This is a genomic window from Micromonospora sp. NPDC049645 (assembly GCF_040675155.1).
Classification (GTDB): Bacteria; Actinomycetota; Actinomycetes; order Mycobacteriales; family Micromonosporaceae; genus Micromonospora.
The window spans coordinates 57,672-115,342 of the sequence record NZ_JBFAOI010000007.1; the positions used below are offsets into that span (position 1 = coordinate 57,672).

A 57,671-nucleotide genomic window follows, 5' to 3' on the forward strand; every position below is an offset into this window, starting at 1 on the left:
GGCGCCCTCGCTGGTGCCGCGCACGCTGCTGGTGCCCCGGGTGTTGAACCGGAGCACGGCCAGGTCGGCCAGCGCGGGCAGCCGCCAGGCCGCCTTGCGGAACACGTGGCTGTCCATCATGCCGCCGTGGGTGGGCAGCGGGTGCAGGCAGACCAGGGTGGCCACCGGCGGCCGGTCGGCCGGCAGGGCCAGCTCACCGACCAGCCGCAGACCGTCGGCGGTGTGCAGCTCGATGTCCTCCCGGCGGCCGGGCAGGATCGACGACGCGCGGATCGCTGTGCTCACCGCCCAAGTCTGTCGCGAAGTCGCCGCCGCCGCCCGCCCAGGCGCCGACAGGGTGACCCAGGTCGCTCAGCGGTGCCGCGCAGCCGCGGCCGGGGTCGTTCAGGGCCGGGATCACGAGGCGTCCCGCCTCGCCCGGTCAGTAGCGGGGAGTGCCCCGGCCCCGCTGTACCGCCGGGCCGCGCCGCTCCCGGGCCCGCCAGCAGCCGCTGTGCCAGTGCCGCCGGTCGGTGAGGTCACCGAGGCCGTCCGCCGGCCAGGCCACCAGGTGCGCCACCCCGGGTCGGATCTCCTGGTCGCAACCGGGGCAGCGGTACGTCTTGACCGACGCGCCGGCGCCGATGCCGCGTACCTGCCAGGCGCCGTCGGTCCACTGCTGCACCGAGGCGACGCCCTGCCGGACCCGGTCGGCGTCCAGGTTGGCGTTCTCGTCCCGGCGAGGGCGATTGCGACGGGGGCTCACAGTCACCAAGGGTACGTCTGGCGGGCGGGGCTGATCGGGGCGGTCACCAGGTCGGACGCGTCGATCGGGTCAGCGGTGCGAGTGGTCGCGGAAGCCGCGGCGGGTCTTGCGGCCGAGGTAGCCGGCGGTTACCAGGTGCTCCAGCAGCGGCGCGGGCGCGAAACCCGGCTCGCGCAGCTCCAGGTACAGCTCGCGCTGGATGGCCAGGGCGACGTCCAGCCCGACGACGTCGAGCAGCTCGAACGGGCCCATCGGGTAGCCGCAGCCCAGCTTCATCGCGTGGTCGATGTCGTCGGTCGTCGAGTAGCTGGCCTCCAGCATCTTCACCGCGTCGTTCAGGTACGGGAAGAGCAGCGCGTTGACGATGAACCCGGACCGGTCGCCGCAGACCACGCCGGTCTTGCCGAGCGCCGCGCAGACGGCGCGGGCGGTGGCGGTGGCCTCCGGGGAGGTACGGATGGTGCGGACGACCTCGACCAGCGGCATGACCGGCGCCGGGTTGAAGAAGTGCAGCCCCACCACGTCGGCCGGCCGCTGGGTGGCCATCGCCACGTCGATCACCGGCAGCGACGAGGTGGTGGTGGCCAGGACCACGCCCGGCTTGCAGATCTCGTCGAGGCTGGCGAAGAGGGCCTTCTTGACGCTCAGCTCCTCGACGACCGCCTCGACCACCAGGTCGACGTCGGCGAGGTGGTCGAGCGTGGCGGACCAGCTGATCCGGCCGAGGGCGGCGTCCCGGTCGGTCTCGGCGAGCTTGCCCCGCACCACGCCCTTGTTCAGCGAGGTCTTCACCGCCTCGCAGACCGTCGCGGACTTCTCCATGCCGCGGGTCACCGAGACGACCTCGTAGCCGGCCTTCGCGAAGACCTCGATGATGCCGGTGGCCATCGTCCCGGAGCCCACCACGCCCACCTTGGTGATGGCGCGGGCGCCGTCGGCGAGCGCGGCGTCCGTGGCCAGCGGCGTCGTCTCGTCCGGTACGACCACCGGGGAGCCGGGCCGCTCGTAGGTGTAGAAACCCCGACCGGACTTCCGGCCGAGCAGCCCCGCCGTCACCATCTGCTTGAGCAGCGGCACCGGGGCGTGCCGGCGGTCCCGCCCGCCGCGCCGGTACATGGTGTCCAGGATCTCGTACGCGGTGTCCAGGCCGATCAGGTCCATCAGCGCCAGCGGGCCCATCGGCAGGCCGCAGCCGAGCTTCATGGCGGCGTCGATGTCTTCCCGGGTCGCGTAGTGCGACTCGACCATGCCGACCGCGTGGTTGAGGTAGCCGAACAGCAGCGCGTTGGCGATGAAGCCGGCCCGGTCGTTGATGGTGACGTCGACCTTGCCGAGTCGGGCGCAGAGCGCCTCCACGTCAGCGACCACGTCGGGTGCGGTGACGACGGTGCGGACCACCTCGACCAGTTTCATCACCGGGGCCGGGTTGAAGAAGTGGATGCCGATCACCTGGTTGGGCCGGCTGGTGGCCACCGAGATCTCGGTGACGCTCAGCGACGAGGTGTTGGTGGCCAGGATGGCCTCCGGTCGGCAGACCCGGTCCAGCTCCGCGAAGATCCGCTGCTTGAGGTCCAGGTGCTCGGGCACCGCCTCGATGACCAGGTCGACGGAGTGCAGCGCGTCCAGCCCGACCGCGAAGTGCACCCGCTCGTGCAGGGCGTCGCGGTCCGCCTCGGCGAGTTTGCCCTTGGCGACGGCCCGGTCGGTGGAGCCGGTGAGGGTGGCCCGGCCCCGCTCTAGCGCCGGCGCGGAGATCTCGACGGCCACCACGTCGATGCCGTTGCGGGCGAAGACCTCGACGATGCCGGCACCCATGGTGCCCAGCCCCACCACGCCCACGGTGCTGAACTCGCGCGCCACGACCGGCCTCCCCAGAGACTCCGCACGGCCACTGAACGGCCGCTAAGGCTATGCGCGCGAGTCTGCCACGTGACGGTGGGTTGTCGAGACGCCGTGGCATATTTCACCCACGGCGCAGCCGCGCCGCTAGGCGGCGGACACGCCGGTCAGGGCCAGCAGCTCCGCGACGAATTCCGCCGGGCGCTCCAGGTGCGGGCTGTGACCACAACCGGGCAACACCACCTCGTGGTACGCGCCGCCGGCCGCCGCGTACCGCTCCAGCACCGCCCGGGTCTGGCCGATCATCGGCTGGGGCGGGCACGCCTCCGCACCGGGCCAGCCGGGCACCAGATCCAGCGAACCCAGGTACGCCAGGTCGAACAGCGACGTGTCCGAGACGATGACGTCGGCGTCCCCGCGTACCCACGCGATCGGGGGTTTCTCGGCGACGGCCACCAGCTCGTCGGCGAGCCGGAACCAGGTCGGCGCGAGCGCGTTGAGCACGCCGCGCTCCCCCGGCGCGGTGCCCGGCCAGTTCTCCGACGGCACCGCCGTGCCCGGGTAGTTGTCGTCCCCGGTGGCGGTGGAGAGCACGGTGTCCAGCAGCAGGTCCTCGTCCGCCCCCAACGAGGCCGGATCGGCCACATAGGTGGCCCGCAGGACGGCCCGCGGGCTGGCCGGGGCGTCCGCGCTCCGGTCGGCGGCCGCGAGTCGGGCGACGAAGTCCGGGTTCGCGGTGCCGGCGCCGGTGCCGGCGAAGTCGGGGGTGGTCGGGGTGCCGATCAGGTCGCGGGTGCCACCGAAGCCGTACGGGGAGACCGGCGCCGCGAGCAGCAACGCCCCGACCCGGTCCGGGTGGTCGACCAGCAGTCGCATCGCCACTCCGCCGCCGAGCGAGTGCCCGACCACCACCGGGCGGGCGTCGGTGTGGAACAGCGTCGGATCGTCCAGCAGGGCGGCCACGTCGTCGGCGAAGTCGCGAAGGCCCCGGGTGGCGTCCACCGGGGCGGTCTCGGAGTCGCCGTACCCCCGCAGGTCGGGGGCGACCACCCGCAGCGTCGGTGGCAGCCGCCGGACCAGCGGCTCCCAGAAGAGCGCGGACGAGCAGTTGCCGTGGATCAGCAGCATCGGCGTGCCGTCCGGCGGACCGGCCACCCGTACCGCCTGGGTGATGCCGTTCGCCGTCACGCTCCGCTGCTCGGTCTCCATCCGCGGCATGCTGCCACGCCCCTCCCCGCCGGTCCAGGTGTCGGACCGCCACCTGGCGGCGTCGGCCGGTGTGGCCCACCGCCAGGCGGTCAACCGCTCGGCTTCGGCTGATCGCAGGCGGTCAGCCGCTCGGCTTCGGCTGATCGCAGGCGCTCAGCGACGCGTGCCGGGCGGCGCGGCCAGCGGCAGCGGCAGCGTCGGTCGGACGTCCCGCCGGGACGGGCCGAAGCTGAGCCCCACCGGATCGGTGTGTGCCACCCCGGGGTCGAACAGGCGCAGCTCGGTACGGCCGAGCCGGATCACGTCACCGTCGGAGAGTAGTTCCACCCCGGTGATCCGTCGGTCGTTGAGCCAGGTGCCGTTGGTGGAGCCGAGGTCCCGCAGGGACGGGCCCTCCCGCGCCAGCCACACCTCGGCGTGACGACGACTCAGGTGTGGGTCGTTGATGACCACCTGACCGGTCGGCGCACGGCCGATCACCTGCGGTTCGGCACCCATGCGAAAGCTCGCGCCGCGCATCGGTCCACCCGCGACCGTCAATAGCGGCAGTAGTTCCGGATGATCCTCCATGGACAGTCAGCCCTCCACCCCACACCGTCACTCCGCGCGTCAGCCTGCCATCAGACGGTAGTCGTCAATACCGACCGGCCGGTCAGCCTCTCGTCACCTCCCGGCCATCTGCCGTTCGACGATTCGGCGGGCCGCGTCCATCATCAACGCCCTGACCTGCACTGATCAACGATCGGTTTGGCGGGTGCGACGCCGGTCCGTCCGCCTCGAATCGGAGACCTACCGACGAGTAATCTTCGGGTCTAGACTTCCGCCATGACGGCTGTGCATGTCCCGGGGGTTCCGGTCATCGAGGCGGGCCGGCTGGTCTCCACCAGCCCGGCGACCGGCGCCGAGGCCGGTCGCCTCCCGGTCGCCACGGACGCCGACGTGCGGCGGGCCGTCGACCGCGCCCGCGCCGCCGGCGAGTGGTGGGCCGGTCTCGGCTTCACCGGCCGCCGCGAGCGGATGCTGCGGTGGCGCGGCCTGCTCGCCAAGCGGATCGAGGAGTTGGCCGAGCTGGCGCACATCGAGAGCGGCAAGCCGGTCGCCGACGCCATCGTCGAGATCGTCTGCGCGATCGAGCACATCGACTGGGCCGCCCGCAACGCCGGCCGCGTGCTCGGCCCACGTCGGGTGCGGTCCCGGCTCATCCTCGCCGAGTTCTCCGCACACCTCGAATACCAGCCGTACGGCGTGGTCGGCGTGATCGGGCCGTGGAACTATCCGGTCTTCACCCCGATCGGCTCCGCCGCGTACGCCCTCGCCGCCGGTAACGGCGTGGTGCTCAAGCCGAGCGAGTACACGCCCGCCGTCGGCCAGTGGCTGGTGGACAGCTTCGCCGAGGTGGTACCCGAACAGCCGGTGTTCACCGCCGTGCACGGGCTGGGCGACGTGGGCGCCGCCCTGTGCCGCTCCGGGGTCGACAAGCTCGCCTTCACCGGCTCGACCGCCACCGCCCGGAAGGTGATGGCCGCCTGCGCCGAGACGCTGACGCCGGTGCTCATCGAGGGCGGCGGCAAGGACGCCATGATCGTCGACAGCGACGCCGACCTGGACGCGGCCGCCGAGGCGTGTGTCTGGGGTGGCATGACCAACGCGGGCCAGACCTGCATCGGCATCGAGCGGGTGTACGCAGTCGACTCCGTCTTCGACACCTTCGTCGACAGGGTGGTGGCCCGTGCCGGTCAGCTGACCGTGGGGCCGGAGGGCACCGACATCGGCCCGATCACCATGCCCAGGCAGATCGACGTGATCCGCCGGCACATCGACGCCGCGATCGCCTCCGGCGGGCGCGCCGTCCTCGGCGGTCCGGACGCCGTGCAGCCGCCCTACGTCCACCCCACCGTGCTCGTGGACGTGCCGGAGGAGTCCGCCGCCGTCCGCGAGGAGACCTTCGGCCCCACGCTGACCATCAGCCGGGTCCGCGACGCCGACGAGGCCGTCGCCCGCGCCAACGCCCTGTCGTACGGCCTCGGGGGTTCGGTCTTCGGCCGGCGGCGCGCGGTGGCCATCGCCCGGCGGCTCCGCTCCGGAATGGCCTCGATCAACTCCACGCTGACCTTCGCCGGCATGTCCACGCTGCCGTTCGGTGGTGTCGGCGACTCCGGCTTCGGGCGGATCCACGGGGAGGACGGGCTGCGCGAGTTCGGCCGGGCCAAGGCGATCACCCGTCGGCGCGCCCGGTCGCTGCTGCCCTCGATGACGTTCGAGCGGACCCCGACCGACGTGGCCCGGCTCGTCAAGGCCATCAAGGTCATGTACGGCAGGTGAGTGTCGGCACCGGCCAGGGCTGCGGTCAGAAGAGAGTCAGCTCGTCCTTGACGATGCCGCGCAGCTTGTCGTAGTCGACCACCACACACCGGATGCCCCGGTCGGTGGCGAGCACCCGGGCCTGCGGCTTGATCTCCTGTGCGGCGAAGACGCCGGCGACCGGGCTGAGCAGCGGGTCGCGGTTCATCAACTCGAGATAGCGGGTCAGCTGCTCCACGCCGTCGATGTCGCCCCGCCGCTTGACCTCGACGGCGACCGCGCCCGCGTTGGCATCGCGGCACAGCAGGTCGACCGGGCCGATCGCCGTCATGTACTCGCGGCGGACCAGCGTGAACCCCTCACCCAGGACACCCGGGTTGGCGGCCAGCAACTCCTGCAGGTGCGCCTCCACCCCGTCCTTGCGCAGGCCCGGATCCACCCCCAGCTCGTACGAGGTGTCCTGGAAGATCTCTTCCAGGGTGATCCGCAACTCCTCGCCGGCCTTGTTGACGACCCGCCACACACCGGGGGCCTCCTCCAACCGGCACGGCGGGCTCATCCAGTTCAACGGCTTGTACGCCCGGTCGTCGGCGTGAATGGACACCGACCCGTCCGCCTTCACCATCAGCAACCGGGTGGCCAGCGGCAGGTGAGCCGAGAGCCGTCCGACGTAGTCCACCGAGCACTTCGCAATGACCAACCGCACCCGACGAGGGTAGCCGAGCACCCCCCGGTCGCCAGCGAGCGGCACTGGCGCGTCGATGCGATGCTGAGATCGTGTTCGAAGTCCTCACCGGCACCGGTCTCGCCGCCTCGGCGGGTCTGAACGCCTACATACCCCTGCTCATCCTCGGTCTGCTCGGCCGTTACACCGATCTGATCGACCTGCCCAGCGGCTGGGCCTGGCTCGGCAACGGCTGGGTCATCGCCATCATGGCCGTGCTGCTCGCCGTGGAGATGGTGGCGGACAAGGTGCCCGTGGTCGACCACGTCAACGACGTGGTGCAGACCGTGGTCCGGCCCACCGCCGGTGGCCTGGCCTTCGGCGCCGGCTCGTCGTCGGAGACGGTGACGGTCAGCGACCCGGGAAGCTTCTTCTCGTCCCACCAGTGGGTGCCGGTGGTCACCGGCGTGCTGCTGGCACTGGGTGTGCATCTGCTCAAGTCCGCCGCCCGCCCGGTGATCAACGCGACCACCGCCGGTTTCGGCGCCCCGGTCGCCAGCACCGCCGAGGACGCCACCAGCGTGGTGGTGTCCCTGGCGGCGATCATCCTGCCGGTGTTGGTGCTCGTCTTCCTGGTCGGTCTGGTCTTCTTCATCTTCTGGTTCGTCCGCCGCCGTTCCGAGCGACGCCGCGAACGGGCGGCGGCCCGCGCCGCCGGCTTCCGCGTCTGACGCTTGATCGACTCGGGTTCCTGGAAACCGGGCCATCCCCGCAGCTGGACCCCGCCTTCCTGAAACCCGAGTCGATCATGCTGGGCGGCGGGGTGCCCATACCGGGGTTCCGCGGGCCGGCAAAGCCTAGTATCGGGGCAAGAGCCCTGAGGAGGTCGGCATGACCGCTGCGGTGGAGATGCCCCGGGTCCAGGAATGCGTGGTCGCCGCGTGCGCGTACAACCAGTCGGGTGACTGCCACGCCTTCGCGATCACGATCGGCAGCTTGGATCACGCGCACTGCCACACCTTCGTCGAGTCGCCCGTCCGGGGCGGCGTGGAGAGTCTGATCGCGCAGGTGGGCGCCTGCCAGCGCGCCGACTGCCGGCACAACGAGCGGCTGGAGTGCCACGCGACGTCCATCCGGGTCGGCCCGGACAACGACATGGCCGACTGCATGACCTACGCCGGCCGCTGACCTAGGCCGGCCGGCGACCCGCCGGGGCAGCGCCGATCAGGGCAGGTCGTTGGCGCGCCGGATGACGGTCACCAGGTCGTCGATGATGCCGGTGAGGGCGAAGTCCTTCGGAGTGAAGACCCGGGCGACCCCGGCGGCCCGGAGGGTGTCCGCGTCCCCGGCCGGGATGATGCCGCCCACCACCACCGGCAGGTCCGCCCGGCCGGCGGCACGCAGTCCGTCGAGCACCGCGGGCACGGCGGCCAGGTGCGAGCCGGAGAGCACGGACAACCCGACCAGGTCCACGTCCTCCTCCACGGCGGCCGCCACGATCTGCCCGGCGGTCAACCGGATGCCCTGATAGACGACCTCGAAGCCGGCGTCCCGCGCGCGTACCGCGATCTGCTCCGCGCCGTTGGAGTGCCCGTCCAGGCCGGGCTTGCCGACCAGCAGCCGCAACCGGCCACTGCCCAGCTCCCGCGCGGTGGCGGTGACCCGCTCACGGACCGCCGCGAGGCCCGGCTCGCCGCCGCTGCCGGTGGCGCCGGCCAGACCGGTCGGCGCCCGGTACTCGCCGAAGACCTGGCGCAGCGCGCCGGCCCACTCGCCGGTGGTCACGCCGGCCCGCACGCACGCCAGGGTGGCCGGCATCAGGTTGGTGGTGGTCGCGGCGTCCGCGCGGAGCCGGGCCAGCGCCGCGTCCACGGCGTCCGCGTCCCGGTCGGCCCGCCACCGGCGTACGCCGTCCGCGGCGGCGGCCTCCACCTCGGGATCGACCTGCTCGACGGCGCCCGCACCGGCGGCGGTCAGCGGGGAGGGCTCGGTCTCGGTGTACCGGTTGACCCCGACCACCACGTCGGCGCCGGACTCCAGCCGACGACGCCGTTCGGCGAGCGACGCGACCAGCGCGCTCTTGAGGTAGCCGGTCTCCACGGCGGCGACGACGCCGCCCAGCTCCAGCACCTTGTCCAGCTCGGCCCGCGCACCGGTCACCACCTCGTCGACCAGCGCGGTCATCACGTGCGAGCCGGTGAAGAGGTCGGGATATTCGAGCAGATCCGACTCGTACGCGAGGACCTGCTGCATCCGCAGCGACCACTGCTGGTCCCACGGGCGGGGCAGGCCGAGCGCCTCGTTCCAGGCGGGCAGTTGGACCGCGCGGGCCCGGGCGTCGCGGGACATCGTCACGCCGAGCATCTCCAGCACGATGCGCTGGATGTTGTTCTCCGGCTGCGCCTCGGTGAGGCCGAGCGAGTTGACCTGCACGCCGTAGCGGAACCGCCGTTGCCTGGCCTCGGCGACCGCGTACCGGTCTCGGGTGATCTCGTCCCAGAGCACGCCGAACGCGCGCATCTTGGCGATCTCCTCGACGAAGCGCACCCCGGCGTTGACGAAGAACGAGATCCGCTGCACCACGTCGCCCATCCGCTCGGCCGGCACCTGGCCGGAGTCACGGACCGCGTCGAGCACGGCGACCGCGGTGGCCAGCGCGAAGCCGACCTCCTGCACGGGCGTCGCGCCGGCCTCCTGGAGGTGGTACGAGCAGATGTTGACCGGGTTCCACCGGGGCATCTCGCGCAGCGTGTACGCCACCACGTCGGCGGTGAGCCGCAGCGACGCCGCCGGCGGAAAGATGTACGTGCCGCGGGACAGGTACTCCTTGATGATGTCGTTCTGGGTGGTGCCGGCGCAGCGGGCCAGGTCGGCCCCCTGCTCCAACCCGACGGTGCCGTACAGGGCGAGCAGCCACATCGCCGGGGCGTTGATGGTCATCGAGGTGTTCGTGTCGGCGAGCGGGAGCCCGTCGAAGAGCGCCCGCATGTCGCCGAGGTGGGCCACCGGCACACCCACCCGTCCGACCTCGCCGGTGGCGAGTTCGTGGTCCGGGTCGTACCCGGTCTGGGTGGGCAGGTCGAAGGCGACCGAGAGGCCGGTCTGCCCCTTCGCCAGGTTGCGGCGGAAGAGGGCGTTGGTCGCCGCGGCCGACGAGTGGCCGGCGTAGGTGCGCATCACCCACGGGCGGTCCCGCTCGGGCAGTCGCCCGGGGAATGCCATCTCATCCATGGCCGGAGTCTAAGTTACCGTTCAGTAAAAGGTGCTGTGGAAAACCACACAGGTCCATGTCGGGGACGTCCGGGTGGCAAGCGCCCGCGATGGCGCGGACCGCCACACCCCGGGCACCTGCCGATTGCCACCAGGACGCACACTGGACGTCATGGATGATGAGCTGGCCATCTCCGTCCGGGGGCTGCGCAAGGCGTACGGCGACAACGTGGCCGTGGCGGGCGTGGATCTGGACGTCCACCGGGGCGAGGTGTTCGCCCTGCTCGGCCCGAACGGCGCCGGCAAGACCACCACGGTGGAGATCCTGGAGGGCTACCGCCACCGGGATGCCGGCGAGGTCACCGTGCTCGGCGCGGACCCGGCCAACCCGGACGCGGACTGGCGCTCCCGGGTCGGCATCGTGCTCCAGGGCACCGGCGAGTTCGACGAACTGACCGTGGCCGAGGTGATCCGGCACTTCTCCGGCTTCTACCCGGACGCGGACGACCCGGCCAAGGTGATCGAGCGGGTCGGTCTGGCCGGCAAGGCGAAGGCCCGTACGCACACCCTCTCCGGTGGCCAGAAGCGCCGGCTGGACGTGGCCCTGGGCATCATCGGCCGCCCCGAGCTGCTCTTCCTCGACGAGCCGACCACGGGCTTCGACCCGGAGGCGCGTCGCGAGTTCTGGGAGCTGATCCGCGATCTCGCCGCGGCCGGCACCACCATCGTGCTGACCACCCACTACCTGGACGAGGCCGAGGCGCTCGCCGACCGGGTCGGCGTCATCGCCGGCGGTCGGCTGGTCGAGGTCGCCGCGCCCAACCGGCTGGGCAATCGCCAGGAGGCCCTCGCGACGGTCTCCTGGCGTACCCCGGAAGGGACGTTGGAAAGTGCGCAGAGCGCGACGCCGACGGCCCTCGTGGCCGACCTGGCCGCGCGTCACGGCGGCGAGGTCCCCGGGCTCACGGTGACCCGGCCGACCCTGGAGGACGTCTACCTCACCATGATCGGACACGCGCGATGACGACCACGACGAAGCCGGCGACGCCGGTCCCCGCGACCCGCAGCCGCCGGCCGGGCGCCGGCGCGCTCGCCCTGCGTCAGGGCCGACTGGAGATCACCCAGTTCCTGCGCAGCCGGGAGTCCGTGGTCTTCACGATGGGCTTCCCCATCATCATGATCCTGATCTTCGCGTCGATCTTCGATGGCACGATCGGCGGCGGCGTCAAGTTCACCCAGTACTTCATCACCGGCATGATCGCGACCGGCCTGATGACGGTGAGCTTCCAGAACCTCGGCATCTGGATCCCGATCGAGCGCGACCGGGGCGTGCTCAAGCGCTACCGGGGCACGCCGATGCCGAAGTGGGTCTGGTTCGCCGGCAAGGTGATCATGGTGGTGGCGATCGGCATCGCCGAGACGGCGCTGTTGCTGGCCGTCGCGGTGGCGCTGTTCGACCTCGACCTGCCCGGCACCGCCGCGAAGTGGCTCACCTTCGGCTGGGTCTCCGTGCTCGGGGTGACCGCGTGCACCCTGTGCGGCATCGCGATCTCGTCGCTGGCCCGCACCGCCCGCAGCGGCTCGGCGGTGGTCACCCCGGTCGCCCTGGTGCTCCAGTTCATCTCCGGGGTGTTCTTCGTCTTCACCGACCTGCCCACCTGGATGCAGCAGGTGGCGGCGCTGTTCCCGCTGAAGTGGATGTGCCAGGGGCTGCGGTCGGTGTTCCTGCCGGAGAGCTTCGGCGCGCAGGAGCCGGGCGGCTCGTTCGAACTGGGCCGGGTGGCGATCGTGCTGGTCCTGTGGTGCGTGATCGGTGTGGTGCTCTGCCTGACCACGTTCCGCTGGACCACCAAGCGCGACGGCTGAGCGGCCGGCCGGGGCGGCCTCCCGCCCCGGCCGCCACACCTCAGTACGTGTAGAAGCCCTTGCCGGTCTTGCGGCCCAGGTCGCCGGCGGTGACCATCCGCTGGAGCAACTCCGGCGGGAAGAACTTCTCGTCGGCGGTGTCGGTGTAGATGTTCTTCGAGGCGTGCAGCAGCACGTCCACGCCGGTCAGGTCGGTGGTGGCCAGCGGACCCATCGCGTGCCCGAAGCCCAGCCGGCAGGCGGTGTCCAGGTCCTCCGCCGACACCACACCGGCCTCGACCAGTTTGACCGCCTCCATCACCAGGGCGGAGATAAGCCGGGTCGTGACGAAACCGGCGATGTCCCGGTTGACCACCACGACCGTCTTGCCGATCTCCTCGGCGAAGGCCCGCGCCGTGTCCAGCGTGGCGTCGTTGGTCTTGTAACCGCGAACCAACTCGCAGAGCTGCATCATCGGCACCGGCGAGAAGAAGTGGGTGCCGACGACCGCCTCGGGTCGCTCGGTCACCGCGGCGATCTGGGTGACCGGGATGGCCGAGGTGTTGGTGGCCAGCACCGCGTCCGACTTGCAGATCTTGTCCAGGGCGCGGAACACCTCGTGCTTGATCTCCAGCCGCTCGAAGACCGCCTCGACCACGATGTCCGCGTCCGCCGCCGCCTCCAGGTCGGTGGTCGGGGTGATCCGGGCCAGCGTCGCCTCGACCTCGGACGCCTCGATCCGACCCTTCTCGGCGAACTTCTCCAGTGACTTCCGGATGCCGCTGAGCCCCCGGGTGGTGGCCGCGTCGTCCAGGTCGCGCAGCGTCACCTGCCAGCCAGCCTGCGCCGCCACCTGGGCGATGCCGGAACCCATCAACCCGGCCCCGACGACCGCGAGTCGACCCGCCATCTACTTCTCCCTCGCTGCGATTGAGTGCCTGCCTGCACCCTAGTCGGCGAGCCTGAACGATGGCTAAGTGGCGGTCGGGCCGGGTCGGGTCGGGTCGGGCCGGGCCGGGCCGGGCCGGGTCGGGTCGGGCCGGGTCGGGTCGGGCCGGGTCGGGTCGGGCCGGGTCGGGTCGGGTCGGGCCGATGGAGGAAGCAGCGCCCGCCCGGTCGGGCCGGACGAGGACGCCTGCGCCGTCAAATCTCCAGTGCCGGCTCCTCCGGCGTGGTACCCCGCTCGACCGTCACCCCGAGCGCGCGCAGGTCGGCCACGAAATCCGGGTAGCCCCGGTCGACGTGGTGCACGTGGGAGACCTCGGTGACCCCCTGCGCGCAGAGCCCGGCGATGATCAGCCCCGCGCCGGCACGGATGTCGGTGGCCCGCACCGGGGCGCCGGAGAGTCGATCCCGGCCACGGACCACCGCGTGGTGCCCGTCGGTCTTGATGTCCGCACCGAGCCGCATCATCTCGTTGGCGAACATGAACCGGCCGTCGAAGATGTTCTCGGTGATCAGGGAGGCGCCGTCGCTGACGGCGGCCAGCCCGATCGCCATCGGTAGCAGGTCGGTGGCGAAGCCGGGGTACGGCAGCGTCACCACGTCCACCGCCCGGGGCCGCTCGTCCATCCGGACCCGGAAGCCGTCCCCCCGCGTCTCCACCAGGCCGCCGGCGGCCACCACCTTGTCCAGCGCGACCTCCAGGAAGGCCGGATCAAGCCCGGTCACCGTCACGTCCCCCCGGGTCATCGCCGCGCCGAACGCCCAGGTGCCGGCGACGATCCGATCCCCCACCGTGGCGTGCCGCACCGGGCGCAGACCGGACACTCCGGTGATCCGCAACGTGGACGTGCCCGCGCCGGCGATACGCGCGCCCATCTGGTTGAGCATCGTGCAGATGTCGACGATCTCCGGCTCCCGGGCCGCGTTGTCGATCATCGTGGCGCCCTGGGCCAGCACCGCCGCCATCACCAGGTTCTCGGTCGCGCCGACGCTGGGAAAGTCCAACACGATGTCCGCGCCACGCAGGCCGTGCGGGGCGGACGCGATGACGAACCCGTGCTCACCGGAGATCTCCGCGCCCATCCGGGTCAGCCCGGAGATGTGCATGTCCAACCCCCGCGACCCGATCGCGTCGCCGCCGGGATGGGCCACCCGGACGTACCCCCGACGGGCCAACAGCGGACCGAGCACACAGATCGAGGCGCGCAACCGGCGGACCAGGTCGTAGTCGGCGTCCGCCCCCGGCTGCTCGGGCACGTCGATTGTCACCGACCGGGACCGGGCCACCCCGCCGCGAGCGACCATCGGGTCGACCGGATCGTCCGCGTCGAACTGGACGTCGCAGCCCAGCCGACGCAACACCTCTCCCATGATCGCGATGTCGGTGATCCGGGGGACGTTGGTGATCACGCTACGGCCGGGCGCGAGCAGCGCGGCGGCCATCAGCTTCAACGCGGAGTTCTTGGCGCCGACCACGTGCACGGTGCCGGCCAGCCGGGCGTCACCGTGCACCCGGATGACGTCGACATCGTTGACCGCCGAATCGCCGCCGTCGCCGGGGCCCACCACCACCGGCCAGCCGGCGGTGCTGTCCGGCCGCGCCGGGATCGTCAGGTCGGGAATCCGTAGGCTGTGCGTCATGGCCGTCCACCTCACGCGCATCTACACCAAGGCCGGCGACGCCGGCATGACCAGGCTGAGCAACAACGAGCAGGTGCCGAAGACCGATCCCCGGATCGCCGCGTACGCGGATGTCGACGAGTGCAACGCGGCGATCGGTGTCGCGCTCGCGCTGGGGAACCTCGACGAGGAGCTACGCGGGGTGCTGGGGTCGGTGCAGAACGACCTGTTCGACGTCGGCGCCGACCTGTCCACCCCGGTCGAGCCGGAGCCGAAGTACCCGCCGCTGCGGGTGACCGAGGAGTACGTCGAGCGCCTGGAGGGCTGGTGCGACGAGTACAACGCGCGCCTGAGCAAGCTCGACTCCTTCATCCTCCCCGGCGGCACCGCGGGCGCGGCGCTGCTGCACGTGGCGCGGACCGTCGTCCGGCGTGCCGAACGGGCGGCGTGGGCGCTGGTCAGCCATGATCCGGAACGAACCAGCACGCTCCCGGCAAAGTATCTCAACCGGCTCTCCGATCTGCTCTTTATCCTGTCAAGAACGGCAAATCCGGCAGGAGATGTGCTATGGGTGCCAGGCGGCAACCGCTGACCGTCGGTGCTCCGCACCACGTCGAAGGGTGGGTTCCCACTCTGGCCGCCACCACGCGTCACCGGAGGTGGCTACCCCGCGAGTTGGGGGCGGAACTGGTCGGGGCGCCCGCCTGACCCGCTTCAGCGGCCGGAGTCGTCCAGCGCACCGCGCCGGCTGCGCACGCCCCGCCCCGGACCTGGCCGCCGGGAGCCGCGTGCCCAGCCGCCCGGCCCGCCCTGACGGCGCAGTCCCGCACAGGACCTGCTGGCGGTCACCCGGCGGCGGGCCCTGGCCCGCCGCACGCGGCGGACCAACGACACACCCGCGGCCACCACGACCAGCAGCGCGCCGCCGCCGGCCAGTGCCCCGGTGGGCACCGCCCCGATGGTGTAGCCGACCAGCACGGTGCCCGGCACCCAGATCAGCACACCGAGGGCGTTGAAGGCCACGAACCGCCGGTACGGCAGCCCGACCGCACCGGCCACCCGGGGCACCAGGGTCCGGACGAAGGCAGTCCACCGGCCAAGGAGGACAGCCAGGCCGCCCCGGGCAGACACCAGCGACTCGGCCCGCTGCCAGCGCTCCGGCCCGATCCGCCGGCCCATCCGGCCGGTCCGCAGCCGGGCACCGAGGAGGCGACCCTCCAGGTAGCCGGCCTGGTCGCCGGCGAAGGCCGCCAGCGTCGTGACCACCAGCGCGACCACGAGGTCCACCTGACCGTCACGGGCCAGCAGGCCCACGGTGAGCATGGTGGTGGCCGCCGGCAGCACGAGACCGGCAAGCAGGCCGACCTCCGCCGCCAACACCGCGGCGGCGACCAGCAGCACGTACCCGGGTGGTAGGCGGGTAAGCAGATCGAGAAGGGGTTCGAAGGTCACCGACCGACTGTCCCGCGCGGGCCGCACGTCGACGCCCCTCCCGCCGGCCGGCCCGCATCCTCCGGGTGGCCGCCGGTATCCCTAGGTGTCCCCCGGGTGGCGCTCAGGGGCGTCCAGTTCGAGCACCGGATTGAAGTCGTCGTCGACCAGCCCCAGCCGGTGTGCCACCACCGCGGCCTGCACCCGGTTGCGCAGGTGGAGCTTCTCCATCGCGGCCGAGACGTGTGTCTTGACGGTGGTGACGCCCAGGTGCAGCCGAGCGCCGATCTCGGCGTTGGACAGCCCGGCGCCAACCAACGCGAGCGCCTCCCGCTCCCGCCGGCTGAGGAGTCGCAGTCTCGGCCCGAGCCGGTCCGGCTCCCGCTGGCGCTCCCGCTCGTGCACGGCGATCGCCCGCTGGACGATCCGCGCCAGCACCGGCGGGGCGAGCAGCGGCTCACCCCCGGCGGCCCGGCGCACCGCATCAATCAGCTCTTCCGGCTCGCCATCCTTGACCAGGTAGCCGAGCGCGCCAGCCCCCAGCGCGCCGTAGACGTTCGCGTCGTCGGCGAAGGTGGTGAGCACCAGCACCCGGGCGGCTGGCTGGCGGTCCAGGATGCGGCGGGTCGCTTCGATGCCGTCCATCCGGGGCATCCGCAGGTCCATCAACACCACGTCCGGGCGCAGCCGCTCGGCGAGCCGGACCGCCTCCAGCCCGTCCCCAGCCTCCCCCACGACCTCGAACTCGCCGGCCGTCCGCAGCAGCAGCCCCACGCCCGCCCGGACCAGCGCCTGGTCGTCCACCACGAGCACCCTGATCACGCGTTCTCCCTGATCGGCAACCGTGCCTGCACCAGCCATCCGCCGTCCTCGGTCGCCGCCGCGCTCAGCGTGCCACCGAGCAGCCCGACCCGCTCCCGCATCCCGCCGAGCCCGTACCCGGACGGCGGCAGCACCGGTCGGGGCCGGACCGGTCCGCTGTCGCGCACCTCGACCACCAGACCTCCCGCGTAGGACCGCACCTCGACCGAGACGCTCGCTCCAGGGCCGGCGTGCTTGAGAGCGTTGGTCAGCGCCTCCTGCACCACCCGGGCGGCGGTCGTGCCGACCACAAGTGGGGCGTCGGCCAGCGCGCCGGACACGGTCACCCGCAGCGCCACCCCGGCCTCCCGGACCCGGCGGGCGGCATCGGCGATCAACTGCTCCGGCTCCACCTGAGGGGCAGCCGACTCGACAGCGTCCGGGTCACGCAGCACCTCCAGCAGCTCCCGCAGCTCGTCCAACACGTGGCCGGCGGTGTCCCGCAGCTCGCCCAGCGCCAGCACGGCCTCGTCGGCGTTGCCGGTGCGCGCGACCGCGTACCGGGCGGAGCCCGCGCGCAGGGCGATCGCGGCGATGTGGTGCGCCACGATGTCGTGCAGGTCCCGCGCTATGCCAGCACGCTCGGCCAATCGGGCGGCCCGGGTTTCCACCGCCTGGCGGAACTCGGCCTCCCGAGCCCGCTCCTCGGCGACCAACGTCCCGTGGCGGACACCGCGCAGGTAACGGCCGAAGGCGACGGGCGCGGCGGCGATGCCGGTCAACGTGATGAATCGGAGCACGCCCTGGGCGCCGGTGACCACCACGGCGTTGCCCGGGTCGACGACGTTCACCAGGGTCGCGGAGTAGAACAGGGCGAAGGCCGCAGCAGTCGCCGGCCAGTTCGCCCGATAGGCGACGAACCCGAGCGCGACCGCCGCCGCGAGCTGCGCCGTGTCGGTGCCGGTCACAGTGGTGGCGTCGGCGACGAGCACCAGCGCACACTCGGCGACGAGCACCAGCCAGGGCAGTCGGCGCACGCCGACCAGAACCAACCCGGCGAACACGGCGAAGACGCCGGCCCACGTCTCGCGCGGCAGCCCCGGCGCGATCAGTCGGGTGGTCGCCAGGCCCAATCCGGCCGCGACCAGCCCGAGCAGTAGCTCGGGCCACCAACTGCGTCGACCGGCCCCCACCCGGCCACCATACGGAGCCACCGGCCGGGCTCCGGTCCTCCCACTGGCCGGGTCCCCTCCTCCGGGTGGCCGGCAGGCCAGCCCGCGGCACGATCCAGTCCGGGCGGCGTCGGGGCCACCTCGACCGACATGGTCAACGACAGCGGAATGATTCCGGCAGGATCCCGGCTTCGCCGTGCAGGGCGAGGGCCGCACGCCGACTGCTCGCCGAGCAGTTCGAGGAGATGCGCCCCGGTCAGGCGGCAGGCCAGTCCTGGGAGGCCATACGCGGCGAGACCGCCCCCGGAGGGGCGGCCTCGAGCCAGGAGAGGAAACCGGTAACGGTCGATCGCGCCATGGCGATCTCCACCGGTGCGTGGTGACTGGTACAGCGGAGGATCACCCAGTCGGCCGGCATGGAGAGCCGTTCCTGGCCTTCGGGCAACCGGCGGCGCTCCACCGCCAGGCCCTTGCGGGAGAGCACCCGCTTGGGCCGGATCGCGAAGCTGAACATCCGGTACCAGCGCAACTCGTCACCGGCGAACCGACCGAAGCCGGGCGACCAGCCACGGCCGTCGAGCATGGTGGAGACGCGGACGCTAAGCCGGATGATGCCACCGCTGCGGGTGACCAGCGCTCGCCGGCCGAACAGGATCAGTAGCGCGCAGAGGATGACGACAACGCCGATTCCGAGTCCTTCGACGATCTCCATCCCCGGTGTGGCTCAGCGGCTCTGTGCGGAGACCGGGGTCGCGCTCTCGGCCAGCACGGTGACGCCGTCGGCGCTCACCGAGAGGAAGCCGCCGGACACCTCGTAGGACACCTGCTCGCCACCGGCCAGCTTGATGCGCACCTGACCCGGCTCGGCCAGCTGGCCGAGCAGCGGCGCGTGCCCCGGCAGGACACCCAGCTCGCCCTCGGTCGTCCGGGCGACGACCATCTCGGCGTCACCGGACCAGACCTTCTCCTCGACGGCGACGAGCTCGACGTGAAGCTGCTGTGCCACGCTGTCTCCTTGCTGCGGCTACGGATTGCCGAAAGTCTAGCCTGACGATGAGGCGCGCCCAACGCGGGTGCGGACAACGGCGTCCCGACTACTTGGCCTTGTTCACAAATTCCGGGTGCTCGAGCAGGAACGGGTCGAGTTGCTCGTTGTGCAGGGCGGTGAAGAAGTCCGGCACCCCCGGCTGGAACTGCTCGCCCAGATACCTCTTACCGTCGAAGACGCCCCCACCGGGCAGCTTAATCATCTCGATCGTGTTCGGGCGGATGTCCTTCAGGGCGAGCCCGAAGTCGACCACACTGTTGCCCCGACCGTTGAAGATCAGTGATTGGCCGGCGGCGCGGAGCACCTTGTCGAGCTTGATCGGGTTGGACACCACGTCGGCGCTGAACGCCTGGCCGACCATGGCCTTGACGAACTGCTGCTGGTGGCGCTGCCGGCCGTAGTCGGAATCCGGAACGCCGTTCTTCGGGTAGCGCTGCCGGACGTAGTCCAGCGCCTGCCACCCACTCAGGTGCCGGTTGCCCTTCTTGTAGATCGCCTGCGGGCCGACGTAGCCCTCACCGCGGGTGTTGCCCGGCCGAGGCTTGCCGTCCGGCTGCTTGTGCTCGGACTTCACGTCGCGCTCGATGTACATGTCGACACCGCCCATGGCGTCGACGATCTTCTGGAAGCCGGTGAAGTTGATGATCGCGCCGGCGTCGAACCGCTTGATGCCGGTCACCTTCTGCACGGTGGTGGCCAGCAGCTCGAAGCCCCGGGCCGCGTCGGGGTTGGCCCCCGGCACCTTGCTGCCGAACGACATCGCGGCGTTGATCTTCGTGGTCTCGCCCGGGAATTCGGCCTTCTTGAACGGCGGGATGTCCACGTAGAGGTCGCGTGGCAGCGAGAACAGGTAGGCCCGGTCCATCGAGGCCGGCACGTGCAGCACCATGATCGAGTCGGCCAGGGGCGCGGCCGTCGGCGTACGTGGGTCGATGCCGACGAGCAGGATGTTGAGCGGACCCTTGATCTCGCTCTTCTTCGCCTGGGCGCCGGCCGCCTGGTCACCGAAGAGATCGGCCTTGCCGACGGCCCCCTCGTAGCGGGCCATGAGCACCTCGGTGCCGACCAGCACGGCCCCACTGAGCACGGTCAGCACGGTGCCGAACACCGTGCAGATCCGGGCCCACCGTGGCACGCCTCGCCAGATGGACGGCTTGCGGCCACTCTTGCCGGCCTTACCCACGAGCATCTCCGTTCGTTACGCCCACGATGAGGAAGACGGGCGCACGTCGCCGAAAGGTTGCACAGATCAACGCTCGTTCAGGTGAGCGCGCGGAACGAACCGTATCTCGGGAGCCTCGAAAGTGACGACCGCGAGTAACGGACCGCGACGATGGTAAGGCGCGAACATGAACAAAAGACTGCCCCGGCGTTGCCGGGGCAGTCTTTTTGTTACGGGTCCGACGGGGGCTGGTCAGCCCTTCATCAGCTCCTCAGCCTTCTTCTCCAGGTCCTCGAGACCGCCGCACATGAAGAACGCCTGCTCGGGGAAGTGGTCGTACTCACCCTCGCTGATCTTCCGGAACGCCTCAATGGTCTCCTTGATCGGGACCGTCGAGCCCGGCACGCCGGTGAACTGCTCCGCCGCGTAGGTGTTCTGCGACAGGAAGCGCTCGATCCGCCGGGCCCGAGCCACGGTGATCTTGTCTTCCTCGGAGAGCTCCTCGATACCGAGGATGGCGATGATGTCCTGCAGGTCGCGGTAGCGCTGCAGGATCCGCTTCACCTCGGTGGCGACCTGGAAGTGGTCGTTGCCGACGAACTCCGGGGCGAGGATCCGGGACGAGGACGCCAGCGGGTCCACGGCCGGGTAGATGCCCTTGTCGGAGATCGACCGCTCCAGGTTGGTGGTCGCGTCCAGGTGGGCGAACGTGGTGGCCGGGGCGGGGTCGGTGTAGTCGTCCGCCGGCACGTAGATCGCCTGCATCGAGGTGATGGCCTGGCCCCGGACGGAGGTGATCCGCTCCTGGAGCTCGCCCATCTCGTCGGCCAGGGTCGGCTGGTAACCCACGGCGCTCGGCATCCGGCCGAGCAGGGTGGACACCTCCGAACCGGCCTGCGTGAAGCGGAAGATGTTGTCGATGAAGAGCAGCACCTCCTGCTTCTTCACGTCCCGGAAGTACTCCGCCATGGTCAGCGCGGAGAGCGCCACCCGCAGCCGGGTGCCCGGCGGCTCGTCCATCTGGCCGTAGACCAGCGCGGTCTTGTCGATGACGCCGGACTCGGTCATCTCGGCGATGAGGTCGTTGCCCTCACGGGTGCGCTCACCCACGCCGGCGAACACCGAGGTACCACCGAAGTTGCGGGCAACCCGGGTGATCATCTCCTGGATGAGCACCGTCTTGCCCACACCCGCGCCGCCGAACAGGCCGATCTTGCCGCCCTTGACGTACGGGGCGAGCAGGTCGATGACCTTGATGCCGGTCTCCAGCATCTCGGTCTTCGGCTCCAGGTCCGCGAAGGCCGGAGCCTTGCGGTGGATGCCCCACCGGTCGTCGGCCTCGAACGTCTCGCCCTCGGTGAGGTTGAGCACCTCGCCGATCGCGTTGAACACCTTGCCCTTGACCGCGTCGCCCACCGGCACCGTGATCGGCTCGCCGCGGTCGCGCACCTCGGCGCCACGGACCAGGCCGTCGGTCGGCTGCATCGAGATGGCACGGACCAGGTTGTCACCCAGGTGCTGGGCGACCTCCAGGGTCAGCGTCTTCTCACCGCCGGACAGGTTCACCTTGACGTTGAGAGCGTTGAACAGGGCCGGCATGGCGTCGCGCGGGAATTCGGCGTCGACGACCGGGCCGATGACCCGGACCACGCGACCCGTGGCCGTCTTGGTCTCTACTGGTGCAGTCATCACACTTCACTTCCCGACGCGGCCAGCGCGTTGGCGCCGCCGACGATCTCGCTGATCTCCTGGGTGATCCCGGCCTGGCGAGCCGAGTTCATCTCGCGCGTGTACTTCTCGATCATCTCTTCGGCGTTGTCGGTGGCGCTCTTCATCGCCCGCCGCCGTGCCGCCGACTCACTCGCCGCCGACTCGATCAACGCCGCGTAGATCCGCGTGTTGATGTACCTCGGCAGGAGCGCGTCGAGCAGCGCCTCCGCCTCCGGCTCGAACTCGTACGCCGGCAGCAACCCCTCGGAGCGCGGCCGGTCCTCCACCTGCATCGGACCGATGACCTTGGTCACCGGGTTCTGCGTCATGAGCGAGTGGAACTCGGTGTAGACGATGTGCAACTCGTCGACGCCGAGCACCCCGTCGGCTCCGGCGCCGCCGTCGACGTCGTCCGCACCGGCCGTGAACGCCTTGATCAGCGTCTCACCGACGGTACGCGCGTCCTCGAACGACGGCTGTTCGCTGAAACCGGTCCAGTTCGCCTCGATCGGCCGCTCGCGGAACCGGTAGAACCCGACGCCCTTACGCCCGATGACGTAGAGCACCGGCTCCTTGCCGTCCTCCTTGAGCCGCGCGATCAGCGACTCCGCCATCCTGATCGCGTTGGAGCTGTAACCGCCGGCCAGGCCACGGTCGCTGGTGACCAACAGGACGCCCGCCCGCCGCACCCGCTCGCGCGGGGTGAGCAGCGGGTGGTCGATCCGCGCGTTGGACGCCAGCGCCGTGAGCACACCGGTGATGGCCTGGGCGTACGGCAGGGACGCCTGCACCCGGGCCTGAGCCTTGGCGATCCGGCTCGTCGCCACGAGCTCCATCGCCTTGGTGATCTTCTTCATCGACTTCGCCGAGCGGATCCGTTGACGAAGAACGCGTACCTGGGCCGCCATCAGATCAGCTCTCGGCCGGGCGGTCGGTCGCGCCGTCGCGGAAGCGGGTCACCGTCTCGCGGTTCTCGTCGCCCTCCAGCGGCGCGGCCGGCGCGTCGTTGACCTTGCGCTCGTCCTCCTTGCCGAGGAAGACCTGCTTGAACTCGCTGATCGCGCTGTCCAGGGAGCCGATGATGTCGTCGTTCCACTGGTTGTCGGCGATCCCGGCCAGCACGCCCTGGTGCTTGTGCCGCAGGTACTGGAGGAACTCCGACTCGAAGCGCCGGACCTCGCCCACCGGGATGTCGTCCAGCTTGCCCTCGGTGCCGGCCCAGACGGAGACGACCTGCTCCTGCACCGGGAACGGCGAGTAGTTCGGCTGCTTGAGCAGCTCGACCAGACGCGAACCGCGGTCCAGCTGGGCCCGGGAGGCCCGGTCCAGGTCGGAGGCGAAGGCGGCGAACGCCTCCAGCTCGCGGTACTGCGCGAGGTTGAGCCGCAGCGAACCGGCGACCTTCTTCATCGGCTTGACCTGCGCGGCGCCACCGACCCGGGAAACCGAGGTGCCGACGTTGATCGCCGGACGAACGCCCTGGTTGAACAGGTCGGTCTCCAGGAAGATCTGACCGTCGGTGATCGAGATGACGTTGGTCGGGATGAAGGCCGAGATGTCGTTGGCCTTCGTCTCGATGATCGGCAGACCGGTCATCGAGCCGCCACCCAGCTCGTCGGAGAGCTTCGCGCAGCGCTCCAGCAGGCGGGAGTGCAGGTAGAAGACGTCACCCGGGTACGCCTCACGGCCCGGCGGGCGACGCAGCAGCAGCGACACGGCGCGGTACGCCTCGGCCTGCTTGCTCAGGTCGTCGAAGACGATCAGAACGTGCTTGCCGCCGTACATCCAGTGCTGCCCGATGGACGAGCCGGTGTACGGAGCGAGGTACTTGAAGCCGGCCGGGTCGGAGGCCGGGGAGGCGACGATGGTGGTGTACTCCATCGCGCCCGCCTCCTCCAACTGCCCCTTGATGGAGGCGATGGTGGAGGCCTTCTGGCCGATGGCGACGTAGATGCAGCGAACCTGCTTCTTCGGGTCGCCGGTGCGCCAGTTGTCCCGCTGGTTGAGGATGGCGTCCAGGGCGACCGTGGTCTTACCGGTCTTCCGGTCACCGATGATCAGCTGCCGCTGGCCCCGACCGATCGGGGTCATCGCGTCGATGGCCTTGATGCCGGTCTGCAGCGGCTCGTCGACGGACTGCCGGGACATCACGTTCGGAGCCTGTAGCTCCAGCTCGCGGAAGCCCTCGTTGGCGATGTCGCCAAGCCCGTCGATCGGGTCGCCCAGCGCGTTGACGACGCGGCCGAGGAAGGCGTCGCCGACCGGAACGGAGAGAACCCGCTCGGTGCGCTTGACCCGCTGCCCCTCCTCCAGCTTGGCGGAGTCACCGAGAACGACGACGCCGATCTCCCGGACGTCGAGGTTCAACGCCACGCCGAGCGTGCCGTCCTCGAACTCCAGGAGCTCGTTGGTCATGGTCGAGGGCAGGCCCTCGACGTGGGCGATGCCGTCGCCGGTGTCGGCGACGGTGCCGACCTCCTCGCGGGAGACGTCGGACGAGTAGGAGGAGACGTAGCGCTCCAGGGCGCCGCGGATCTCCTCCGTCGAGATGGTCAGCTCGGCCATCCTCTGCTTCCTTAAAATTCAGGGGCCCGGGATACCTAGTACCAACCGGTCCGAATGGCGTCTGTCAATCCGGGCGCTGGGCGGCTGAACCGCCCCGACGCCAAGCGGCGGACTGGGCGGCGAGGCCGATCAGCGCTTCGCGAGCGCGTTGCGGGTCTCGTTGAGGCGGCGCAGGATGGTGCCGTCGTACAGGTCGGAACCGACCCGGACGCTCACGCCACCGAGGACGGCGGGGTCGACCGTCTGCTTGACGGAGACCTCTCGACCGTATATCGCGGTGAGGCTCGCACCCAGCCGACGCTCGTCCTCGTCACTCAACGGGGCCGCGACGGTCACGTACGCCACCTGCCGGTCACGCCGGTCGGCGGCGAGCTCGACCAGCCGGGTGAGCGCCCCGGCGAAGGAGCGTCCCCCGAACCCGCCGAGCGCCGCCTCGACGAGGCGGACGGTGACCGGGCGGGCCTTGTCGGCGAGCAGCTCACGGGCCAGGGTGGCCCGCTGCTCGACCGGGGCGACCGGGTCGGCGAACGCGTTGCTCAGCGCCGACTGACCCGACACGACCTGACCGAAGCGGAACAGCTCGTCCTCGACCTCGCCCAGCTCACCGGCCTTGTCGGCGCTGGCCAGCAGCGCCTCCACGCCGAGGCGCTCGGTGCCGTCGAGCAGCTCCGACGGTGCCGACCAGCGGCCGGAGACCAGCGAGACGAGCAGGTCGAGCGCGTCCGCGCCGATCCGCCCACCCAGCATGTCGCCGAGCAGCGCGCCGCGGTCCTCGCCGGAACGGGCCGGCTCGGAGAGCGCCCGGCGCAGCCGCGGCTCACGCCGCAGCAGGGTCGCCACGGAGAGGATGGCGTCGGCGGTGGAGGCCACCGCCGACGGCTCCGCGCCGCGGACGTACGCGTCGAGGCGCTCGGCCGCGACCTTGTACGACTCCCGGCTGGCGGCCTGCATCAGCGGGCCCCCGTGCTCTCGAGACCGCTCAGGAACCGGTCGACGGTGCCCTTGCGCCGCGCCTCGTCGGCCAGCGACTCGCCAACGATCTTGCTGGCCAGGTCCACCGCGATCGTGCCGACCTCCGCGCGCAGCTCGCGCACGATGGTGGCCCGCTCGGCGGCGAGCGCGTCCTTGCCCGCCTGGATCACCCGGTCGGACTCTTCCCGCGCCTTGGCGAGGATGTCCTGCCGGATGCCCTCGGCGTCGGCCCGCGCGTCGTCACGGATCTTGGCGGCGTCGGTCCGGGCCTCAGCGAGCTGGGCACGGTACTGCTCGAGCAGCTGGTTCGCCTCGGCCTGGGCGGCCTCGGCGCGCTTGATGCCGCCCTCGATCGCGTCGACCCGGGCCTGGAACGTCTGCTCCATGCGCGGGAAGACGAACTTCATCAACACGAAGCAGAGCACGGCGAAGGCAACCGAGCCGACCACGATCTCCTGCCAAAGCGGGATGATCGGGTTGTGCTCTGACTCACCACCCTCGGCGGCGAGGAGGAACAACATGGGTGACCTCCCGGTCGGAAGGGGCGGGATCAGCCGGCCCAGATGAAGCCGAAGGCGATGCCGAGCAGCGCGAGCGCCTCGATGACGGCGAAGCCGATCCAGACGTACGGAAGGGTCATCCGCGACGACTCCGGCTGCCGGGCGGTCGACTGGATGTAGGCAGCGAAGACCAGGCCAACGCCGATGCCCGGGCCGATGGCGGCGAGACCGTAGCCGATGGCAGCGGTGCTACCGGTGACCTCGGCGAGAACGCTAGCGTCCATTGGTGTGGTTCCTCCTGGTTATCACGCGTGACTCTCACGCGGGACGACAACGGATGGTGCGGTGGATCAGTGCTCTTCGGCGAGCGCGCCCTGCACGTAGCTGGCGGTGAGGACGGTGAAGACGTATGCCTGCAGGCAGATCACCAGGAACTCGAGGAAGGTGAGCGCGATGGTCATCACCCAGGAGAGCACCGACACGGGGGCCAGCCAGGCGTTGGTGCTCAGCATCGCGAAGCCGCCGAGCGTGAAGACCAGCAGGAGCATGTGACCGGCGAACATGTTCGCGAAGAGACGAACCGCGAGCGAGAACGGCCGGACGATGAAGGTGGAGAAGAGCTCGATCGGGATCAGCAGCGGCAGGATGTACCAGGGTGCCGGCGGGATCAGCGAGTTCTTGAAGTACTTGACGAAGCCGTGCTTCTTGATGCCGACGTAGTTGAACAGCACATAGCTGATGATCGCGAGGATCGCCGGGAAGGCGATGTGCGAGTTCGGCGAGATCTGGAAGAACGGGATGATCGCGAACGCGTTCGTCAGCAGCACGAAGCAGAACAGCGTCGTGAAGTAGGGGGCGAACCGCACGCCCTGGTGGCCGATCATGTCGACCGCGATGTTGTTACGCACGAAGCCGTAGATCGACTCGGCGAACCACTGCTTCTTGGTCGGCACCAACTGCGGGTTCCGGTAGGTCGCCAGGAAGAAGATGATCAGGACGCCGACCGCGATCCAGACCATCGCCGTGATCTTGGTGAACCAGTACGAGTTCTCCACACCCCAGGGCAGGATGCTGGGCAGGTAGAAGTCGTCCACCGTGGGTGGGAATCCCGCCTGGCCCGCTGCCAGAACGTTCGCCTGTCCGAACACCGCGTCCCTTCCTAAGTAGGCGTGCCGAGTCGGCGGACGACCAGGATGATGCCCCCAGCCATACCGAGCACGACGCCGATCCCGGTGGCGACGCCGCCGGTGTCGAGCCACTGGTCAACCAGCCAACCGATGAAACCCCACACGAGCATGCCTCCGATGAGGTAGCTGAGCGCGGTCCAACCCTGACCGGCGCCGGACGGATAGTCGTCCGGTTCGCCGGCGGGACGGGGGGTTTGGTCACCAGCCATGACGGGGCGAACGATATCAGCCGGGAAGACGAGGCTGTGCCTCACCCCCCGCACAACCGTCGTTGTGTGGGCTTCTCGTGGGCGCCGTCGTCTGTGGGCACGCTACTCCCCTTCCGCCCGTCGGAAAATGACCGGAGGCCGACACATTGCGGCGCGTCCGAAAGGTGGGACGCCCGTCGGGTCAGCTGGACGACCGACGGGCGTGCACCGTGGTCAGCCACCAGATGTGCACCGCCGTCCACACTGCCACCCCGGCGACGATGCCGAGGCAGAGCGGGACCAATCCGGCCCAACCGGTCGACGCTACCGCCACCATCACCACCCCCAGAAGGGTGAATTTCAGCGCATAGAGGCCCAGGCCGAGCGGCAGCAGCAACTGTGGGTTGATCTGGTCGGCCCAGGCCAGCACCACTGTGGTGAGGGTGTAACTGAGCACCGTGACGCCCACACCGGCCGCCGCGCCGAACGCGGCGGTCGCGCCGCCGGTCACGCCGCCCACCACCGCGGCGACCGCGGCCAGCGCCAGCGACGCCGCCAGCAACACCGGCAGGTGCCGCAACCGCCACCGCCGGTCGCTGTCCGGTTGGACCACCCCGGGCTCAGCCACGGGGGTACGCCGGGAACGCCGCGACCAGCTCGGTCACCTCGGCACCGAGTCGGGTCAGCTCGTCCGCCCCGCCCGGGGCGCCGGGATCGGTGCGCACCGCACGGGCGATCAGCGTCGCCACCTGCCGCAGCTCCCCCTCACGCATCCCCTGGGTGGTGACGCTCGGTGTGCCCACCCGGATGCCGGAGGCCACCATCGGCGGCTGCGGATCGTACGGGATGGCGTTCTTGTTCAGGGTGATCGAGGCGGCGTCGCAGCGGCGCTCGGCGTCGGCGCCGGTAACCCCCAGCTCGCGCAGGTCGATCAGGGCGAGGTGGGTGTCGGTGCCACCGGACACCGGACGCATCCCCTCGTCGGCCAGCCCCGCGGCGAGCGCCTGCGCGTTGCTGACCACCTGCCGGGCGTACGTCTGGAACTCCGGCTGGGCGGCCTCGCGCAGCGCGACCGCCTTGGCCGCGACCGCGTGCATCAGCGGGCCGCCCTGGGTGAACGGGAAGACCGCCTTGTCGATCCGCTGGGCCAGCGACTCGCGGCACAGGATCATGCCGCCGCGCGGGCCGCGCAGCACCTTGTGGGTGGTGGCGCAGACGACGTCGGCGTACGGCACCGGGGACGGAATCGCCCGGCCGGCGACCAGACCGATGAAGTGCGCCGCGTCCACCATCAGGTACGCGCCGGCCTCGTCGGCGATCTCGCGGAACCGCGCGAAGTCGATCAGGCGTGGGTACGCGGTGGCCCCACAGATGATCAGCTTGGGTCGGTGCGCCCGCGCCAGGTCCCGTACCTCGTCGTAGTCGATCTGCTCGGTGTCCGGCCGGACCGGGTAGCCGACCGGGTGGAACCACTTACCGGAGAAGTTCACCCGGCTGCCGTGGGTGAGGTGCCCGCCGTGCGGCAGGTCCATCGCCAGCACCGTGTCCCCCGGCTGCACCAACGCGGCGTACGCGGCCAGGTTGGCGCTCGCCCCGGAGTGCGGCTGGAGGTTGGCGTGCTCGGCCCCGAAGAGTTCCTTGGCGCGGGCGATGCCGATCTCCTCGGCCCGGTCCACCTCGGCGCAGCCGCCGTAGTAGCGCCGGCCCGGATAACCCTCGGCGTACTTGTTGGTCAGCGTCGAGCCGAGCGCCGCCAGCACGGCCGGCGAGGTCAGGTTCTCGCTGGCGATGAGCTGCAGGCCACCGCGCAACCGGTCCAGCTCGCCCAGGACCACCCCGGCGATCTCCGGGTCGGTGGCCCTGAGCTGCGCGAAATCCGGCCCCCAGAAGGTGCTCGTCTCGGTCTCCACAGCGAACGAGTCTAGGGGGCCGCACACTGGGACCTGTGAGATGCCTCGTCACCGGAGCCACCGGATACATCGGCGGGCGGCTGACACCGCTGCTGCTCGCCGACGGGCACACCGTGCGCTGCCTCGCCCGCAGGGCGGTGCGGCTGCGCGACGTGCCCTGGGCCTCGGCGGCCGAGATCGTCGAGGGGGACCTGAGCCGGCCGGAGACGCTGGCCGCCGCGTTCGCCGACGTGGACGTCGCGTACTTCCTGGTGCACTCGCTGGGCCGCCCCGACTTCGAGGCGGCCGACCGCACGGCGGCGACCAACTTCGCGACGGCGGCGCGCACGGCCGGCGTACGCCGGATCGTCTACCTGGGCGGCCCGGAGCCGGCGTCCGACGCGGAGGTGCCCTCCCCGCACCTGCGCTCCCGCGCCGAGGTGGGCCGGATCCTGCTGGACAGCGGGGTGCCCACGGCGGTGCTCCGCGCCGCGGTGATCATCGGGTCCGGCTCGGCGTCGTTCGAGATGCTGCGCTACCTGACCGAGCGGCTGCCGGCCATGGTCACCCCACGCTGGGTCCGTAACCGGATCCAGCCGATCGCCGTCCGCGACGTGCTGCGCTATCTGGCCGGCTGCGTCGAACTGCCGGCGGAGGTCAACCGGGGCTTCGACATCGGTGGCCCGGACGTGCTGACCTTCCAGGACATGATGCAGCGCTACGCCCGGGTGGCGGGGCTGCGTCGGCGGGTCATCGTGCCGGTTCGTCCGCTCACCCCGTCGCTCTCCTCGCACTGGGTCGGTCTGATCACCCCGGTGCCCAACAAGATCGCCCGCCCGCTGGTGGAGAGCCTGGTCCACGAGGCGGTCGCCCACGAACACGACATCGCCCGGTACGTCCCGGACCCGCCGGAGGGGCTGACCAGCTTCGACGAGGCGGTGGCGCTGGCACTGGCCAAGGTGCGCGACGCCCAGGTGGAGACCCGCTGGTCCACCGCGAGCGGCCCGGACGCGCCCGCCGAGCCGCTGCCCAGCGACCCGGACTGGTCCGGCGGCACCGCGTACACCGACGTCCGGGAGAGGGCGGTGGACGCGCCACCCGCGGCGCTGTGGCGGGTCGTCGAGGGCGTCGGTGGCGAACACGGCTGGTACTCGTTCCCGCTGGCCTGGTCGATCCGGGGCTGGCTGGACCGGCTGGTCGGCGGGGTCGGGTTGCGGCGGGGTCGACGCGACCCGCACCGCCTCCAGGTCGGTGAGGCGCTGGACTTCTGGCGGGTCGAGGAGATCGTCCCGGGTGAGTTGCTGCGACTGCGCGCCGAGATGCGGCTGCCCGGTCGGGCCTGGCTGGAGATGCGGGTGCTGCCGGCCGACGGTGGCCGCAGCCGTTACCAGCAGCGCGCCGTCTTCCTGCCCCGCGGCCTGGCCGGCCACGCCTACTGGGGCTCGGTGGCCCCCTTCCACGCGGTGGTCTTCGGCGGAATGGCCCGCAACATAGCCCGCAACGCCGAGCAAACCCCCTAACCGCCCCGCGCCCCGCGCCCGCGCCCCGCGATCTTGCACTTTGTGTTGCCGATTTAGAGGTATGAGCACCCTTTTGTCACGACAGAAAGTGCAAGATCGCGGGGATGCTTGGGGTGAGTGAGGGCCGGGGGTGGTTAGTTGCCGGCCTGGGGTTGGGGTTGGAAGGCGGTTCGTTCGCTGGGCGGGACGAAGTCGCGGACCGGTTGGTCGCGCAGGGCGAAGGCGAGCACCTCGCCGACCGCGTTCACCAGCTGGGCCTGCACCGCCTGACCGACCGCGTCCCGCGGATCGTCCGGGTTCGCGGCCATCGAGGCGACTGCGAGCTGCGGCGTGAACGCCACCACCGTCTCCGTCTCGTACCGCTCCGAGCTGCCGGTCTTGCCCGCGACCGGACGGCCGAGCTTCGCCCGCAGCCCGGGGGCGGTGGCACCGTCGCAGCGTCCGTACATCGACTGGTCGCCGACCGGACAGCGCGCCGCGTCGGTGGCCGCCCGCGCCACATCGGCGTCGAGCACCTGCCGGCAGTCCGGCTTGGCGGCGTCGACCGGCCGCCCGCCCGCGTCGGTGATCGACACCACCGGCAGCGGCGCGCACCAGGTGCCCTCCGCCGCCACCGTGGCGTACGCGGTGGCCAGGTCCAACGGGGTGGTCGCGGCGACACCCAGGGTGAACGGACCCCAGTCCTTCGCGCCGTACCGGGCCAGTTTGGCGTCGGAGTCGGCCCGCAGAACGATGCCGAGCCGCTCGGCCATCTCCACCACCCGGTCGGCGCCGACCTTCTCGGTGAGCCAGGCGAAGTACGTGTTCACCGAGCGACCGAACGCGCTCCACATGGTGCGGGGCCCGTCCATCGACGACGGGCTGGCGTTCGCCGGGCACCAGCGACCGTCGCAGCTCGCCTCCCCGGTCACCGGGAAGCGGGTGAGCAGTTGGGTCGGCGCCACGAAGTCGGTCGACAGCGGCAGGCCGGACTCCAGCGCGGCCAGCATGGTGAAGAGCTTGAACGTCGAGCCGCCCTGGTACCCCTCGATCGCGCCGCCGCCGGCGATCAGCTGGTTGACCGTGTTCGGGCGGTTCTTCTGCCCGACCGGGTTGTCCGCCACGCTGTAGGCGCGGTTGACCGACATCGCCAGCACCCGCCCGGTGCCCGGCTGCACCACCGCGGTCGGCAGCGCGTCGGCGTGCGTCGTCGGATAGATCCTCAGCACCTGCTCGGTGGTGGCCCGCTGCACCCCCGGGTCCAGGGACGAGACGATGGAGAACCCGCCCCGACGCAGCGTGCGCTGCCGCTCCTCGGCGGTCGACCCGAACGCGGACTGGCTGCTCCACCAGCGGGTGAACCAGTCGCAGAAGAAGCCCCAGTCGTTGTGCGCGTCGGGCACGCCGGTGCAGTCGTTCGGGGTCTCGCTGGGCCGCAGCTGCAACGGCTCGGCGCGCGCCGCCGCTGCCACGTCCGCCGGCACCTGCCCCGACTCCACCAGCCGCTCCAACACGTACGACCGTCGGGCCACCGCGCTGTCGGCGTCCCCGTTGATCGGGTCGTCGCTGTCCGGCGAACGCACCAGACCGGCGAGCAGGGCCGCCTGGGCCAGCGTCAGCTCGGCCGGGGACCGGGAGAAGTACCGTTTGCTGGCCGCCGCGATGCCGTACGCCCCGGCGCCGAAGTAGGCGATGTTGAGGTAGCGGGTGAGGATCTCGTCCTTGTCGAGCTCCCGCTCCAACGCCAACGCGTACCGCATCTCCTGGAGCTTGCGGACGGTGGTGAGTTCGGTGGCCGCGTCCCGCTGCGCCTCGGTCAGTCGGGGGTCGTTGCTGAGCACGTTGCGGACGTACTGCATGGTCAACGTGGAGGCGCCCTGCCGGGTCCGGCCGTCCCGCTTGTTGACGGTGAACGCCCGCACGACGCCCCGCAGGTCCACCCCGCTGTGCTGGTAGAACCGCACGTCCTCGGCGGCCACGATCGCCTGGCGCATCACCGGGGCCACCTCGTGCAGCGGCACGTCCACCCGGTCCTCCTGGTAGAAGGAGGTGATCAGGGTGGTGCCGTCGTTGGCGTAGAGGTTGGAGCGCTGCGCGGTGGGCGGCGTGCGGAGCGTGTTCGGCAGCTCCGAGTACGGCGTCGACAGGGCGCTGAAGCCGATCCCGAAGACCAGGGCCGCGGGCAGGGCGGCGGCCGCCAGCGCCAACCCGGCCAGCACTCCGGCGATCACCACGGTCAGCAGTTTGTCGAGTCGGGCCCGGATCATCAGCTCTCCCCGCAGGAGCCGGTCACGCTAGGACCCGTTCAGAATGACCCGGAACACCCCGTTCGCCCCCGGTTTTCCCCAAACCCGGAGGAAATTCGCACCGCGCTCAGGGCAGCAGCACGCCGGCCAGCGGGTGGACCGTCTCCTCGATCTCGTCGGCGACCCGGCTGAAGCACTGGTCGCCGCGACCCCACGGGTCGTCCAGATCGTCGGTGGACAGCGCGGACGCGCCCAACCGCGCGTCGTGTGCCGCCGCCACCAGGGCCACCCCCCGGGCGTACACGGCCTCCGGGGTGGCGTCACCCGCCGGCAGCGCGGCGGCGTCCACCGCGGCCAGCAGCCGGCCGAACTCACCCAGCACGAACGTGCGGGCCGCCGCGTCCGGGCGCAACGCCACCACGTACTCCTGCTGGTCGGCGGTGGCGGTCAGGACCAGGTCGGCGGCGTCGATGTGGTCCGAGCGCAGCTTGCGCGCGGCGAACCCCGCCACGTCCCCACCACGGCCGGTGACCTGCCGCGCCGCCGGCGGGTTCATCTCCTCGCCCGCGTGCCAGCCACCCGTGCCGGCGCTGTGGCTGTGCACCAGCTCCTCGGCCCGAGCCGGGTCCTGCGCACGCCGGGTCAGCCGCTCCCGCACCGCGCGGGCGAGCAGCCGCTCCGCCATCGGTGAGCGGCAGATGTTGCCCATGCACACGTGCAGAACCGTGAACGGGGGCACTCAGACCGCCCGACCGTCGACGAGATCCGGAACGACGTCGCGCAGCTTCTCCAGGGGGATCGCCCCGGCCCGCAACAGCTGCGGCACCTCACCGGTCAGATCCACGATCGTGCTGGGCACCGGATCCGGGCAGGGCCCGGCCTCCAGATAGGCCCGCACCGAGTAGCTGAGCTGGTCACGCGCCTCCTCGGCGGTGACCGCGGCCGGCTGGCCGGTCTTGTTGGCCGACGAGACCGCCATCGGGCCGGTCTCGCGCAGCACCTCCAACGCCACCGGGTGCAGCGGCATCCGCACCGCCACCGTGCCGGTCTTGTCGCCCAGATCCCACTGCAGGCTCGGCGAGTGCTCGACCACGATCGTCAGCGCACCCGGCCAGAACGCCTCCACCAGGTCCCGGGCGGCCGTGGGCAGCGAGAAGACCAACCCGTCCAGGGTGTGCCGCGAGCCGATCAGCACCGGCGGCGGCATCTGCCGACCCCGGCCCTTGGCGTCCAGCAGCGCCTTCACGGCGTACGGGGTGAAGGCGTCCGCGCCGATCCCGTAGACGGTGTCCGTCGGAAGGACGACCAGCTCGCCGTTCTTGACCGCCTCGATCGCCGCAGCGATGCCGCGGTCCCGGTCGGCGGGTGACCGACAGTCGTAGAGCATCACGAGGAGTCAGTCTGCCACGCCGCCCCGATCGGGGCGTGCTGGCCGTCCGCCCGTCGGGACGCGGTCGCGTAGCGCGGGCGCCCGGTCAGGTCCAGATGCGCGACGACAGCGGTGAAGCCGCCTTCCTCGGCGAGCAGCCCGGGCACCGCCGCGCCGTGGGTGTCGTCGTGCTCCACGCCGAACACGCCGCCCGGGCGCAGCAGCACCGCCGCGCGGGCGATGACCGGCCGGATCACCGCCAGGCCGTCCGCTCCGCCGAAGACGGCTTCCGCCGGATCGTGCCCGGCCACGTCCGGTGGCACCACCACGTCGTCCGGCACGTACGGCGGGTTGCAGAGCAGCACGTCCACCCGCCCCACCAGGCCAGCCAGCAGGTCCGGCGCGGTCACGTCGGCCTCGACCACCTCGATCGGCCGGTCCCCCGCCGCGGCCCGCTCCGCCGCGTTACGCCGCAACCAGGCCAGCGCCGCCGGGGACCGCTCGACCGCGATCACCCGCGCCCCCGGCAGCTCCTGGGCCACCGCCAACGCGATCGCGCCCGAGCCGCTGCACAGGTCCACCACCACCGGGTCGGTTCGCCCCTGGGCCTGCTCGACGCCCCAACCGGCCAACAGCTCGGTCTCCGGGCGGGGAACGAAGACACCCGGGCCGACCGACAGCTCCAGATGCCGGAACCCGGCCCGACCGGTGAGGTGCTGCAACGGCTCGTGCGCGGCCCGGCGCCGGGTCAGGTCGTCGAGTCGCGCCAACTGGTCGTCGTCAAGGTCGTCGGCGAGTGCCAGCCGACCCCGGGGAACCCCGAGCACGTGCGCCGCCAGCACCTCGGCCTCCACCCGGGCGGGGCCGACCCCGGCGGCGGCGAGCGCACGCGCCGCTCGGGCCACCGCGGCAGATGGCCGGATGGGCCCTGTCCCTTCGGGGGGGTGTTGCGGCAAAGTACTCACGACATAATCATGAAGCGTCGCGGGCGACGTGACGAACGGGTGCGCCAGGCGCGCACGACAGGAGGTTGGCGGGTGGGCTGGCTCGACCGGGTCGATGACCAGGTTGACGCCCTCACGCACGCCCGTGCGTTGCAGGAGGCCAGCCGCTCTGCGGAGTCGTACGTTCTGCTGGAGCGTGTGATCCGCACCACGACGGACCCGGCGGCACGAGCGGACGCGATGGTGCAGCGGCTCTCCGCGCTGATCAATCTCGGTCGGACGGCGGAGTTCACCCGAGCGATCGAAGAGGCGTCCGCGGCGGTCCGCGACCTCGCCGAGCCCTACCTGCACGGACACCTCAACGCGCTCGCCGCGCTCGCCGCGCACCACCAGGGCGCACTGGACCGCTGTGTCATGCACCTCGTCCGGGCCGCCCGGGCGCTGGGCGCGGTGACCGACCCGGACCGGGACACCGCCTGGGGCTGGCACGACCTGGCCATGGCCTACAGCTACCTCAGCTTCCACGGGTACGCCCTGGGCGCCATCGAGCGGGCCCGGCAGCTCGGTCTGACCGCCGGGATCCCGGAGGAGACGTTCGCCGCGCCGGGCATCCGGCTACGCAACGCCGTGGCCCTGGACCACAATGGCGACAGCGACGGTTGCCTGCGGGTGCTCCGGGACGTGGCCGCCGACCTGGCCCGCTTCGTCCGCGCCGGGCGGGCCAGTCAGCTGCGCCCGAGCAGTCTCGCCGCGTACGGGTACGCGGCGGCCCGACAGGCCGCGCTCGGCGACCTGGTGGCGACCGAGGGCACCGAGCCGGCCCGGTTGATCAGTCACGGTGGGGACAGCGCGCGCGCCCGGGACATGCGTCAGCTCGGGCAGGTGTGCCTCGCCGTCGCCGACGGGCGGCCGATCGAGGCGGTCGCCCGCCTGGACACCGTCCAGGTGTCCAACGAGACGCTCGGGGCGGCGGAGCCCGCCCGGCTGCGCAGCATCGCGCTGACCCGCGCCGGGGACCACCTGGCGGCGCACCGGGCCGACCGGCTGGCGTTCCGGCTCGCCGCGCAGCGCAACGACCGGCTGCGTGACGTCTACATCGACGGCATCGCCGCCCGCATCGACCACGAGGAGATGCGTCGCGAGGCGGCGCGTTTCGAGGGCGAGGCGTTGACCGACCCGCTCACCGGGTTGCCCAACCGTCGGCGGCTGGAGCGGTACATCACCGCCGTGGTCACCCGTGGCGAACGGGTGGTGATCGGCGTCTGCGACCTGGACGGCTTCAAGGCGGTCAACACCCGGCACGGGCACCACTCCGGCGACCTGGTGTTGCAACGCATCGCCGGCGTGATCAACCGGGTGATGCGCCGAGGTGACTTCGTGGCCCGCTACGGCGGTGACGAATTCGTGGTGGTGCTGCCGGACACCGGCATGGCCGAGGCCGCCGAGGTGGCCCGCCGGATCGAGGCCGCGGTCCGCCTGGAGGACTGGGAGTCGCTGGTGCCTGGCACGCCGGTCGGGGTCAGCATCGGCTTCGCCGAGGTCTCCGGCGGCAGCGGGTTACGCGACGCGCTCAGCGTCGCCTTCGAGCAGGCCGACCGCGAGATGCTCCGCGCCAAGTCCCGCCCCCGCGCAAGCTGACCACCCTCGCCCCTCCCGCCTCGCCCCTCGCGGCTCGCCGCTCGCGGCTCGCCCCTCGCACGAGTCGATCAAGGAGTTGTGGTGCCTGACAAAAGCCCCACAACGCGACAATAGCCCCACCACAACTCCATGATCGACCCGTTCAAGGGTGGGCAGGGGGTGGGCGGGGGCGGGGGTGGGGGTTAGCGGCGGGTCAGCTCGGTGTCGCCGGCCAGGCGGGCGGCCCGGTCGGCCTCGGTGAGCGCGTCCAGCACCCCGTCCAGGTCACCGGCGAGCGCCAGGTCGAGGTTGTACGCGGTGTAGCCGATCCGGTGGTCGGTGATCCGGTTCTGCGGGAAGTTGTAGGTGCGGATCCGCTCCGAGCGGTCCACGGTGCGCACCTGCGCCTTGCGCGCGTCCGAGGCGGCGGCGTCGGCCTGCTCCTGGGCGGCGGCGAGCAGCCGGGCCCGCAGGATCCGCATCGCCTGCTCCCGGTTCTGCAACTGGGACTTCTCGTTCTGGCAGGAGACGACGATGCCTGTCGGCAGGTGGGTGATCCGCACCGCCGAGTCGGTGGTGTTCACCGACTGGCCGCCCGGGCCGGACGAGCGGAACACGTCGATGCGCAGGTCGTTCTGGTCGATCGTGACGTCGACGTCCTCGGCCTCCGGCAGCACCAGCACCCCGGCGGCGCTGGTGTGGATCCGGCCCTGCGACTCGGTAACCGGGACCCGCTGCACCCGGTGCACGCCGCCCTCCCACTTGAGTCGCGACCAGACACCGTTGCCGCCGTCCGGCACACCCTTGGTCTTGATCGACAGGGAGACGTCCTTGACCCCACCGAGGTCGGAATCCTGTGCGTCGATCACCTCGGTCACCCAGCCGTGCCGCTCGGCGTAGCGGGTGTACATCCGCAGCAGATCACCGGCGAACAGCGCGGACTCCTCGCCACCCTCACCGGCCTTGATCTCGACGATCACGTCCTTGGCGTCGTGCGGGTCGCGCGGAATGAGCAACTCGGCGAGACGCTCCTCCAGCACTGGCAGGGTCCCGGCGATGGACTCCGCCTCACCCGCGAAGGACGGGTCCTCGGCGGCCAGCTCGCGAGCGGCGGCCAGATCGGCGCGCGCCTGCTCCAACTCGCCGGCGGCCTTGTGCAGCGGCACCAGCTCGGCGTACCGGCGGCCGACCCGGCGCGCGGTGGCCTGGTCGGCGTGGATCGCCGGATCCGCCAGCCGCTTCTCCAGCTCCGCGTACTCGTCGAGAAGGCCGGCCAGACGCTCGCTGCTCATGCTGCGGATGCTCCTTCGACGGTGCGCGACGACCGGGCCGGGCCAGAAGGCCGACGGCCGGGCGGAAAGGGAGGGAAACGCGGACGGCGCCCGCGTCCGGTGCGAAACCGGACACGGGCGCCGAACGATGAGCTACTTGGCCTTCTTGGCCTGAACCTTGGCGTACTTCTGCTGGAACTTCGCGACCCGGCCGGCGGTGTCGAGAACGCGCTGCTTACCGGTGTAGAACGGGTGGCAGGCGCTGCAGGTCTCGACGTGGATCGCCCCGCCCTTGGCGGTGCTGCGGGTCGTGAACGTGTTGCCACAGGAGCAGCTGACCTCGGTGGTCACGTACTCCGGGTGGGTGTTTGCCTTCATCTCGCCTCGGTCCTCTCGTTGGTGGTCGCCGGGTCGCCGTCATCGCTCGTCGCGCCGTACGCGACGGGCTCGGGCGTGAACCGGAACCGGTAGCCGATTGACCAGTGTGCCATGGGCCTGAGCCCACCCGATAATCGGGCCGCACACCTCGTCCGGCATCGTCAACACGTGCCCACCCGTCCGCATTCCCGCCGCCCGACGGGGCATTCGCGCACCCGGCGGGCCGCCACCGGGTGCCCCGCCTGGGGTACGACAGCCGAGCCGGAGGTGCGCCGATGACCCGCCTGATCGTCACCCGGGGACTACCCGCCTCGGGCAAGACGACGTTCGCCCGTACGCTCCAGCCGTCCGTTGCGCGGGTGAACCGGGACGATCTGCGCCGAATGTTGCACGGCGAGCGACTGTTCACCCAGTGGGCCGAGGCGCAGGTGACCGCCGTACAGCAGGCGCAGGTCGAGGCGCTGCTGCGGGTCCGGGCGGACGTCTGCGTTGACGACACCAACCTGCGCGCGCGGACCCTGCGGGGCTGGGCCGACCTGGCCGCCCGGCACGGCGCGGAGTTCGAGGTGCACGACTTCACCGACGTGCCGCTGGACGAGTGCCTGCGTCGCGACGCCGCCCGCCCGGCCACCGACCAGGTCGGCGCGGACGCGATCCGCCGGCTGCACGAGCGGTACCTGGAGGGGCGGACGCTGCCGTTGCCGGTGCCGCAGGCCCGCATCGGACGCCCCGCCGTGACGCACCCGCCGTCGACCGAACCACCGGAGATCGTTCTGGTGGACATCGACGGCACCGTCGCGCTGGCCGTCTCACGCAGCCCCTACGACATGACCCGGGTGGGCGAGGACCAGCCGAACACGGCGGTGATCGCGGCGGTCCGGGCGATGCACGCCGCCGGGTACGGGGTGGTCTTCTGCTCCGGGCGGGACGCCTCCGCGCGCGCGGCCACGGAGGCGTGGCTGGCCCGGCACGTCCGGGTGCCCTACCTCGGCCTGCATCTGCGGGCCGTCGGCGACACCCGCAAGGACTCGATCGTCAAGCGGGAGATCTACGACCGGGAGATCCGCGACCGGTACCGGGTGGCCGGCGTCTTCGACGACCGTGTTCAGGTGGTCCAGATGTGGCGGGCCCTCGGCCTCACCGTCTTCCAGGTGGCCGAAGGCGACTTCTGAGCGGACGGAGGGCCCTCCCGGCTGGAGGGCCCTGCGTCCGCTCAGCGGGTGAGGTCGATGGTGGCTTCGGCGCGGAGCGAGTTGACGGTAACGGTGAGGCGTACCGGTGTGCCGGCGCGCAGCGCCGTCAGGGTGCCGGTGGCCGGTTCGAAGCGGGCCGTGTGCCACGGGCGCACCCCGGCCGCCGAGCCGACGTGTACGCCCGGCGACGCGGACCAGTCCGCGCTGACCGGCGCCACGACCGGCACCGTACGCCCGCCGGGCTGGGTCAGCGTGGCGGTGACCGACGCCGGGGTGCCCACCGCGACACTGGCCGGGGCGGTCACCGTGAGCTGGTCGACGTGCGCGTGGAACTCCGCGTCCACCCAGGCCGGTGCCTGAGCGAGCGGGTCACGGCGGGCGCGGTCGGCCTCGGCCGGGGTGACCGGGTCCACGCCGAACTCGGTCCAGCCGGTGAATCCGCCCTGGTCGGCGGGGGTGGATGGCGTCTTGCCCGCGTTGCCGTTGATCACGTAGGGCACGCCGTCCACCCGGTCGGCGTGGAAGGTGCCGACGTGCCCGCCCACGAACAGCGCGCCCTTGCCGGTGCGGTCCTGGAAGTCGGCCAGCCACTGTTCCAGCAGCGCCGCCTCCTTGCGGTCGCCGAGCTGGCTGGCCTGCGCCGGGCTGGGGTCGCGCGCCGGGTGGTGGTGCAGGACGACGACGGAGCCCACCCGCGGGTCGGTGGCCGCCGCGTCCAGCGTCTCCCGCAGCATCCGCACCTGGTCGAAGCCACCGCCGCGCAGCGTGCCGGTGGACGAGTTCAGCGTGACGAACCGGGTGCCGTTGTGGTCGAACACCCGCGAGGTGGCGCCGAACGCGGCCTCGAAGTTGCTGATCGGGGCGCCCATGATCTCGTGGTTGCCGGGGACGTAGTACCAGGGCAGGGCCGTACCCAACTCCTCGTCGAGGATCCGCCGGGCCAACGCGAAGTCGGCCGGGTAGGCGGTGTCCACGAAGTCCCCGTTGATCAGGAGGAAGTCCGGCTTGGCGGCCTTCACCTCGCGCAGCGTCCGCCGGGCCTGGGCGACCAGGTCACTGTCCGGGTCGGCGGCGACGAACTGGGCGTCGGAGAGCACCGCGAACCGCCAGGGCGCGCCGTCGACGGTGCCGTCGCGCACCACCACCCGATCGGTACGCGGCGGCGCCGACGGCACGTCGACCGTCGGTGGCACCTTCGCCACCAGGTCGTCGATGACCACCTCGCTGGAGTACTGGGCGGCGGCGTTCGTCTCGGCCACGTAGAACCGGCGCACCCGCACCGGATACTGCACCCCGGCCGGCACCGCGAACTCGACGTACCGCCAGCCCGTCCAGGTGATCAGCGGTCCGCGCAGCACGTGCTGGGTGTCCTGGGCGTCGTGCAGGTGCAGGCTGGGCCACTCCCCGGTGCCGTTGCCGTGGATCCACATCCCGAACGCCTGCGGCTGGCCGGGCACCTCGATCCAGGCGGGCGGGTCGGCGTACGCGGCCCGCGTGCCGGTGGACTGACCGAAGTCGTACGTCATCCGCAGGCCGGTGCCGGTGTGCCCCGGCGCTGGCGCGACCGACCCGCTGGCGCGGGCCTGGCTGAACCGCCAGGACGCGGCGTCGTCGAAACCGGCCACCGGCACGTCGGTCAGCCCGACGGTGACCGGCAGAACGGTGCTGACGCGCCCGACGTGAATGGTGACCAGTGCGGCGCCGGTGTCCCGCAGCGCGGTGACCGCGAGGTTGCCGTCCCCGGTCGGGGTGATCCGCAGCAGGTCACGGTCGTAGTCGAGGGTCAGGTCGGCCGGCTCGATCGGCGCGGTGTTGCCGTCGCCGTCGTAGCCGACCACGCCGACCAGGGCTTTGCCGTCCCGCCCGGTCAGCCCGACCCGCGGTGTGGTGGAGCCGATCCGGGTCAGTGGGCCGAGCACGGTGAGACCCAGCGAGCCGGTGGCCCGGCCCCGTGCCGCGGTGACCGTGCTGGCCCCCGGTGCGCCGGCGTGGAACACCCCGGCACGGTCGACCCGGCCGCGTACCGCCGGGCTCACCCGCCAGCTGGGCGCGCCGGCCGCCGGGCCGTACGTCTCGTCGTAGCCGGCGGCGGTGAGGGCGCGGGTCAGCCCGGGGAAAACCCGGTCGGGCCGACCGCCACGCACCGGAGAGACACCCGGGGCGGCGGTGGGGTCACTTGCCGTCTCGACCCAGTAGCCGGTGAGCCGGCCGCTGCCCTTCGGCGCGTAGATGGCCAGACCGTTGGGCACGGCCCGCTCGCTGCCGTCCGAGGGGGCGTTCTCCACCTGCACGGCGGGCGCGCCCGGCTCCCGGGCCAACAGGGTGGAGGAACCGCCACCGTCCAGGTTGAGCGCGTGCTGGGCACCCAGTTCGGCCATCATCCGGCCCATCTCGGTCTGCGTCACTCCGCGGCTGTCCACCTGCCGGCCGTCCACCGTTAACATGATCATTTTGCGACCGTCGGCGCTGAAGCCGACGGCGGTGCGCGGTGCCAGCGTCGGGTCGGCGATGCTCTGGACGACGCCGTCGCGGACCAGGACGTTGCCGCCTCCGACGGCCGCGTGCAGGCTGCTGCCGTCGGACGCTTTCGGGTGCCAGGCCACCGTCACCGGATCACCGGCACGAAGTCCCGCCAGCGCGTCGGCGCCGGCGTCGCGACCGAGCAGTACGGTGCTGCCGGCGGTGATCGGGCCACTGCCGGCCACGTCGCTCACCCCGGCCACCCGGCCGCCGGTCACGGTGACCTCGACCACCCGGGCCGCGCCCTCCACCGCCCGCTGCCGGGAGTACGTCCCCCACAGCTCGGTGAACGCGCCGATGCCACCGGCCTGCACCAGGTTGTTGAACTGGGTCAGCGACACCCGCCCGGTGGGCAGCGTGGCGTTGCCGTCGAAGTTCACCTCGATCACCCGGCCGAGCCCGTTCGTGGTGACCGCCACCGCGTTGCGGTGGCCCCCGACCGCCGACTGGATCAACTCGCCGTCGCGGATGCCGACGCCCTGGGCGGCACCGGAGTTGTTGATGTCGAAGAAGTCGCCGTTGACCGCGGCGACGGCCCGCGTGGCGTCCACCGCCGTTCGCAACGGCTCGGCCCGGCTGACCGCCCCGGAGTTGACGTAGTCGACGGTCGACCCGCCGGCGAGGTCGGTGGTGAGCGCGTCGGCCCGCAGCCAGCCCTCGGCGTCGTACCGGTCGAAGGAGGTGAGCTGCACGCCCGGCGCGACCGGCCGGGTCGCCTTCGTGGTCTCCAGGCCGCCGGCCGGCTCCAGAGCGCCGGCGGCGGGCGCGGTGGTCGCGGCGGGATCGGCGGTCAGGCTGACCGAGTGGGCCGGCCCTGACGACGCGGGCGGTGCGTCCTCGGCGACGGTGGACGGGGCGACGACGGTCGGGGCCGAGGCGGTGGCAGTGGCGGGCAGCGGCGCGGCCAGGGAGAGCAGCGGCGTCAGCAGCAGGATGCCGGTGCGCCGGGCGGATCGTCTGCGGGTACGCATGGACGACAGTCAACCCGGTCATGAATAGAAGTTTCAAGACCTGTGCGCTGAAGCGAAGGAAAACTCCACATCGCCGTCCGAGGACAGGGGCGCGGACATGCCGGGCGAGGACAGGGGCGCGGACGTGCCGAAGGGGCACGGCCACCGCGGCCGTGCCCCTTCGTCGTGGTCACCCGGGGAGGGTCACTCCCCCGGCGTCGACTTCGCGATCTGCATCAGGAACTCGATGTTGGTGCGGGACTGCTTGAGCCGGTCCAGCAGGAGATCCATCGCGGCCTGCGAGTCCAGCGAGTGCAGCACCTTCCGGAGCTTGTGGATGATGGCCAGCTCCTCCGGTGCGAGCAGGACCTCTTCCTTACGCGTACCGGACGGGTTGATGTCGATGGCCGGGAAGGTCCGCTTGTCGGCGATCTTCCGGTCCAGCTTCAACTCGGCGTTACCGGTGCCCTTGAACTCCTCGAAGATGACCGTGTCCGCCATGGACCCGGTCTCCACCAGCGCCGTGGCGATGATGGTCAGCGACCCGCCGTTCTCGATGTTGCGGGCCGCGCCGAGGAAGCGCTTCGGCGGGTAGAGCGCGGTGGAGTCGATACCACCCGACATGATCCGGCCGCTGGCCGGCGCCGCCAGGTTGTACGACCGGCCGAGTCGGGTCACCGAGTCGAGCAGCACGACCACGTCGTGCCCGAGCTCGACCAGGCGCTTGGCCCGCTCGATCGCCAGCTCCGCCACCGTGGTGTGGTCCTGCGGCGGACGGTCGAACGTGGCCGCGATGACCTCGCCCTTGATCGACCGCTGCATGTCGGTGACCTCTTCGGGCCGCTCGTCCACCAGCACCACCATCAGGTGGCACTCCGGGTTGTTGCGGGTGATCGCGTTCGCGATCGCCTGCAGCACCATCGTCTTACCCGCCTTCGGCGGAGACTGGATGAGTGCCCGCTGGCCCTTGCCGATCGGCATGACCAGGTCGATGACCCGGGTGGTCAGGATGTGCGGCTCGGTCTCCAGACGCAGGCGCTCCTGCGGGTAGAGCGGAGTGAGCTTGTAGAACTCCGGACGACGCCGCGCCTCCTCCGGCTCCATCCCGTTGATCGTGTCCAGCCGCATCAGCGGGTTGTACTTGTCGCGCCGCTGGTCGCCGCTGTTGCCGCCCTCGCGGGCCGCCCGCACCGCGCCGGTGATCGCGTCACCGCGACGCAGGCCGTACTTCTTGATCTGGGACATCGAGACGTACACGTCGTTCGGGCCGGCCAGGTAGCCGGTCGTCCGCACGAAGGCGTAGTTGTCCAGCACGTCGATGATGCCGGCCACCGGGACGAGCACGTCGTCCTCGCTGACCTGCGGCTCACGGCCACCGGTGTCGGCACCGGTCTCGGTGCGCTCGCCGCGGCCACGGCGACGGTCCCGGAAGCGGCTGCGCCGGCCGCGCCGGCCGCCACCCTCGTCGTCGTCGTCGGTGTCCCGCTCGACACGCTGACCACGGTCGTTGCGGTCGTTGCGGTCACCGCGGTCGGTGCGCTCCGGACGGTCGTTACGCTCGGCCCGCTCACCCCGGTCGGAACGCTCCGTGCGGTCGTTGCGCTCGCCCCGGTCGTTGCGCTCCGCGCGCTCGCTCCGGTCGTTGCGCTCGGCCCGCTCGCCCCGCTCGGCACGCTCGCCCCGCTCGGCACGCTCGCCCCGCTCGGCACGGTCGCCCCGGTCGGCACGCTCGCCGCCCCGGTCGGCACGGTCGCCCCGCTCGTTGCGCTCGCCCCGGTCGGCACGCTCGGCGCCCCGGTCGGTCCGCTCGGCACGCTCGCCGCCCCGGTCGGCACGCTCCGGACGCTCGGCCCGGTCGCGGCGGTTCTCGCCACGGTCGGCCCGCTCGCCGGCTTCCGCCTCGTCGGCACGCGCCTCGGTCGGACGCGCCTCGGTCGGACGCGCCTCAGCGGGACGGGCCTCGGTGGCACGGGCCTCCGTCGCCGTGGTCCGGCTCCGCCGGGTACGGCTGCGGCCCTCGGTCTCGGCGGCCGGCTCGGCCGCCGCCTGCTCGGCGCCACGACCCTCGGCGGCCGGCCGGTCGGCGGTCTCCCGCACCTCGGCACGCACCCCCTCACGGGTCGGGGCGGCCGCGGCCGCGACCTCGGCCCGTGGTCGAGGGGTCCCGGCGGCGTTGCCGCCCTGCCGCTCGGAAATCGCGGCGATCAGCTCGCCCTTGCGCATGCGAGCCGTGCCGGAGATGCCGAGCGACGCAGCCAGGCTCTGCAGCTCTGGCAGCAGCATCGCCGACAGACCGGTGCCGCTACGCCGACGACGGGCGGGAGCGGCGGTGGTGGCATCGCCAGCGACGTTGGAAACATCCGACGTCACGTCGGTGGTGTCGCTCAATGGATTCCTTCCCTCGATAAGGCCGGGACTGCCCGGAGTCGGAGCTCAGGTGGCCGGGCGGCCTCGGTGCACCCGCCTCGCAAGGACGCGTCGCGGGAGTCTGTGACACAGCAGCCGGTCGGTATCCCGACTCACCAACGTCGGTGAGCAGGTCTCGCCGTCTGCGGCGACCTGTGGAAACTGCGGCGCGGCGTGGGCCTTGGCAGGGGTAGACGGGCTGACCGCCGAGAGCTTCGGGGGTGCGCCGCCCCGCAGGAGATCGCGTGCTTCGCGGCTGTGCTAGGTCTAGAGCGTAATCAACTCTTCCGACCTGCGGCAACAGGGTCCCGCTCGGCGTGTCCAAGTCTACCCCGCGCGACCCGCGCCCCGCTGACGTCTATCGGCAACTGCCAGATCTCCCAGTCTGTTCCCACCGGGAAGCCCGGTGGCGGCTCGCTGAGCGCCAGGACAGTGGGCCCCGCCCCACTGACCACAGCTGCCACACCAGCCGCTCGCAACGCGTTGACCAGGGAAGACGTGCCCGGCATCCCGGCTGCCCGGTAATCCTGGTGGAGCCGGTCGACGGTGGCCGGCAGCAGCAGGGTCGGGTCCGTGGTGAGCGCGTGCACCAGCAAGGCCGCCCGGCCGGCGGTCAGCGCGGCGTCGCCGTGCGGCACAGTGGCCGGCAGAGCCGCCCGCGCGGTCGCGGTCAGGCCACGTTCCGCAGGAACGAAGACGGTGGGCCGCACGGTGTCGGCGACCGGCAGGGACACCGCCCGGGAACCGCCCGGCTCGGTCCAGGCCAGTGTGAAACCGCCGAGCAGGCACGGTGCGACGTTGTCGGGGTGGCCCTCGATCTCGGCGGCCAGTCGGAGCGCGCCGGCGTCGTCCAGTCGGTGCTCACCATCGGTGACCAGGGCGCGGGCCAGCAGCACCCCGGCGACGATCGCGGCGGACGAGGAGCCCAGCCCCCGCGCCTGGGGGATCCGGTTGACGCACTCCACCCTCAGCCCCTCGGGATGGGCCCCGAGCACGTCGAACGCGGCGCGCATGGCCCGCACCACCAGGTGTCGGTCGTCGTCGGGCAGCTCGCCGGCACCCTGCCCGGCCACCGTCACCCGGACACCGCCCGAGGCGACCTCGGCGGACACGTCGTCGTAGAGCCCGAGGGCGAGACCCAGTGCGTCGAAGCCTGGGCCCAGGTTGGCGCTGGTCGCGGGAGTCCGGACGCGGACCGGCCCGGCGGTGAAGTTCGTCGGCACGCGCTCATGCTAGGGCTCGGCAGCGACGACCCGGCTCCACGCCCGCTGCCTGGGACCGCCGAACTCAGCCGGCCGGGTCGGGGACCGGCTCGGTGGCCGGGTCGGTGAGCGAGAGCCGGCGGGTGGCGATCCGCCAGCCGACCGCGTACACGAGGGTGATCAGCCCACACCCGGCGAGCACGACCCGCTCGTCCACCGAGTCCACCACCAGGGCCACCGCCAGTTGGCTCACCGAGATCGCCAGCGTCGCGAGCATCATGTCGGTGGCGAAGACGCGACCACGCAACCGGTCCGGGACCTCACCCTGCAAAGCGAAGTTCGACATCACCCAGTTGCTGCCGCCCGCGAAGTGCGCCACGAAGACCAGCAGCAGCACCAGTGGGAACCAGCGCACCACCGAGGTGCCCAGGTAGGACAGGCCGTAGAGCGACATGGACAGCGCGAGCCCGGGCAGCAGCCAGGCCCGGTTGGTGAGCACCCGGCGCATCAGGATCGGCCCCACCAGGGCCCCCGCGCCGCGCACCGCGAAGAGCAGGCCGGCGCCGAGCGGGCCGACTCCGTACACGCCGGCCAGCAGCGGGAACACCGTCAGCACACCGTTGCCCAGGCCCACCGCCGACTTGACCGTGACCAGCGCGAGCACCCGCGGGCGGTGACCGATGTAGCCGAGCGCCTCGCGGACAGCCGACCAGGTCCGCTGGGCTGGTTGGTCCGCGTCCCGGGGCGCCTGCAACGGCCGGCGGATCCGGGTGGCGAGGCCCGCGGCCACCGCCAGGCCCGCCGCCGCCACCCAGAAGCAGGCGTACGGTCCGGCGGCGGTGCTGAGCACGCCGCCGAGCGAGGCGCCGACCACGGTCATGGTGCCCCAGGCCGAGCCGGCGACGGCGTTTCCGGCGGCGAGCTCGTGCGGCTCCAGCACGTTGGGCAGCGCGGCCTGGGCGGCCGGCGAGTAGAACGCCTTGGCGACCGCCACCACGCCGATCGCGACCAACGCGAGCCACGCCGTTCCGGCGTTCCGCACGCCGAGCAGCAGCAGGACGCCCGCCAGCGCGGCAACGTTGGCCGCGATCATGATCTTCCGGCGGTCGAAGCGGTCGGCGATGGTGCCGGTGTACGGCAGCAGCAACGCCACGATGCCGGTGTCCACCGCCAGGACCAGCGCGCCCCAGACCCCGCTGCCGGTGAGGTGCGGCAGCAGCACCAGCAGCGGAACCATGACGAACCAGTCGGCACCGAAGACCACCAACTCGGCGAGGAACAGGTTGCGGAAGCTCCGGTTGCCGGTCAGAACCGAGAAGGTGGACGCCACGGAGCGCGACCCTACCCGGTCGGTGTAGAAGTCACACCCGCTCCCAGCAGCGCGGAGACCGTGACGAATGTGTATCCGCGCGACCGTAGTCCGTTGATCATGTCGGTCAGACCGCGCAGTGCGACCAGCCGCCGCCGCGCCCCCACATCGTGGCCGAGCACGATCGTTCCCGGTCGCACGCCGGCGACGATCCGCCGGGCGTGGCCGGCCGGATCGTCCGGGAACTCACGCTCCACCATCTGCAACGACCAGAGCACCAACCGGTAGTCCAGCCGGGCCGCGGCGTGCAGCACCGCCCCGCCCAGGTGGCCGTACGGCGGGCGGAGGAGCACCGGCTGGGTGCCGGTCGCGTCGGCGATGGCGTCGTGGCTGCGGCGCAGGTCGTCGTACGCCTCGGCGGCGTCCATCTCGGCCAGGTCCCGGTGGGCCCAGCTGTGGTTGCCCACCTCGTGCTCGGCGAGACGGTCGCGGACGACATCGGCGTGTCGGCGGACCTGCGCCCCGACCATGAAGAACGTCGCCGGCACCCGGTGCTGGGCCAGGGTGTCGAGCACCATCGGGGTCCACTGTGGCGCGGGACCGTCGTCGAAGGTGAGGGCCACCAGGCGTTGGCTGGTCCGCACCGACCAGACGACCTCCAGCGCGCCGGAGCCGACGACCTGCTGGCCGTTGCCGAGGGTGGCGCTCGCGGGACCGCCGGCGATCGGCAACCGGCGCTGGGTCATCCACCACGCCTCGGACGTCCCCGCGCCGACGGCCACACCACCCACGACCAGCAGGCCACGGCGCAGCAGGTCGCGTCGCCCCCACCCGCGCGCGCCCTCGGCCGTCCGCTCGCCCCGCTCCACCCGCACCCCCCACCCATCTACGAGGAGTATGCAAGAAGTAACAGAAGGTGTGGGGGCGGTCGGATCGGAGTGTTTCGGCCGGAGGAAGGCAGGAACGCCCCCGGCGGGATCCCGCCGGGGGCGTTGCGAGCTGTGCTGCCGACCTACTCGGTCGGCTCCGACGGAGGCAGTGGCGAGGTACGGCTACGGGGCAGCCGCAGCACCTCGAACTGGTCGGTTCCCTCCACCAGCGCGGCCGACGGCGCCGGTCGCCCGGACGGCTGCGCACCCCCGGCCGGTGCCGCCGCGCCGCTCGGCACCGCGACCTGGTTCGGGGCGGTCACCTCGGCGGCCTCCGTCGGGGTCGTCGACGGCTCGCCGGAGCGCCGCCGAGCACGCCGGTTCCGCAGCGACTCCTTGGTGTGTTCCACCATCGTGTACAGCGTCGGCACCAGGATCAGCGTGAGCAGCGTCGAGCTGAGCAGGCCACCGATCACCACGACCGCCAGCGGCTGGGAGATGAACCCGCCCTCACCGGTCAGACCGAACGCCATCGGCAGCAGCGCGAAGATGGTCGCCACCGCCGTCATCAGGATCGGACGCAGCCGACGACGGCCGCCCTCGACCACCGCCTCCCGGACACCCATGCCCTGCGCCCGGTACTGGTTGATCAGGTCGAGCAACACGATCGCGTTGGTCACCACGATGCCGACCAGCATCAGCACACCGATCAGCGCCGGCACGCCGAGCGGCGTCCCGGTGACCAGCAGCAGGCCGATCGCGCCGGTCGCCGCGAACGGGATGGAGATCAGCAGGATCAGCGCCTGGGTGAGGCTGCGGAAGGTGGCCACCATGATCAGGAAGACGATCGCGATCGCGGCCAGCACCGCCAAGCCCAGATCCGCGAAGGCATCCGCCTGATCCGCGCTGACCCCACCCACGGTGAAGGTCGCACCCGGCACGTCGATGCCGTCCAGCCGCTTCTGCAGCTCCGCGGTGGTCGCGCCCAGGTTCGAGCCCGTCGCCGCACCGGTCACCGACACGCTGCGCTCACCGTCGATCCGGGTGACCTGCTGCGGTCCCTCGCCCTGCGTGACGTCCGCGATGTCGTCCAGCTTGACCGGACCCACCGGCAGCGCCCGCAGCTCCTGCACGGTCATCGGCGGCTGCGTCCCCAGCCGCAGCACCACGTTCTGCTGCTGGCCGTCGAGCGCGACCTGACCCAGCGGCGCGCCGCGGAACGCCTGCGACACGATCTGCCCCACGGCGGCCTCGGTGAGGCCGGCCTTACCCGCGGCGACCCGGTCGACAGTCACGTCCACCCGCGGCACCCGCTCGGCGAGGCTGCTGGAGACGTCCTCGACGTCCGGGACACCGGCCATCGCCGCCCGCGCCTCTTCGGCGGCCCGGGTCAACACCTCCGGGTCGCTGGCCTGGACGATCACCTCCAGCTGGCTGGTCGACGCCTCCTGCCCGCCACCGAAGCTGATCTCACCGACGCCGGCGCCAAGCTTGTCGAACTCCTTGCGCAGCACCTCACGCATCTGCTTCGCGTCGCTGTCGCCGTCGAGGGCCAGCGACCAACTGGCGACATTGTTGCCGCCGCCGCCCGCCCACGGGTTGTCCCCGCCACCCGCCGTCACCTGGTACGTCTCGACGCCCTCAGTACGGGACAGCACCGACTCGACCTGCTTGGCCGCCGCGTCGGTGGCCGCCAAACCGCTGCCGGCCGGCAACTCCTGGCTCATGTTGAGGGTGTCCTGGCCGGAGTCGTCCAGGAAGTTGGTCTCCAACTTCTGCGCCAGACCGAAGGTGCCGAAGAGCACCAGCAGGCCGAGCCCGACCGTGATCCAGCGGGTCGACCGCTTGCGGGTGGCGAACCCGATCACCGGCAGGTACGCCCGCTGCAACGGGCTGCGCAGCTCCTTCTCCTCCGCGGCGCGCCGCACCGCCTCGTCGTCCGCGGTGCCCCCACGCGGCTTGAGGAACCAGTACGCGAGGATCGGGATCACGGTCAGCGACACCAGCAGCGAGGCGAGCAGCGCCACCGTCACGGTGATGGCGAACGGCGCGAAGAGCTGACCCACGAAACCGCCGACCAGTGCGATCGGCGCGAACACCGCCACCGTGGTGAGGGTGGACGCGGTCACCGCGCCGGCCACCTCACGGACGCCGGTGATGATGGCGTGCCGCTTCTCCTCGCCGTACTCCAGGTGTCGTTTGATGTTCTCCAACACCACGATCGAGTCGTCCACCACCCGGCCGACCGCGATGGTCAGCGCGCCGAGGGTGAGCAGGTTGAGCGAGTAGTCACCGATCCACAGGGCGATCAGCGCCACCAGCACGGAGAGCGGGATGGAGACCGCGGTGACCACCGTCGAGCGCACCGACAGCAGGAAGATCAGGATGACGATGACCGCCATCACCAGGCCCAGCAGACCCTCGGTGGTCAGCGACTCGATCGACTTCTCCACGAACGGCGCCTGGTCGAAGACCACGGTCAACTCCGCGCCGGAGGCGTCCTTCAGGTCGTCGAGCCGGTCGCGGATCTCGTGCGAGATCTCGACCGCGTTGCCGTCCGGCGCCGCGGTGACCGCGATGCCGAGGCTGTCCCTGCCGTTGGTCCGGGTGATCGCCGTGGCCGGCGCGAGCTGCTGTTCGACCGTCGCCACGTCAGCGAGGCGGACGGGCGTCGCGCCCGGGGAGACCACGATGCCGCGCAACTCCTCCACGGTGGCGATCGGCGTGCCGACCTGCACCGGAAGGGCCAACGCGCCGTCGGTCACCGCGCCGGCCGGAACCGCCACGCCGTTGGTCTTCAGCGCCGCGCCGAGTGCCGTCGGCTGGATCTTCGCGGCGGCCAGCTTCGCCGGGTCCGGGGTGACCACCACGATGTTGTCGCGGGTGCCGGTCACCTCGACCGTGCGTACCCCCTCGATGCTCTCCAGCTCCGGCACCACCGTCGCGCGCAGCTTCTCGGCGAGCGCCCGCTCGTCGGCCGCGCCGGCCGCAGCCAGCACCACCGCCGGGAGGTCGTCGGTGCTACCCGCGATGACCTGCGGGTCGACGTTCTCCGGCAGCTGGGCGTCGATGCGGCTCAACGCGGTCTGCATCTTGTTGACCACGTCGTCGAGGTCGGTGCCGAACTCGTACGTCACCTGGACGGTGGCCGCCCCCTCGCGGGACGTGGAGGTGATCTTGTCCAACCCGGGGATGCCCTGGAGGGCATTCTCGATCGGCTCGGTCACCTGCGACTCGACGATCTCGGGGCCGGCACCGGGGTAGGGGGCCACGATGAACGCGGCCGGGAACTCGAGCGACGGCAGCAGTTGCTGCTTCAGCGACGGTACGGCGAACGCTCCGAACACCGTGGTCACCACCGCGATGAGGGCGATCAGCCCTCGGTTGGCGAGGCTGAATCTGGCGAGCAGCGACATCGGCCTGGCTCACTCCTGAACGAGAATGCGGGCGGGGATACCCGAAAGTGTGCCGGACTCGCCTACCCCGACCCCCGCCGCCCCCGTGCCGCCTGCCCGCTGCGGATCAGCACCCGGACGGGTGGCGCGCTCAGGCCAGGTCGAGGGCGCGGGCCGCGGCCAGCGGGTCGTTCGCGATGGTCACCGGCGCGGGTGCGGTGGAGATCGCCCACTCCGGGTCCTTCAACCCGTGACCGGTCACCGTGCAGACCACCGTGGAACCGGGCGGCACCGCGCCCGCCGCGCCCTGCTGCAGCAGGCCGGCCACGCTGGCCGCGCTGCCCAACTCGACGAAGACCCCCACCTCGCGGGCGAGCAGCCGGTACGCGGAGAGGATCTCCCGGTCGGACACCGCCTCGATCAGGCCACCGGAGGCGTCCCGGGCATCCAGGGCCTTGGTCCAGCTCGCCGGGTTGCCGATCCGGATCGCGGTGGCGATGGTCGACGGCTCCGGCACCACCTTGCCGGTCACGATCGGGGCCGCGCCGGCGGCCTGGAAGCCGTACATCTTCGGCGTCCGGGTGGTGGCGCCGGCGGCCGACTCCTCCGAATAACCCATCCAGTACGCGGCGATGTTGCCGGCGTTGCCGACCGGCAGGCAGTGGATGTCGGGCGCGTCACCGAGCGCCTCGACGATCTCGAAGGCGGCGGTCTTCTGGCCGTGCAGCCGGTCGACGTTGACCGAGTTGACCAACGCGACCGGGTAGTCCTGGGCGAGCTTGGCGGCCGTCGCGAGGCAGTCGTCGAAGTTGCCGTTCACCTGGAGCAGCTTCGCGCCGTGCACCAGCGCCTGGGCCAGCTTGCCCAGCGCGATCTTGCCCTGCGGCACCAACACCGCACAGGTCAACCCGGCGCGAGCGGCGTACGCGGCGGCGGAGGCGCTGGTGTTGCCGGTGGAGGCGCAGATGATGGCCTTGTTACCGGCCTCGACCGCCTTGGACACCGCCAGGGTCATCCCCCGGTCCTTGAATGAGCCGGTCGGGTTGGCGCCCTCCACCTTGAGGTACACGTCGCAGCCGAGCCGGGCCGACAGCACCGGCGCCGGCAACAGCGGCGTGTTCCCCTCGTGCAGCGTGACGACCGGCGTGGCCGCGGTGACCGGCAGCCGATCCCGGTACGCCTCGATCAGACCCCGCCACATGTCGTTCTCCTCGCCTCTACCGCCGCACCGGCCCGAGTATCAGGGCCACCTTGGACCAACCTGCCGGAGCGGTCGATGCCACACCCCGGCCTACCCACCTGGCGGGACGCGCGAGCCCTCCCGTCGATGGTGCAACGACTCAGGCGTCGCCCTCGACCCGCAGCACACTGGTCACCGACCGGACGATGTCCAGACCGCGCAGCTCACCGACGGTCGCGGCGAGCGCGGCATCCGGCGCCACATGCGTGACGATGACCAGCTCGGCGTCGCCGTCGCGGCCCGCCGGGCCACCCGCCGAGCCCTGCCGGACAGTGGCGATCGACACGTCGTGCCGGGCGAACACGCTCGCCACCGAGGCCAGCACACCCGGGCGGTCGGCCACGTCGAGGCTCACGTGGTAGCGGGTCAACGCCTCGCCCATCGGCCGGACCGCCAGGTCCGCGTACGCGCTCTCGCTCGCCGCGCGCACCCCGGCGAGCCGGTTGCGGGACACCGCGACCACGTCGCCGAGCACGGCGCTGGCGGTGGGCGCGCCACCGGCGCCCCGGCCGTAGAACATCAGTTGACCGGCCGCGTCCGCCTCCACGAAGACCGCGTTGAACGCGTCGCCCACGCTGGCCAGCGGGTGACTGCGCGGGATCATCGCCGGGTGCACCCGGACGCTGACCGTCTCCCGGCCGGTGGAGTCGACGCCCCGGGCCGCGATGCAGAGCAGTTTGATCGTGCAGCCCATCGCCTGGGCGCTGGCCACGTCCGCGGCGGTCACCTCGGTGATGCCCTCGCGGTGCACGTCGGCGGCGCCGACCCGGGTGTGGAACGCCAGCGAGGCGAGGATCGCCGCCTTGGCCGCCGCGTCGAAGCCCTCCACGTCGGCGGTCGGGTCGGCCTCCGCGTACCCCAGTGCGGTGGCCTGCTCCAGGGCCTCGGCGAAGCCTGCGCCGGTGGCGTCCATGGCGGAGAGGATGAAGTTGGTGGTGCCGTTGACGATGCCGGTGACCCGGTTGATCCGGTCACCGTGCAGTGACTCGCGCAGCGGGCGCAGCAGCGGGATGGCCCCGGCCACGGACGCCTCGTAGTAGAGGTCGCCGCCGCCCTCGGCCGCCGCCTCGTGCAGGGCCACGCCGTCCTCGGCGAGCAGCGCCTTGTTGGCGGTGACGACGCTCTTGCCGGCGCGCAGCGCCTCGACCAGCCAGCCCCGGGCCGGCTCGATGCCGCCGACCACCTCGATCACCACGTCCACGTCGTCGCGCTTGATCAGGCTGAGCGCGTCGGTGGTGAACAGGTCCTCGGCGACCGGCAGGTCACCCCGGTCCCGGCCGAGCCGACGGACGGCGATGCCGGCGATCTCCAACGGAGCGCCGATCCGGGCGGCCAGGTCGGCCGACTGCTCGTGCAGGAGCCGGACCACCTCCTGACCGACCGTGCCGCAGCCGAGCAGCGCCAAGCGCACAGGTGACGTCATCCAACATCCAATGCGAGCAGGTCATCTTCGGTTTCCCGGCGGACGATCAGGCGCGCCTGGCCGTCGCGCACCGCGACCACCGGTGGCCGGGGCACATGGTTGTAGTTGCTGGCCATGCTCCGGCAGTACGCACCGGTGCCGGGCACCGCGACAAGATCTCCGGGCTGCACGTCGGCGGGCAGGAATTCATCCTTCACCACGATGTCCCCGGACTCACAGTGCTTTCCCACCACGCGGGCGAGCAACGGCTGTGCGCCCGAGGCCCGCGAGGCCAAGGTGGCCGAGTACGACGCGTCGTAGAGGGCGGTGCGGATGTTGTCGCTCATCCCGCCGTCGACGCTGACGTACGTCCGGATGCCGTCGAGGTCCTTGACCGTGCCGACCTCGTAGAGGGTGAACACGGCGGGCCCGACGATGGCCCGGCCCGGCTCGATCGACAGGTGCGGCACGGCCAGGTTCTCCGCCGCGCACTCCGAATCGACGATCTTGCGAAGTCGCTTGGCCAGGTCCTGCGGTGTCGCCGGGTCGTCCTGGGTGGTGTACGCGATGCCGAAGCCGCCGCCGAGGTCCAGCTCGGGCAGCTCCACCCCGCGCGCGTCGCGGATCTGCGCCTGGAGGGCGAGCACCCGACGGGCCGAGACCTCGAAACCGCTGGCGTCGAAGATCTGCGAGCCGATGTGCGAGTGCAGACCGCGCAGCTCCAGCACACCCTCGTCGAGGATCTTGAACGCGGCGTTCGCGGCGGCGCCGCCGGCCAGCGAGAAGCCGAACTTCTGGTCCTCGTGCGCGGTGGCGATGAACTCGTGGGTGTGCGCCTCGACGCCGACCGTGACCCGGACCAGCACCCGGGGCCGGACCCCGCGCTCGCGGGCCAGCGCGGTGAGCCGGTCGATCTCGGTGAACGAGTCGACGATGATCCGGCCCACCCCGGCGTCCAGCGCCCGGCCCAGCTCGGCGACCGACTTGTTGTTGCCGTGGAAGCCGATCCGCTCCGGCGGCATTCCGGCCGACAGCGCGGTGGCCAGCTCGCCGCCCGTGCAGACGTCCAGGTGCAGGCCCTCCTCGGCGATCATCCGGACCACCGCCCGGCAGAGGAACGCCTTGCCCGCGTAGAAGACGTCCTCGGTCGGGAAGGCCGCCCGGAAGTCGCGGCAGCGCGAACGCAGGTCGGCCTCGTCCAGGACGTACACCGGGGTGCCGAACTCGGCCGCGATGTCCCGGACGCTCAGGCCCGCGACGGCGACCGCGCCGTCCGCGCCGCGCGACACGCTGCGCGGCCACAGCGCCGGCACGAGGGCGTTGACGTCGGCCGGGGTACGCAGCCAGGCCGGCCCCTGGTTGCTGATGTCCGCGTGCAGCGCACCAGCCTCGTGAGCCCTCATGTCACATCCTCTCGGGTGCGGAGACGCCGAGCAGGTACAGGCCGTTGGCGATCACCGTGCGGGTGGCGTTGTTGAGCCAGAGGCGGGCACGGTGCAGGTCGGTGATCTCCTCGTCGCCCAACGGCAGCACCCGGCAGTTGTCGTAGAACCGGTGGAAGGAGGCGGCGACGCTCTCCTCCAGGTAACGGGCCACCCGGTGCGGCTCCCGCAGCTCGGCGGCCGTGGCCACCACGGCGGGGAACTCGGCGAGCGCCTTCAGCAGCTCGTTCTCCTTCTCGTGTTCGAGAAGTTCGGGCCGGAAGGCGGCAGCGTCACCCGGGACCAGTCCCACCTCGGCGGCGTTGCGGGCCACGCCCGCCGTCCGGGCGGCGACGTACTGCACGTAGTAGACCGGGTTGTCGCGGGTCGCCCGGGTCCACAGCTCGATGTCGATGTCGATCGGGGAGTCGCTGGAGTAGCGGGCCAACGCGTACCGGGAGGCGTCCACGCCGATCGCGTCGACCAGGTCCTCCAGGGTGATCACGGTGCCGGCCCGCTTGCTCATCCGCATCGGGGCGCCGTCGCGCAGCAGGTTGACCAGCTGCCCGATGAGGATCTCCAGGTTGCGCTCCGGGTCGTCGCCGAAGCAGGCGGCCATCGCCTTCATCCGACCGATGTAACCGTGGTGGTCGGCACCCAGCATGATCACGACCCGCTCGAAGCCGCGCTCGCGCTTGTCCAGGTAGTAGGCGCAGTCCGCGGCGAAGTACGTCCATTCTCCGTTGGACTTGCGCAGCACCCGGTCCTTGTCGTCACCGAAGTCGGTGGTGCGCAGCCAGGTCGCGCCCTCGGACTCGTAGAGGTGCCCCTGCTGACGCAGCCGGTTCAACGCCAGGTCCAGCTCACCCCGGTCGTGCAGGTCCTTCTCGTTGAAGTAGGTGTCGAACTCCACCCCGAAGTCGCGCAGCGAGGAGCGGATCTCGTCGAACATCAACGCGACACCCTCGACCCGGAAGACCTCCTGGGCGGCGTCGTCGTCGAGCGAGCGCACCTCCGGCCGACGGGCCTGCACCTCGGTGGCGATCTCGGCGATGTACGCGCCGCCGTACCCGTCCTCCGGCGCGGCCTCACCCTTCGCGGCGGCCAGCAGCGACCGGGCGAACCGGTCGATCTGCGAACCGGCGTCGTTGAAGTAGTACTCCGTGCCGACCTCGGCGCCGGTGGCCCGCAGCAGCCGGCTCAGCGCGTCACCGACGGCCGCCCAGCGGACCCCGCCGATGTGCACCGGCCCGGTCGGGTTGGCCGAGACGAACTCCAGGTTGATCTTCTCGCCGGCGAGCCGGTCGCTGCGGCCATACTCGGCGCCGGCCTCGACGATCACCCGGGCCAGCTGACCGGCCGCGGCGGCGTCGAGCCGAATGTTCAGGAAGCCCGGACCGGCGATTTCCACCGATTTGACACCCGCCGCCCGGCCCA

The 57,671-nt window shown here is 71.7% G+C and carries 50 protein-coding genes (2 of these 50 cut by a window edge); 9 read left to right on the top strand and 41 right to left on the bottom strand.

What is annotated here, in order from left to right; genetic code table 11:
- The 5 genes from AB0J33_RS17625 to AB0J33_RS17645 form a co-directional block, all read right to left on the bottom strand.
- A protein-coding gene (locus AB0J33_RS17625; RefSeq protein WP_363614720.1) for an alpha/beta hydrolase crosses the window boundary here: on the bottom strand, window positions 1–285 show its beginning. 513 nt of this gene lie to the left of the window's left edge; 285 of the gene's 798 nt are visible here — the first part of the coding sequence; it begins with the start codon at window positions 283–285; its stop codon lies off the left edge, out of view.
- Between the two features lie 136 nt (window positions 286–421).
- Window positions 422–745: a hypothetical protein gene (locus AB0J33_RS17630; protein ID WP_231640156.1), complete on the bottom strand. Its 324-nt coding sequence runs from the start codon at window positions 743–745 to the stop codon at window positions 422–424.
- 69 nt (window positions 746–814) lie between these two features.
- Complete coding sequence (locus tag AB0J33_RS17635; protein WP_363614722.1) at window positions 815–2,605, bottom strand: 3-hydroxybutyryl-CoA dehydrogenase; 1,791 nt, start codon at window positions 2,603–2,605, stop codon at window positions 815–817.
- A 126-nt stretch (window positions 2,606–2,731) separates the two neighbouring features.
- Window positions 2,732–3,793 carry an alpha/beta hydrolase gene (locus AB0J33_RS17640; protein ID WP_363614724.1) on the bottom strand — a complete coding sequence of 354 codons (1,062 nt, stop codon included), beginning with the start codon at window positions 3,791–3,793 and terminating at the stop codon, window positions 2,732–2,734.
- A 153-nt stretch (window positions 3,794–3,946) separates the two neighbouring features.
- Window positions 3,947–4,363, bottom strand: a complete 417-nt coding sequence (locus tag AB0J33_RS17645; RefSeq protein WP_363614726.1) for an FHA domain-containing protein — start codon at window positions 4,361–4,363, stop codon at window positions 3,947–3,949.
- 255 nt (window positions 4,364–4,618) lie between these two features.
- Here AB0J33_RS17645 and AB0J33_RS17650 point away from each other — a divergent pair, with 255 nt between their 5' ends.
- Window positions 4,619–6,115 carry an aldehyde dehydrogenase family protein gene (locus AB0J33_RS17650; protein ID WP_363614728.1) on the top strand — a complete coding sequence of 499 codons (1,497 nt, stop codon included), beginning with the start codon at window positions 4,619–4,621 and terminating at the stop codon, window positions 6,113–6,115.
- A 25-nt stretch (window positions 6,116–6,140) separates the two neighbouring features.
- Here AB0J33_RS17650 and nucS read toward each other — a convergent pair whose 3' ends face one another.
- Window positions 6,141–6,800, bottom strand: coding sequence for an endonuclease NucS (gene nucS, locus AB0J33_RS17655; RefSeq protein WP_363614730.1), 660 nt, complete (start codon window positions 6,798–6,800; stop codon window positions 6,141–6,143).
- Window positions 6,801–6,871: 71 nt separating this feature from the next.
- Here nucS and AB0J33_RS17660 point away from each other — a divergent pair, with 71 nt between their 5' ends.
- Window positions 6,872–7,489, top strand: coding sequence for a DUF4126 domain-containing protein (locus AB0J33_RS17660; protein WP_363614732.1), 618 nt, complete (start codon window positions 6,872–6,874; stop codon window positions 7,487–7,489).
- 160 nt (window positions 7,490–7,649) lie between these two features.
- Complete coding sequence (locus tag AB0J33_RS17665) at window positions 7,650–7,946, top strand: DUF1540 domain-containing protein (RefSeq protein ID WP_363614734.1); 297 nt, start codon at window positions 7,650–7,652, stop codon at window positions 7,944–7,946.
- A gap of 36 nt (window positions 7,947–7,982) precedes the next feature.
- Here the strand turns inward: AB0J33_RS17665 and AB0J33_RS17670 are convergent, their stop codons facing one another.
- Window positions 7,983–9,989 (bottom strand): protein meaA, encoded by a 2,007-nt coding sequence (locus AB0J33_RS17670; RefSeq protein WP_363614736.1) that lies wholly within the window; start codon window positions 9,987–9,989, stop codon window positions 7,983–7,985.
- 151 nt (window positions 9,990–10,140) lie between these two features.
- On the opposite strand from AB0J33_RS17670, the gene AB0J33_RS17675 reads away from it, so the two are divergent.
- Both AB0J33_RS17675 and AB0J33_RS17680 read left to right on the top strand, forming a co-directional pair.
- A complete protein-coding gene (locus AB0J33_RS17675) occupies window positions 10,141–10,992 on the top strand; it encodes an ABC transporter ATP-binding protein (protein WP_363614738.1) in 852 nt (283 codons plus the stop codon).
- A complete protein-coding gene (locus tag AB0J33_RS17680; protein ID WP_363614740.1) occupies window positions 10,989–11,834 on the top strand; it encodes an ABC transporter permease in 846 nt (281 codons plus the stop codon). The genes AB0J33_RS17675 and AB0J33_RS17680 overlap by 4 nt, the downstream gene beginning before the upstream one ends.
- Before the next feature lie 40 nt (window positions 11,835–11,874).
- Here the strand turns inward: AB0J33_RS17680 and AB0J33_RS17685 are convergent, their stop codons facing one another.
- Together AB0J33_RS17685 and murA are read right to left on the bottom strand one after the other, a co-directional pair.
- Window positions 11,875–12,723 (bottom strand): 3-hydroxyacyl-CoA dehydrogenase family protein, encoded by an 849-nt coding sequence (locus tag AB0J33_RS17685; protein WP_363614742.1) that lies wholly within the window; start codon window positions 12,721–12,723, stop codon window positions 11,875–11,877.
- Between the two features lie 233 nt (window positions 12,724–12,956).
- Complete coding sequence (gene murA / locus AB0J33_RS17690; protein ID WP_363614744.1) at window positions 12,957–14,399, bottom strand: UDP-N-acetylglucosamine 1-carboxyvinyltransferase; 1,443 nt, start codon at window positions 14,397–14,399, stop codon at window positions 12,957–12,959.
- Here murA and AB0J33_RS17695 point away from each other — a divergent pair.
- Window positions 14,398–14,970, top strand: a complete 573-nt coding sequence (locus AB0J33_RS17695; protein ID WP_363614746.1) for a cob(I)yrinic acid a,c-diamide adenosyltransferase — start codon at window positions 14,398–14,400, stop codon at window positions 14,968–14,970. The genes murA and AB0J33_RS17695 overlap by 2 nt on opposite strands.
- 122 nt (window positions 14,971–15,092) lie before the next feature.
- Here AB0J33_RS17695 and AB0J33_RS17700 read toward each other — a convergent pair whose 3' ends face one another.
- The 16 genes from AB0J33_RS17700 to glyA form a co-directional block, all read right to left on the bottom strand.
- Window positions 15,093–15,830 (bottom strand): DedA family protein, encoded by a 738-nt coding sequence (locus AB0J33_RS17700; protein ID WP_363614747.1) that lies wholly within the window; start codon window positions 15,828–15,830, stop codon window positions 15,093–15,095.
- 81 nt (window positions 15,831–15,911) lie between these two features.
- Window positions 15,912–16,631 carry a response regulator transcription factor gene (locus AB0J33_RS17705; RefSeq protein WP_363614749.1) on the bottom strand — a complete coding sequence of 240 codons (720 nt, stop codon included), beginning with the start codon at window positions 16,629–16,631 and terminating at the stop codon, window positions 15,912–15,914.
- On the bottom strand, window positions 16,628–17,803 hold the full coding sequence (locus AB0J33_RS17710; protein WP_363614751.1) for a histidine kinase: 1,176 nt from the start codon (window positions 17,801–17,803) through the stop codon (window positions 16,628–16,630). Before AB0J33_RS17710 ends, AB0J33_RS17705 begins: the two co-directional genes overlap by 4 nt.
- Before the next feature lie 235 nt (window positions 17,804–18,038).
- The gene (locus tag AB0J33_RS17715) at window positions 18,039–18,494 is read right to left on the bottom strand and encodes a DUF2550 domain-containing protein (RefSeq protein WP_363614753.1); all 456 of its coding nucleotides are present in this window, start codon (window positions 18,492–18,494) and stop codon (window positions 18,039–18,041) included.
- A 12-nt stretch (window positions 18,495–18,506) separates the two neighbouring features.
- Entirely contained in the window at window positions 18,507–18,788 is a 282-nt protein-coding gene (locus tag AB0J33_RS17720) for a F0F1 ATP synthase subunit epsilon (RefSeq protein ID WP_363614755.1), read from the bottom strand.
- A gap of 88 nt (window positions 18,789–18,876) precedes the next feature.
- Window positions 18,877–20,019, bottom strand: coding sequence for an LCP family protein (locus AB0J33_RS17725; RefSeq protein ID WP_363614757.1), 1,143 nt, complete (start codon window positions 20,017–20,019; stop codon window positions 18,877–18,879).
- Window positions 20,020–20,244: 225 nt separating this feature from the next.
- Window positions 20,245–21,681, bottom strand: coding sequence for a F0F1 ATP synthase subunit beta (atpD, locus tag AB0J33_RS17730; protein WP_363614759.1), 1,437 nt, complete (start codon window positions 21,679–21,681; stop codon window positions 20,245–20,247).
- Window positions 21,681–22,610, bottom strand: coding sequence for a F0F1 ATP synthase subunit gamma (locus AB0J33_RS17735; protein WP_363614761.1), 930 nt, complete (start codon window positions 22,608–22,610; stop codon window positions 21,681–21,683). The genes atpD and AB0J33_RS17735 overlap by 1 nt, the downstream gene beginning before the upstream one ends.
- A 4-nt stretch (window positions 22,611–22,614) precedes the next feature.
- Complete coding sequence (gene atpA / locus AB0J33_RS17740; RefSeq protein WP_363614763.1) at window positions 22,615–24,267, bottom strand: F0F1 ATP synthase subunit alpha; 1,653 nt, start codon at window positions 24,265–24,267, stop codon at window positions 22,615–22,617.
- A 129-nt stretch (window positions 24,268–24,396) separates the two neighbouring features.
- Entirely contained in the window at window positions 24,397–25,218 is an 822-nt protein-coding gene (locus AB0J33_RS17745; protein WP_363614765.1) for a F0F1 ATP synthase subunit delta, read from the bottom strand.
- Window positions 25,218–25,757: a F0F1 ATP synthase subunit B gene (locus AB0J33_RS17750; protein WP_363615188.1), complete on the bottom strand. Its 540-nt coding sequence runs from the start codon at window positions 25,755–25,757 to the stop codon at window positions 25,218–25,220. The genes AB0J33_RS17745 and AB0J33_RS17750 overlap by 1 nt, the downstream gene beginning before the upstream one ends.
- 32 nt (window positions 25,758–25,789) lie before the next feature.
- Window positions 25,790–26,023: an ATP synthase subunit C gene (locus AB0J33_RS17755; RefSeq protein ID WP_067312849.1), complete on the bottom strand. Its 234-nt coding sequence runs from the start codon at window positions 26,021–26,023 to the stop codon at window positions 25,790–25,792.
- 66 nt (window positions 26,024–26,089) lie between these two features.
- Complete coding sequence (gene atpB, locus AB0J33_RS17760; RefSeq protein ID WP_363614767.1) at window positions 26,090–26,887, bottom strand: F0F1 ATP synthase subunit A; 798 nt, start codon at window positions 26,885–26,887, stop codon at window positions 26,090–26,092.
- Between the two features lie 11 nt (window positions 26,888–26,898).
- The gene (locus tag AB0J33_RS17765; RefSeq protein ID WP_088991414.1) at window positions 26,899–27,135 is read right to left on the bottom strand and encodes an AtpZ/AtpI family protein; all 237 of its coding nucleotides are present in this window, start codon (window positions 27,133–27,135) and stop codon (window positions 26,899–26,901) included.
- A 181-nt stretch (window positions 27,136–27,316) separates the two neighbouring features.
- Window positions 27,317–27,742, bottom strand: coding sequence for a hypothetical protein (locus AB0J33_RS17770; RefSeq protein ID WP_363614770.1), 426 nt, complete (start codon window positions 27,740–27,742; stop codon window positions 27,317–27,319).
- Window positions 27,735–29,024, bottom strand: a complete 1,290-nt coding sequence (glyA, locus tag AB0J33_RS17775) for a serine hydroxymethyltransferase (RefSeq protein ID WP_363614772.1) — start codon at window positions 29,022–29,024, stop codon at window positions 27,735–27,737. The genes AB0J33_RS17770 and glyA overlap by 8 nt, the downstream gene beginning before the upstream one ends.
- 35 nt (window positions 29,025–29,059) lie before the next feature.
- On the opposite strand from glyA, the gene AB0J33_RS17780 reads away from it, so the two are divergent.
- Window positions 29,060–30,523: an SDR family oxidoreductase gene (locus tag AB0J33_RS17780; protein WP_363614774.1), complete on the top strand. Its 1,464-nt coding sequence runs from the start codon at window positions 29,060–29,062 to the stop codon at window positions 30,521–30,523.
- Window positions 30,524–30,657: 134 nt separating this feature from the next.
- Here AB0J33_RS17780 and AB0J33_RS17785 read toward each other — a convergent pair whose 3' ends face one another.
- From AB0J33_RS17785 to prmC, 4 genes are all read right to left on the bottom strand, one after another.
- Window positions 30,658–32,769: a transglycosylase domain-containing protein gene (locus AB0J33_RS17785; protein WP_363614775.1), complete on the bottom strand. Its 2,112-nt coding sequence runs from the start codon at window positions 32,767–32,769 to the stop codon at window positions 30,658–30,660.
- Between the two features lie 106 nt (window positions 32,770–32,875).
- A complete protein-coding gene (locus AB0J33_RS17790; RefSeq protein ID WP_363614777.1) occupies window positions 32,876–33,487 on the bottom strand; it encodes a phosphotyrosine protein phosphatase in 612 nt (203 codons plus the stop codon).
- Complete coding sequence (locus tag AB0J33_RS17795; RefSeq protein ID WP_357106976.1) at window positions 33,488–34,135, bottom strand: L-threonylcarbamoyladenylate synthase; 648 nt, start codon at window positions 34,133–34,135, stop codon at window positions 33,488–33,490. It abuts the gene before it with no gap.
- Window positions 34,135–35,082, bottom strand: a complete 948-nt coding sequence (gene prmC / locus AB0J33_RS17800) for a peptide chain release factor N(5)-glutamine methyltransferase (RefSeq protein ID WP_363614779.1) — start codon at window positions 35,080–35,082, stop codon at window positions 34,135–34,137. Before prmC ends, AB0J33_RS17795 begins: the two co-directional genes overlap by 1 nt.
- A 72-nt stretch (window positions 35,083–35,154) precedes the next feature.
- On the opposite strand from prmC, the gene AB0J33_RS17805 reads away from it, so the two are divergent.
- The gene (locus tag AB0J33_RS17805) at window positions 35,155–36,699 is read left to right on the top strand and encodes a GGDEF domain-containing protein (protein ID WP_363615190.1); all 1,545 of its coding nucleotides are present in this window, start codon (window positions 35,155–35,157) and stop codon (window positions 36,697–36,699) included.
- A 182-nt stretch (window positions 36,700–36,881) separates the two neighbouring features.
- Here the strand turns inward: AB0J33_RS17805 and prfA are convergent, their stop codons facing one another.
- Window positions 36,882–37,970 carry a peptide chain release factor 1 gene (prfA, locus tag AB0J33_RS17810; RefSeq protein WP_363614781.1) on the bottom strand — a complete coding sequence of 363 codons (1,089 nt, stop codon included), beginning with the start codon at window positions 37,968–37,970 and terminating at the stop codon, window positions 36,882–36,884.
- 132 nt (window positions 37,971–38,102) lie between these two features.
- Window positions 38,103–38,327, bottom strand: coding sequence for a 50S ribosomal protein L31 (rpmE, locus tag AB0J33_RS17815; RefSeq protein ID WP_363614783.1), 225 nt, complete (start codon window positions 38,325–38,327; stop codon window positions 38,103–38,105).
- A 275-nt stretch (window positions 38,328–38,602) separates the two neighbouring features.
- Here rpmE and AB0J33_RS17820 point away from each other — a divergent pair, with 275 nt between their 5' ends.
- Window positions 38,603–39,499 (top strand): AAA family ATPase, encoded by an 897-nt coding sequence (locus AB0J33_RS17820; RefSeq protein WP_363614785.1) that lies wholly within the window; start codon window positions 38,603–38,605, stop codon window positions 39,497–39,499.
- A gap of 41 nt (window positions 39,500–39,540) precedes the next feature.
- On the opposite strand, the gene AB0J33_RS17825 is transcribed toward AB0J33_RS17820, so the two are convergent.
- From AB0J33_RS17825 to argS, 10 genes are all read right to left on the bottom strand, one after another.
- Window positions 39,541–43,011: a phosphodiester glycosidase family protein gene (locus AB0J33_RS17825; protein ID WP_363614787.1), complete on the bottom strand. Its 3,471-nt coding sequence runs from the start codon at window positions 43,009–43,011 to the stop codon at window positions 39,541–39,543.
- 183 nt (window positions 43,012–43,194) lie between these two features.
- The gene (gene rho / locus AB0J33_RS17830) at window positions 43,195–45,378 is read right to left on the bottom strand and encodes a transcription termination factor Rho (protein WP_363614789.1); all 2,184 of its coding nucleotides are present in this window, start codon (window positions 45,376–45,378) and stop codon (window positions 43,195–43,197) included.
- Window positions 45,379–45,674: 296 nt separating this feature from the next.
- Window positions 45,675–46,619, bottom strand: a complete 945-nt coding sequence (gene thrB / locus AB0J33_RS17835) for a homoserine kinase (protein ID WP_363614791.1) — start codon at window positions 46,617–46,619, stop codon at window positions 45,675–45,677.
- Between the two features lie 64 nt (window positions 46,620–46,683).
- Window positions 46,684–47,928, bottom strand: coding sequence for an MFS transporter (locus AB0J33_RS17840; protein ID WP_363614793.1), 1,245 nt, complete (start codon window positions 47,926–47,928; stop codon window positions 46,684–46,686).
- A gap of 11 nt (window positions 47,929–47,939) precedes the next feature.
- Window positions 47,940–48,782 carry a polysaccharide deacetylase family protein gene (locus AB0J33_RS17845; protein WP_363614795.1) on the bottom strand — a complete coding sequence of 281 codons (843 nt, stop codon included), beginning with the start codon at window positions 48,780–48,782 and terminating at the stop codon, window positions 47,940–47,942.
- Between the two features lie 137 nt (window positions 48,783–48,919).
- The gene (locus AB0J33_RS17850) at window positions 48,920–52,192 is read right to left on the bottom strand and encodes an efflux RND transporter permease subunit (RefSeq protein WP_363614797.1); all 3,273 of its coding nucleotides are present in this window, start codon (window positions 52,190–52,192) and stop codon (window positions 48,920–48,922) included.
- A 130-nt stretch (window positions 52,193–52,322) separates the two neighbouring features.
- A complete protein-coding gene (gene thrC, locus AB0J33_RS17855; RefSeq protein ID WP_363614799.1) occupies window positions 52,323–53,372 on the bottom strand; it encodes a threonine synthase in 1,050 nt (349 codons plus the stop codon).
- Window positions 53,373–53,511: 139 nt separating this feature from the next.
- On the bottom strand, window positions 53,512–54,822 hold the full coding sequence (locus AB0J33_RS17860) for a homoserine dehydrogenase (RefSeq protein WP_363615192.1): 1,311 nt from the start codon (window positions 54,820–54,822) through the stop codon (window positions 53,512–53,514).
- A gap of 8 nt (window positions 54,823–54,830) precedes the next feature.
- Window positions 54,831–56,216 carry a diaminopimelate decarboxylase gene (lysA, locus tag AB0J33_RS17865; RefSeq protein WP_363614800.1) on the bottom strand — a complete coding sequence of 462 codons (1,386 nt, stop codon included), beginning with the start codon at window positions 56,214–56,216 and terminating at the stop codon, window positions 54,831–54,833.
- 1 nt (window position 56,217) lies between these two features.
- On the bottom strand, window positions 56,218–57,671 hold the 3' portion of the coding sequence (gene argS, locus AB0J33_RS17870; protein WP_363614802.1) for an arginine--tRNA ligase. 214 nt of this gene lie beyond the right edge of the window; 1,454 of the gene's 1,668 nt are visible here — the last part of the coding sequence; its start codon lies beyond the right edge, outside the window; the stop codon is at window positions 56,218–56,220.

Coding starts and splice junctions, on each gene's coding strand:
- AB0J33_RS17640 (WP_363614724.1), bottom strand. CDS start 3,793: ATGGAGACCGAGCAGCGGAGCGTGACGGCGAACGGCATCACCCAGGCG.
- AB0J33_RS17645 (WP_363614726.1), bottom strand. CDS start 4,363: ATGGAGGATCATCCGGAACTACTGCCGCTATTGACGGTCGCGGGTGGA.
- AB0J33_RS17650 (WP_363614728.1), top strand. CDS start 4,619: ATGACGGCTGTGCATGTCCCGGGGGTTCCGGTCATCGAGGCGGGCCGG.
- AB0J33_RS17665 (WP_363614734.1), top strand. CDS start 7,650: ATGACCGCTGCGGTGGAGATGCCCCGGGTCCAGGAATGCGTGGTCGCC.
- AB0J33_RS17670 (WP_363614736.1), bottom strand. CDS start 9,989: ATGGATGAGATGGCATTCCCCGGGCGACTGCCCGAGCGGGACCGCCCG.
- AB0J33_RS17675 (WP_363614738.1), top strand. CDS start 10,141: ATGGATGATGAGCTGGCCATCTCCGTCCGGGGGCTGCGCAAGGCGTAC.
- AB0J33_RS17680 (WP_363614740.1), top strand. CDS start 10,989: ATGACGACCACGACGAAGCCGGCGACGCCGGTCCCCGCGACCCGCAGC.
- AB0J33_RS17685 (WP_363614742.1), bottom strand. CDS start 12,723: ATGGCGGGTCGACTCGCGGTCGTCGGGGCCGGGTTGATGGGTTCCGGC.
- AB0J33_RS17695 (WP_363614746.1), top strand. CDS start 14,398: ATGGCCGTCCACCTCACGCGCATCTACACCAAGGCCGGCGACGCCGGC.
- murA (WP_363614744.1), bottom strand. CDS start 14,399: ATGACGCACAGCCTACGGATTCCCGACCTGACGATCCCGGCGCGGCCG.
- AB0J33_RS17715 (WP_363614753.1), bottom strand. CDS start 18,494: ATGGAGATCGTCGAAGGACTCGGAATCGGCGTTGTCGTCATCCTCTGC.
- AB0J33_RS17725 (WP_363614757.1), bottom strand. CDS start 20,019: ATGCTCGTGGGTAAGGCCGGCAAGAGTGGCCGCAAGCCGTCCATCTGG.
- atpD (WP_363614759.1), bottom strand. CDS start 21,681: ATGACTGCACCAGTAGAGACCAAGACGGCCACGGGTCGCGTGGTCCGG.
- AB0J33_RS17735 (WP_363614761.1), bottom strand. CDS start 22,610: ATGGCGGCCCAGGTACGCGTTCTTCGTCAACGGATCCGCTCGGCGAAG.
- atpA (WP_363614763.1), bottom strand. CDS start 24,267: ATGGCCGAGCTGACCATCTCGACGGAGGAGATCCGCGGCGCCCTGGAG.
- AB0J33_RS17745 (WP_363614765.1), bottom strand. CDS start 25,218: ATGCAGGCCGCCAGCCGGGAGTCGTACAAGGTCGCGGCCGAGCGCCTC.
- AB0J33_RS17755 (WP_067312849.1), bottom strand. CDS start 26,023: ATGGACGCTAGCGTTCTCGCCGAGGTCACCGGTAGCACCGCTGCCATC.
- AB0J33_RS17765 (WP_088991414.1), bottom strand. CDS start 27,135: ATGGCTGGTGACCAAACCCCCCGTCCCGCCGGCGAACCGGACGACTAT.
- AB0J33_RS17785 (WP_363614775.1), bottom strand. CDS start 32,769: ATGATCCGGGCCCGACTCGACAAACTGCTGACCGTGGTGATCGCCGGA.
- AB0J33_RS17795 (WP_357106976.1), bottom strand. CDS start 34,135: ATGCTCTACGACTGTCGGTCACCCGCCGACCGGGACCGCGGCATCGCT.
- prfA (WP_363614781.1), bottom strand. CDS start 37,970: ATGAGCAGCGAGCGTCTGGCCGGCCTTCTCGACGAGTACGCGGAGCTG.
- rpmE (WP_363614783.1), bottom strand. CDS start 38,327: ATGAAGGCAAACACCCACCCGGAGTACGTGACCACCGAGGTCAGCTGC.
- AB0J33_RS17820 (WP_363614785.1), top strand. CDS start 38,603: ATGACCCGCCTGATCGTCACCCGGGGACTACCCGCCTCGGGCAAGACG.
- AB0J33_RS17825 (WP_363614787.1), bottom strand. CDS start 43,011: ATGCGTACCCGCAGACGATCCGCCCGGCGCACCGGCATCCTGCTGCTG.
- AB0J33_RS17850 (WP_363614797.1), bottom strand. CDS start 52,192: ATGTCGCTGCTCGCCAGATTCAGCCTCGCCAACCGAGGGCTGATCGCC.
- thrC (WP_363614799.1), bottom strand. CDS start 53,372: ATGTGGCGGGGTCTGATCGAGGCGTACCGGGATCGGCTGCCGGTCACC.
- lysA (WP_363614800.1), bottom strand. CDS start 56,216: ATGAGGGCTCACGAGGCTGGTGCGCTGCACGCGGACATCAGCAACCAG.